54 protein-coding genes (1 of these 54 cut by a window edge) are annotated in these 56,152 nt (G+C 56.2%); 37 read left to right on the top strand and 17 right to left on the bottom strand.

Annotated elements, in window-relative coordinates; all coding sequences use genetic code 11:
* Positions 1-32: the final stretch of a sodium ion-translocating decarboxylase subunit beta gene (locus tag ACIGG6_RS10370; RefSeq protein ID WP_253503644.1), read on the top strand. 1,291 nt of this gene lie to the left of the window's left edge; only the last 32 of its 1,323 coding nucleotides appear in the window; the start codon falls outside the window, past its left edge; it ends in the stop codon at positions 30-32.
* Positions 33-107: 75 nt separating this feature from the next.
* Here the strand turns inward: ACIGG6_RS10370 and ACIGG6_RS10365 are convergent, their stop codons facing one another.
* Entirely contained in the window at positions 108-725 is a 618-nt protein-coding gene (locus tag ACIGG6_RS10365; protein WP_399844348.1) for an IMPACT family protein, read from the bottom strand.
* Positions 726-752: 27 nt separating this feature from the next.
* Positions 753-1,067, bottom strand: coding sequence for a LexA family protein (locus tag ACIGG6_RS10360; RefSeq protein ID WP_253503638.1), 315 nt, complete (start codon positions 1,065-1,067; stop codon positions 753-755).
* 393 nt (positions 1,068-1,460) lie between these two features.
* On the opposite strand from ACIGG6_RS10360, the gene ccmA reads away from it, so the two are divergent.
* The 13 genes from ccmA to ACIGG6_RS10295 all read left to right on the top strand — a co-directional run bounded on the left by ccmA (position 1,461) and on the right by ACIGG6_RS10295 (position 16,945).
* Positions 1,461-2,081, top strand: coding sequence for a cytochrome c biogenesis heme-transporting ATPase CcmA (gene ccmA, locus ACIGG6_RS10355; RefSeq protein ID WP_399844346.1), 621 nt, complete (start codon positions 1,461-1,463; stop codon positions 2,079-2,081).
* A 13-nt stretch (positions 2,082-2,094) separates the two neighbouring features.
* Entirely contained in the window at positions 2,095-2,829 is a 735-nt protein-coding gene (gene ccmB, locus ACIGG6_RS10350) for a heme exporter protein CcmB (RefSeq protein ID WP_399844345.1), read from the top strand.
* Positions 2,830-2,843: 14 nt separating this feature from the next.
* Positions 2,844-3,584 carry a heme ABC transporter permease gene (locus ACIGG6_RS10345; RefSeq protein WP_399844343.1) on the top strand — a complete coding sequence of 247 codons (741 nt, stop codon included), beginning with the start codon at positions 2,844-2,846 and terminating at the stop codon, positions 3,582-3,584.
* On the top strand, positions 3,584-3,838 hold the full coding sequence (gene ccmD / locus ACIGG6_RS10340; RefSeq protein WP_399844341.1) for a heme exporter protein CcmD: 255 nt from the start codon (positions 3,584-3,586) through the stop codon (positions 3,836-3,838). The genes ACIGG6_RS10345 and ccmD overlap by 1 nt, the downstream gene beginning before the upstream one ends.
* A complete protein-coding gene (gene ccmE, locus ACIGG6_RS10335; RefSeq protein ID WP_044629992.1) occupies positions 3,828-4,337 on the top strand; it encodes a cytochrome c maturation protein CcmE in 510 nt (169 codons plus the stop codon). Before ccmD ends, ccmE begins: the two co-directional genes overlap by 11 nt.
* Positions 4,338-4,383: 46 nt before the next feature.
* Positions 4,384-6,390, top strand: a complete 2,007-nt coding sequence (locus ACIGG6_RS10330; RefSeq protein ID WP_399844339.1) for a heme lyase CcmF/NrfE family subunit — start codon at positions 4,384-4,386, stop codon at positions 6,388-6,390.
* Positions 6,387-6,914 carry a DsbE family thiol:disulfide interchange protein gene (locus tag ACIGG6_RS10325; RefSeq protein ID WP_058579615.1) on the top strand — a complete coding sequence of 176 codons (528 nt, stop codon included), beginning with the start codon at positions 6,387-6,389 and terminating at the stop codon, positions 6,912-6,914. Before ACIGG6_RS10330 ends, ACIGG6_RS10325 begins: the two co-directional genes overlap by 4 nt.
* Complete coding sequence (locus ACIGG6_RS10320; protein ID WP_062361584.1) at positions 6,905-7,375, top strand: cytochrome c-type biogenesis protein; 471 nt, start codon at positions 6,905-6,907, stop codon at positions 7,373-7,375. Before ACIGG6_RS10325 ends, ACIGG6_RS10320 begins: the two co-directional genes overlap by 10 nt.
* Positions 7,372-8,613: a c-type cytochrome biogenesis protein CcmI gene (gene ccmI / locus ACIGG6_RS10315; protein ID WP_399844336.1), complete on the top strand. Its 1,242-nt coding sequence runs from the start codon at positions 7,372-7,374 to the stop codon at positions 8,611-8,613. Before ACIGG6_RS10320 ends, ccmI begins: the two co-directional genes overlap by 4 nt.
* Positions 8,614-8,646: 33 nt before the next feature.
* Positions 8,647-12,147 (top strand): chromosome segregation protein SMC, encoded by a 3,501-nt coding sequence (smc, locus tag ACIGG6_RS10310; protein ID WP_399844334.1) that lies wholly within the window; start codon positions 8,647-8,649, stop codon positions 12,145-12,147.
* A 621-nt stretch (positions 12,148-12,768) separates the two neighbouring features.
* The gene (zipA, locus tag ACIGG6_RS10305; RefSeq protein WP_399844331.1) at positions 12,769-14,550 is read left to right on the top strand and encodes a cell division protein ZipA; all 1,782 of its coding nucleotides are present in this window, start codon (positions 12,769-12,771) and stop codon (positions 14,548-14,550) included.
* An 89-nt stretch (positions 14,551-14,639) separates the two neighbouring features.
* Entirely contained in the window at positions 14,640-16,676 is a 2,037-nt protein-coding gene (gene ligA, locus ACIGG6_RS10300) for an NAD-dependent DNA ligase LigA (RefSeq protein WP_399844329.1), read from the top strand.
* Positions 16,673-16,945 carry a YheU family protein gene (locus ACIGG6_RS10295; protein WP_062372376.1) on the top strand — a complete coding sequence of 91 codons (273 nt, stop codon included), beginning with the start codon at positions 16,673-16,675 and terminating at the stop codon, positions 16,943-16,945. Before ligA ends, ACIGG6_RS10295 begins: the two co-directional genes overlap by 4 nt.
* Here ACIGG6_RS10295 and mnmC read toward each other — a convergent pair.
* Together mnmC and ACIGG6_RS10285 are read right to left on the bottom strand one after the other, a co-directional pair.
* Entirely contained in the window at positions 16,939-18,969 is a 2,031-nt protein-coding gene (gene mnmC, locus ACIGG6_RS10290; protein WP_399844327.1) for a bifunctional tRNA (5-methylaminomethyl-2-thiouridine)(34)-methyltransferase MnmD/FAD-dependent 5-carboxymethylaminomethyl-2-thiouridine(34) oxidoreductase MnmC, read from the bottom strand. The two genes, ACIGG6_RS10295 and mnmC, sit on opposite strands and share 7 nt — an antisense overlap.
* Positions 18,970-19,126: 157 nt before the next feature.
* Positions 19,127-19,426, bottom strand: a complete 300-nt coding sequence (locus ACIGG6_RS10285) for a YciI family protein (RefSeq protein ID WP_253505828.1) — start codon at positions 19,424-19,426, stop codon at positions 19,127-19,129.
* 134 nt (positions 19,427-19,560) lie between these two features.
* On the opposite strand from ACIGG6_RS10285, the gene ACIGG6_RS10280 reads away from it, so the two are divergent.
* Both ACIGG6_RS10280 and ACIGG6_RS10275 read left to right on the top strand, forming a co-directional pair.
* Positions 19,561-20,517: a PHP domain-containing protein gene (locus ACIGG6_RS10280; RefSeq protein ID WP_399844326.1), complete on the top strand. Its 957-nt coding sequence runs from the start codon at positions 19,561-19,563 to the stop codon at positions 20,515-20,517.
* 54 nt (positions 20,518-20,571) lie between these two features.
* Positions 20,572-21,195 (top strand): L-threonylcarbamoyladenylate synthase, encoded by a 624-nt coding sequence (locus tag ACIGG6_RS10275; protein WP_399844325.1) that lies wholly within the window; start codon positions 20,572-20,574, stop codon positions 21,193-21,195.
* Between the two features lie 91 nt (positions 21,196-21,286).
* On the opposite strand, the gene ACIGG6_RS10270 is transcribed toward ACIGG6_RS10275, so the two are convergent.
* On the bottom strand, positions 21,287-22,192 hold the full coding sequence (locus ACIGG6_RS10270) for an ion transporter (RefSeq protein ID WP_399844323.1): 906 nt from the start codon (positions 22,190-22,192) through the stop codon (positions 21,287-21,289).
* Between the two features lie 42 nt (positions 22,193-22,234).
* Positions 22,235-23,134 carry a CYTH domain-containing protein gene (locus ACIGG6_RS10265; RefSeq protein ID WP_399844321.1) on the bottom strand — a complete coding sequence of 300 codons (900 nt, stop codon included), beginning with the start codon at positions 23,132-23,134 and terminating at the stop codon, positions 22,235-22,237.
* A gap of 136 nt (positions 23,135-23,270) precedes the next feature.
* Between ACIGG6_RS10265 and ACIGG6_RS10260 the strand changes: the two genes are divergently transcribed.
* The 3 genes from ACIGG6_RS10260 to argA all read left to right on the top strand — a co-directional run bounded on the left by ACIGG6_RS10260 (position 23,271) and on the right by argA (position 26,722).
* A complete protein-coding gene (locus tag ACIGG6_RS10260) occupies positions 23,271-23,951 on the top strand; it encodes a TIGR00153 family protein (RefSeq protein ID WP_044629978.1) in 681 nt (226 codons plus the stop codon).
* A 9-nt stretch (positions 23,952-23,960) separates the two neighbouring features.
* Positions 23,961-25,226 (top strand): inorganic phosphate transporter, encoded by a 1,266-nt coding sequence (locus ACIGG6_RS10255; RefSeq protein ID WP_230834682.1) that lies wholly within the window; start codon positions 23,961-23,963, stop codon positions 25,224-25,226.
* A 179-nt stretch (positions 25,227-25,405) separates the two neighbouring features.
* Complete coding sequence (argA, locus tag ACIGG6_RS10250) at positions 25,406-26,722, top strand: amino-acid N-acetyltransferase (protein WP_399844320.1); 1,317 nt, start codon at positions 25,406-25,408, stop codon at positions 26,720-26,722.
* A 77-nt stretch (positions 26,723-26,799) separates the two neighbouring features.
* Here the strand turns inward: argA and ACIGG6_RS10245 are convergent, their stop codons facing one another.
* Positions 26,800-27,654 (bottom strand): SDR family oxidoreductase, encoded by an 855-nt coding sequence (locus ACIGG6_RS10245; protein ID WP_399844318.1) that lies wholly within the window; start codon positions 27,652-27,654, stop codon positions 26,800-26,802.
* A 372-nt stretch (positions 27,655-28,026) separates the two neighbouring features.
* Between ACIGG6_RS10245 and ACIGG6_RS10240 the strand changes: the two genes are divergently transcribed.
* From ACIGG6_RS10240 to ACIGG6_RS10225, 4 genes are all read left to right on the top strand, one after another.
* The gene (locus tag ACIGG6_RS10240) at positions 28,027-28,161 is read left to right on the top strand and encodes a hypothetical protein (RefSeq protein WP_399844316.1); all 135 of its coding nucleotides are present in this window, start codon (positions 28,027-28,029) and stop codon (positions 28,159-28,161) included.
* Between the two features lie 200 nt (positions 28,162-28,361).
* Complete coding sequence (locus ACIGG6_RS10235; protein ID WP_399844314.1) at positions 28,362-28,844, top strand: hypothetical protein; 483 nt, start codon at positions 28,362-28,364, stop codon at positions 28,842-28,844.
* A 58-nt stretch (positions 28,845-28,902) separates the two neighbouring features.
* Positions 28,903-29,331 carry a phage holin family protein gene (locus tag ACIGG6_RS10230; protein WP_399844313.1) on the top strand — a complete coding sequence of 143 codons (429 nt, stop codon included), beginning with the start codon at positions 28,903-28,905 and terminating at the stop codon, positions 29,329-29,331.
* On the top strand, positions 29,328-30,365 hold the full coding sequence (locus tag ACIGG6_RS10225) for a DUF3618 domain-containing protein (RefSeq protein ID WP_399844312.1): 1,038 nt from the start codon (positions 29,328-29,330) through the stop codon (positions 30,363-30,365). The genes ACIGG6_RS10230 and ACIGG6_RS10225 overlap by 4 nt, the downstream gene beginning before the upstream one ends.
* 66 nt (positions 30,366-30,431) lie before the next feature.
* Here the strand turns inward: ACIGG6_RS10225 and ACIGG6_RS10220 are convergent, their stop codons facing one another.
* From ACIGG6_RS10220 to xseA, 3 genes are all read right to left on the bottom strand, one after another.
* Positions 30,432-31,709 (bottom strand): type II toxin-antitoxin system HipA family toxin, encoded by a 1,278-nt coding sequence (locus ACIGG6_RS10220; RefSeq protein ID WP_399844311.1) that lies wholly within the window; start codon positions 31,707-31,709, stop codon positions 30,432-30,434.
* Positions 31,699-31,950 carry a helix-turn-helix domain-containing protein gene (locus tag ACIGG6_RS10215; protein WP_253506405.1) on the bottom strand — a complete coding sequence of 84 codons (252 nt, stop codon included), beginning with the start codon at positions 31,948-31,950 and terminating at the stop codon, positions 31,699-31,701. The genes ACIGG6_RS10220 and ACIGG6_RS10215 overlap by 11 nt, the downstream gene beginning before the upstream one ends.
* A 133-nt stretch (positions 31,951-32,083) precedes the next feature.
* Positions 32,084-33,442 (bottom strand): exodeoxyribonuclease VII large subunit, encoded by a 1,359-nt coding sequence (xseA, locus tag ACIGG6_RS10210; RefSeq protein WP_399844308.1) that lies wholly within the window; start codon positions 33,440-33,442, stop codon positions 32,084-32,086.
* Between the two features lie 217 nt (positions 33,443-33,659).
* On the opposite strand from xseA, the gene guaB reads away from it, so the two are divergent.
* From guaB to ACIGG6_RS10190, 4 genes are all read left to right on the top strand, one after another.
* Complete coding sequence (guaB, locus tag ACIGG6_RS10205) at positions 33,660-35,129, top strand: IMP dehydrogenase (protein ID WP_399844306.1); 1,470 nt, start codon at positions 33,660-33,662, stop codon at positions 35,127-35,129.
* A gap of 89 nt (positions 35,130-35,218) precedes the next feature.
* Positions 35,219-36,796, top strand: a complete 1,578-nt coding sequence (gene guaA, locus ACIGG6_RS10200) for a glutamine-hydrolyzing GMP synthase (protein ID WP_044630771.1) — start codon at positions 35,219-35,221, stop codon at positions 36,794-36,796.
* Between the two features lie 112 nt (positions 36,797-36,908).
* On the top strand, positions 36,909-37,721 hold the full coding sequence (locus tag ACIGG6_RS10195; RefSeq protein WP_399844304.1) for a hypothetical protein: 813 nt from the start codon (positions 36,909-36,911) through the stop codon (positions 37,719-37,721).
* Complete coding sequence (locus ACIGG6_RS10190) at positions 37,718-38,503, top strand: hypothetical protein (RefSeq protein ID WP_399844302.1); 786 nt, start codon at positions 37,718-37,720, stop codon at positions 38,501-38,503. The genes ACIGG6_RS10195 and ACIGG6_RS10190 overlap by 4 nt, the downstream gene beginning before the upstream one ends.
* A gap of 804 nt (positions 38,504-39,307) precedes the next feature.
* On the opposite strand, the gene ACIGG6_RS10185 is transcribed toward ACIGG6_RS10190, so the two are convergent.
* On the bottom strand, positions 39,308-39,616 hold the full coding sequence (locus tag ACIGG6_RS10185; protein ID WP_399844300.1) for a hypothetical protein: 309 nt from the start codon (positions 39,614-39,616) through the stop codon (positions 39,308-39,310).
* A gap of 243 nt (positions 39,617-39,859) precedes the next feature.
* Between ACIGG6_RS10185 and ACIGG6_RS10180 the strand changes: the two genes are divergently transcribed.
* Positions 39,860-40,441, top strand: a complete 582-nt coding sequence (locus tag ACIGG6_RS10180; RefSeq protein ID WP_399844299.1) for a DedA family protein — start codon at positions 39,860-39,862, stop codon at positions 40,439-40,441.
* 31 nt (positions 40,442-40,472) lie between these two features.
* Here the strand turns inward: ACIGG6_RS10180 and ACIGG6_RS10175 are convergent, their stop codons facing one another.
* On the bottom strand, positions 40,473-40,718 hold the full coding sequence (locus ACIGG6_RS10175; RefSeq protein ID WP_399844297.1) for a hypothetical protein: 246 nt from the start codon (positions 40,716-40,718) through the stop codon (positions 40,473-40,475).
* A gap of 107 nt (positions 40,719-40,825) precedes the next feature.
* Here ACIGG6_RS10175 and ACIGG6_RS10170 point away from each other — a divergent pair, with 107 nt between their 5' ends.
* From ACIGG6_RS10170 to rhuM, 5 genes are all read left to right on the top strand, one after another.
* Positions 40,826-41,617, top strand: a complete 792-nt coding sequence (locus ACIGG6_RS10170) for a PhzF family phenazine biosynthesis protein (RefSeq protein ID WP_399844295.1) — start codon at positions 40,826-40,828, stop codon at positions 41,615-41,617.
* A 179-nt stretch (positions 41,618-41,796) separates the two neighbouring features.
* A complete protein-coding gene (locus ACIGG6_RS10165) occupies positions 41,797-42,606 on the top strand; it encodes a type IV toxin-antitoxin system AbiEi family antitoxin domain-containing protein (RefSeq protein ID WP_399844293.1) in 810 nt (269 codons plus the stop codon).
* Entirely contained in the window at positions 42,596-43,513 is a 918-nt protein-coding gene (locus tag ACIGG6_RS10160; RefSeq protein ID WP_399844292.1) for a nucleotidyl transferase AbiEii/AbiGii toxin family protein, read from the top strand. Before ACIGG6_RS10165 ends, ACIGG6_RS10160 begins: the two co-directional genes overlap by 11 nt.
* A gap of 89 nt (positions 43,514-43,602) precedes the next feature.
* Complete coding sequence (locus ACIGG6_RS10155; RefSeq protein ID WP_399844290.1) at positions 43,603-44,541, top strand: DUF808 domain-containing protein; 939 nt, start codon at positions 43,603-43,605, stop codon at positions 44,539-44,541.
* A 182-nt stretch (positions 44,542-44,723) separates the two neighbouring features.
* A complete protein-coding gene (rhuM, locus tag ACIGG6_RS10150; protein WP_399844289.1) occupies positions 44,724-45,722 on the top strand; it encodes a RhuM family protein in 999 nt (332 codons plus the stop codon).
* A 63-nt stretch (positions 45,723-45,785) separates the two neighbouring features.
* On the opposite strand, the gene ACIGG6_RS10145 is transcribed toward rhuM, so the two are convergent.
* Complete coding sequence (locus ACIGG6_RS10145; protein WP_399844287.1) at positions 45,786-46,865, bottom strand: ATP-binding protein; 1,080 nt, start codon at positions 46,863-46,865, stop codon at positions 45,786-45,788.
* Positions 46,862-47,596, bottom strand: a complete 735-nt coding sequence (locus ACIGG6_RS10140) for a response regulator (RefSeq protein ID WP_399844286.1) — start codon at positions 47,594-47,596, stop codon at positions 46,862-46,864. Before ACIGG6_RS10140 ends, ACIGG6_RS10145 begins: the two co-directional genes overlap by 4 nt.
* Before the next feature lie 139 nt (positions 47,597-47,735).
* On the opposite strand from ACIGG6_RS10140, the gene ACIGG6_RS10135 reads away from it, so the two are divergent.
* The 4 genes from ACIGG6_RS10135 to ACIGG6_RS10120 all read left to right on the top strand — a co-directional run bounded on the left by ACIGG6_RS10135 (position 47,736) and on the right by ACIGG6_RS10120 (position 53,356).
* Positions 47,736-48,899: an efflux RND transporter periplasmic adaptor subunit gene (locus ACIGG6_RS10135; protein WP_399844285.1), complete on the top strand. Its 1,164-nt coding sequence runs from the start codon at positions 47,736-47,738 to the stop codon at positions 48,897-48,899.
* 18 nt (positions 48,900-48,917) lie between these two features.
* Complete coding sequence (locus ACIGG6_RS10130) at positions 48,918-52,028, top strand: multidrug efflux RND transporter permease subunit (RefSeq protein WP_399844283.1); 3,111 nt, start codon at positions 48,918-48,920, stop codon at positions 52,026-52,028.
* A 75-nt stretch (positions 52,029-52,103) separates the two neighbouring features.
* Entirely contained in the window at positions 52,104-52,580 is a 477-nt protein-coding gene (locus ACIGG6_RS10125) for an NYN domain-containing protein (protein ID WP_399844281.1), read from the top strand.
* 164 nt (positions 52,581-52,744) lie between these two features.
* Complete coding sequence (locus ACIGG6_RS10120) at positions 52,745-53,356, top strand: Fic/DOC family protein (protein ID WP_399844280.1); 612 nt, start codon at positions 52,745-52,747, stop codon at positions 53,354-53,356.
* Positions 53,357-53,659: 303 nt separating this feature from the next.
* On the opposite strand, the gene ACIGG6_RS10115 is transcribed toward ACIGG6_RS10120, so the two are convergent.
* From ACIGG6_RS10115 to ACIGG6_RS10105, 3 genes are all read right to left on the bottom strand, one after another.
* Positions 53,660-53,956, bottom strand: coding sequence for a DUF1330 domain-containing protein (locus ACIGG6_RS10115; RefSeq protein WP_159341286.1), 297 nt, complete (start codon positions 53,954-53,956; stop codon positions 53,660-53,662).
* An 82-nt stretch (positions 53,957-54,038) separates the two neighbouring features.
* Positions 54,039-54,566: a hypothetical protein gene (locus tag ACIGG6_RS10110; RefSeq protein WP_399844278.1), complete on the bottom strand. Its 528-nt coding sequence runs from the start codon at positions 54,564-54,566 to the stop codon at positions 54,039-54,041.
* A gap of 148 nt (positions 54,567-54,714) precedes the next feature.
* Positions 54,715-55,905, bottom strand: a complete 1,191-nt coding sequence (locus tag ACIGG6_RS10105; RefSeq protein ID WP_399844277.1) for a methyl-accepting chemotaxis protein — start codon at positions 55,903-55,905, stop codon at positions 54,715-54,717.
* Between the last annotated feature and the right edge of the window lie 247 nt (positions 55,906-56,152).

The raw sequence follows: 56,152 nt of genomic DNA, 5'->3' as shown, positions 1-56,152 counted from the left end.
CTGCCGGGGTAATGATCAAGTACCTGGGCTAAGCGGCTAGTTAGACAGCACGTCTGCCGCTATAGAACGCGGCTTACCGAGCAAGCGCTCGTGTAAGCCGCGTTTTTTTATGTTCGCTGTAGCTCAATGGCTGTTTTAAGGCGGTTTTCCAGACCGCGGATATCCAGCTCGACATCGCGTGGCCAGCCAATGGTTAAGCTCACGCCGTTGCCATCGTACTCCGCCTGTTGCACGGGCAGTGCCTGCTCGTCGCACCAAGCGCGGGCTTGCGCTTCGTGGGCGAAGCTGACCTTTAATAAATAGCTATCCCGCTCGACGACTTCCTGGGTGGGCAGCGTTTCCAGCCCGGCATTGACCGCCTGCGCATAAGCGCGTGCCAAACCTCCGGTACCTAACTTGGTGCCGCCAAAGTAGCGAATCACCACGCAACCAATTTCGCCAATCTGGCTGCCCTGCAACGCCTGGAACATCGGACGGCCTGCGGTTCCGCCGGGCTCGCCGTCGTCGGAAAAGCCAATATGCGTTTGCTCTCCAGGAGGTCCGGCGATAAACGCAGTGCAGTGATGGCTGGCATTCGGGTGAGCAGCTTTGGCCGCTTGAAGCAGCGCGTCGAAGGCGTCGGTGGTAGGAGCGTGGCACATCCAGGCCAAGAACTGACTCTTTTCAACGTCAATCTCGGCGGTGTGCCATGTCTCAGGGGCTAAATCAGGGACTCGATAGCGCAAATAGTACTCCCGGCAGGGTAGATAGCGTTAATGGTGCCGGGTTTCCGTTGCGTGGTGGGCCACACCCATCACCATGCCCAGCACCTGGATATCACAATTATGCAGGAAGACTTCGGGCATCGCTGCATCTTCGGGCCATAAATGAATGCCTAAACGGCTGATAGAGAGCTGCTTCAGCGCCACTTCCCGCTGGTTAATCGTTGCTACGGCGGTTTCTTGATGAGCGTCGTGCTGGTGGCGATGAATGATAATAACGTCACCATCGAAAAGATTGCAGTCACGCATGCGGTCGCCGCGTATGCGCAGTGCATAGGTGTTGCGTCGGGTAATAGTGTGAGACATGCATGCCTGGCGGGTATGCTGGGAAGCTGAGCGTTGCCGTGATGGAGGTTGCGTTATCGGTTGAGACAGCGTCTGAGAGGGTACGTAAGAAGGTACGTGAGACGTTACCTGAGGGGATAGGCAAATCGTCATAGTGTGTTCTCCCATGCAGCGCCCGTTGCCAAGGCGTTTGATTGAGTCGATAGCTGTAGTTTTATTCTATGGTGTCTATTCATACAGTGGTTACAGTATAAGCCTGTTTTTGCATACAGTGCTAGTACTGTCTCACACCTGGGTTTCTTAAGCGGAAATTGAGACAGGTCACGCTGCGACCCAAGACCGCAGAGCGTGACTGGCGAGAAAGGGCCTTTCCGTGTAGAGTTCGACCCAAAATCAACGTGCCTGGAGTGTCTTTTGAGCCTGTGCCTGCAAGCCCGACAATTGGCCTGTGAACGTGACGACCGTTGGCTGTTTGAAGGGCTCGATCTCGATATCCAAAGCGGCGAGATCGTGCGCATTGAAGGCCCCAACGGCAGCGGCAAGACGACCCTGCTGAAAATACTCTCCGGCCAATTAACCGATTACCGTGGCGAGCTTTACTGGAATGGCGAACCAATGCGCCAAGCCCGTGAACATTTTCTCGCAAATTTACTCTATCTAGGGCATGCCCCCGGCGTGAAAGCAGGCCTTTCACCGCTTGAGAACTTAGCTTGGTATCAAGCGCTTAGCGGTGAAGAAGGCAGTGAGTCCGCACGCGAGGCAGCGCTTGCTGGTGTTGGGCTGGCTGGCTTTGAGGATATTCCCGCCGGGCAGCTTTCAGCCGGCCAGCAGCGGCGTGTGGCGTTGGCGCGATTAACGCTCACCCAGCGCGCGCTCTGGGTACTGGATGAACCCTTCACGGCGATTGACCGCCAAGGTGTCGCGGCACTAGAGACGCAGCTGGTAGCGCATGCGCAGTCTGGCGGCTGCGTTCTGGTCACTACTCACCACGCGTTGACCGAGTCACCTGTGCTTAGGCGCATTCAGCTGGGGTAAGAAGGAGACAGCGTTGCAACGTTCACACGCTCAACTGAGCACCCCAGAGGTGGCTATCCATGCTCCCCAGGGCGGTCTGCTGGTGGCCATAAAGGCAACCCTCAAACGCGACCTCACCCTGATGCTGCGCCGTCGTGGCGAAGTGCTCAATCCGCTGGTGTTCTTTGCGCTGGTGATTACCCTGTTTCCCATCGGGATTTCACCGGATCCAGAGCTGTTGGCAAGCATTGCGCCAGGGCTTTTATGGGTGGCCGCACTGCTCGCGGCACTGCTTTCGTTGGATAGCCTGTTTCGCAGCGACTACGACGATGGCAGCCTGGAACAACTATTACTGGCGCCCCAGCCGCTGGCGGCGCTGGGGTTGGCAAAAGTGGCGGCGCATTGGCTGCTGACGGGGCTACCGCTGGCACTGATGGCACCGCTGCTGGGCATCATGCTGTCGCTTCCAGCGGGAAGCTACGCCGTGCTAGCGCTGTCGTTGGCACTCGGTACGGCCAGCTTGAGCTTAATTGGGGCGATCGGAGCGGCGCTAACAGTAGGGCTGGCCCGTGGCGGTGTGCTGCTCTCACTGCTGGTGCTGCCGCTCTATATTCCAGTACTAATTTTCGGCGCAGGTGCCGTACAAGCCGCTATTTTCGGCGAGGGCATTGCCGCGCATCTGGCGATTTTAGGCGCACTGTTAGCGCTGGCGCTGATGCTGGCTCCCTGGGCCATTGCGGCATCGCTGCGCATCAGCATTAACGGTTAGAGGACGGGAACACCATGTGGGCCTTTATCAACAAACTAAGATCACCCAAATGGTTCTATGCCATTAGCGCCAAGCTGCAGCCGTTTTTTTGGGTGGCAGCGATGCTGCTGCTGCTGGTAGGCACCGTCTGGGGGTTGGCTTTTGCGCCTGCGGACTATCAGCAGGGCAATAGCTTTCGAATTATCTATGTCCACGTTCCTGCGGCGTTTTTAGCTCAGTCTATTTTTGTCTCCATGGCGGTCTCCGGGCTGGTGTTTATGGTGTGGAAAATCAAGGTAGCGGATATGGCCGCCACCGTGATGGCCCCGCTGGGTGCCGCGATGACCTTTGTGGCGCTTTTTTCGGGCGCAGTATGGGGCGTGCCCACCTGGGGAACCTGGTGGATGTGGGACGCACGGCTCACGTCTATGCTGATTTTGCTGTTTCTCTATCTGGGCGTGATTGCTCTGCGTGGCGCCTTTAGCAGCCGCGATAGCGGCTCTCGGGCAGCCTCGGTGCTGGCTATGGTGGGCGTGATCAATATTCCGATTATTAAGTACTCCGTCGATTGGTGGTACACCCTTCATCAGCCCGCCACTTTCACGATTACAGGGCGCTCTGCCATGACCATGGACATGTGGGCACCGCTGCTCATCATGGTATTGGGCTTTTACAGTTTTTTTATTGCCCTCACGCTGATGCGCACGCGCAGCGAAATTCTGCGTCGTGAATCCAACAAGCGCTGGGTGCGTGAGCTTGCCGAGGAGACGAACTAATGGCCTTTTCCTCGCTAAACGAATTTTTTGCCATGGGCGGTCACGCGGTTTACGTGTGGGCTGCCTGGGGAGTCACTGCGCTGTTGATGCTAGTGATCGTGTGGCACGCACGTCAGGAACGCCGCCAGCTACTCAACGTGGTAAAGCGCCGGGCGCGTCGTGAAAATGCCCAGCGCAACGCTCAGCCATCGCACGCGCAGCCCCTGCAAGAGCCAGTTAACTCTGCTCAGAAGGACGTTCGCCATGACGCCTAAACGTAAACAGAAGCTGTTTGTCATCTTGGGGTTACTGTCGCTCACCGCCATTGCGGTGGGCCTTACCCTGTATGCGCTGCGCGCCAATATCAATCTGTTTTTCAGCCCGGTACAAATTGCCCAAGGTGATGCCCCCATGGAGCGCCAAATTCGCGCCGGTGGCATGGTCAAAGAGGGCTCTGTGTCCCGCGACCCGGAAAGCCTCGATGTTGAGTTCGTGGTGACTGACTACGTGGATGATCTAGAGGTCTACTACAGCGGTATTCTGCCGGACCTGTTCCGTGAAGGGCAGGGCGTGGTGGTGGTTGGCGAACTTCAGGCCGATGGCCGTCTTTACGCCGATAAAGTACTGGCGCGCCACGATGAAAACTACATGCCGCCTGAAGTGGCCCAGGCACTGGAAGAAGCAGGCTACTCCCCGGCCGACTTTCAAGCGAAAGCCGCCGAAGTGGGCAAGCGCCTAGAGCAGGAAGGCTCCCCAGAAGGAAGCGACTATTAATGGCTGAACGCAACGCGATAAAGCCTGATGCTAATTCGGAGCGCCCATGTTAATTAAGATCATTCCTGAAATTGGCCACTTTGCCCTGGTCATCGCGCTACTCATGGCGGTGGTGCAGGCAGTGATGCCGCTTGCCGGGGCTGCCACGCGTCGCCCGCTATGGATGGCCTATGGTCGGCCCATGGCTACCGGCCAGTTTTTATTTATCGCCATCGCCTATCTCTGTTTAACCGCTAGCTACATGCTGGATGACTTTAGCGTGGCCAACGTCGCCAACAACTCCAACTCGTTGCTGCCCTGGTACTACAAGTTCAGCGCGGTGTGGGGTAACCATGAAGGCTCGGTGCTGCTGTGGAGCCTGATGCTAGCGGGCTGGGGTTATGCGGCTTCGGTGTTCTCGGGGGACTTACCCCGGGATATGGTGGCCAGGGTGCAGGGCGTGATGGGCATGGTGTGCGTAGGCTTCCTGTTATTCATCCTAGTAACTTCCAACCCGTTCGAGCGCCTGCTGCCCAACATGCCGCAGGATGGTGCGGACCTGAACCCGCTGCTGCAGGATTTTGGTTTGGTGGTTCACCCGCCGATGCTCTACATGGGCTACGTGGGCTTTTCGGTGGTGTTTGCGTTTGCCATCGCCGCCCTGCTGGGCGGGCGCTTGGACGCTGCCTGGACCCGCTGGGCGCGCCCCTGGACCAACGTGGCCTGGGCGTTTCTCACCGTCGGGATCGCACTCGGCAGCTGGTGGGCCTACTACGAGCTTGGCTGGGGCGGCTGGTGGTTCTGGGATCCGGTAGAGAACGCCTCGCTGCTGCCCTGGCTAACGGGCACGGCACTGGTTCACTCGCTGGCGGTGACCGAAAAACGTGGCTCGTTCAAGAGCTGGACGGTGCTGCTGGCGATCTCGACGTTCTCGCTGTCGCTGATGGGCACCTTCCTGGTGCGCTCGGGCGTACTGACCTCGGTGCACGCCTTTGCCAACGACCCATCGCGCGGCTTCTTCATTTTGATGCTGCTGGCGATTACCGTCACGCTATCACTGCTGGTGTTTGCCCTGCGCGCGCCGCGGGTGAGCCATAAGGTCGGTTTTAACTGGCTCTCGCGGGATTCGCTGCTGCTGATCAACAACATCATTTTGGTCATCATGACCGTCACGGTGCTCTTGGGCACAGTTTACCCGCTGATTCTGGACTCTTTGGGGCTGGGTAAAATCAGCGTAGGCCCGCCTTACTTCAATGCGCTCTTTGTGCCGCTCACCGTGGTGATGTGTGTCTTCATGGGCTTGGGGCCGGTGGCGCGCTGGAAAAGCATGAGTGGCCGTGAGCTGTGGCGTAAGCTAGGTCTCGCGGCGGCAGCTGCCATCGTGCTGGGTGTGGCCATGCCGTTGGTCTACGGCGGCGAATGGAACCTGTGGGTGTCGCTGGGCATTATTTCTGCGCTGTGGATCGTCTTGCCGATGGTGCGCGACCTGTTCGACAAGACCCGCCACGCCAGCTCGTTTGTCGCCGGGCTGCGCAAGCTCTCGCTCTCTTACTGGGGAATGGTGCTGGGCCACGTGGGCATTGCGGTGACCATCGTGGGCGTTGCCGTGGTCTCTAACTACAACATCGAACGTAACGTACGCATGTCGCCTGGCTCCACCGTGGAAGTGGCGGGCTACCAGTTCACTATGACAGAACTCACCAACCGACGCGGCCCGAACTTCCTTGCTGATACCTCGATTATTCAGGTACAGCGCGGGGAAGAAGGGCGCAGCTTTGTGATGCGCCCTGAGAAGCGCCTCTATCTCGCCACCGGCATGCCCATGACCCAGGTGGCGCTGCGCCCCGGCCTGTTCCGCGACCTCTATGTGGCCATGGGTGAAGACCTGGGCGACGGCAGCTATGCCATGCGCGTCCAGTACAAGCCGTTTGTGCGCTGGCTGTGGTTAGGCGGCCTGCTCATGGCCTTCGGCGGCATCTTGGCCGTAGCGGATAAGCGCTACCGCCGCGCAGCTGCGCGCCAACCGGCATCCTCACGTATTGATCAATCTCCGTCACAGGAGGCCACGGTATGACACGCCGCCTGCTGCTGCTTCTTTTACCCATCGGTTTTGTGGGCATCGCGCTGTTTCTTTATCAGGGGTTGGGTCGCGACCCTTCTCAACGGGATTCGGCGCTGATGGCGCGGGATTTTCCTGCGTTCGAAGCCTCCACGTTGCGGGATGCCAACCGTCAGGTGGACCAATCGCTGCTGACGGGTGAGGTCACGCTCGTCAACGTATGGGGCGAATGGTGCCCCGCCTGTAAGCAGGAAATGCCGCAGCTGTTAGAACTCGCTGATAACGGCATCCGTATGGTGGGTATCAACTACCGAGATACCCGCGAGAAAGGCTTGGAGTTTTTAAGCGAGTTTGGCGACCCCTTTGAAGTGAACGTCTTCGACCCTGAAGGTAGCCTGGGCTTTGATCTCGGCGTTTACGGCGCACCGGAAACGTTTTTGGTAGATGCCGACGGTGTCATTCGTTACCACCATAAAGGCTACGTATCGCCTGAAGACGTTCGCGAGCGCATCCTGCCGGAGGTGGAAAAATGGCGTTAATGCGTTGGGTGTTCGCTGCTGTCCTGCTAACGCTGGCGGGCAGCGTTGTCGCGGCAGGCATTGAACTCCGCGAGTTTGACGACCCGGTGATGGAGCAGCGCTACCGTGATCTGACCTCCTCCATGCGCTGCCCGCTATGCGAAAACCAGGCGATCGATGACTCAGACGCGCCGATCTCTGGTGATATGCGCGAGCGGGTCTATCAGCTGCTTCAAGACGGTCAGTCGGATATCGAAATCATCAACCACATGGTGCAGCGCTTTGGGGAGTACATCCTCTACAACCCGCGTTTGGAAAACCGCACCTACCTATTGTGGGGGCTGCCGATTGGGCTAGTGGTGCTAGGCATGCTGGTCGTCGTGCTGATGGTACGCGCCCGCCGCAATGCATCTGCGAAAGCGTTGAGCGCAGAAGAACGCGCCCGCTTGGATGCCCTGATTAACCGCGAGAGGTCTTCATGACACCGCTCTGGATAGCGATTGCCTTACTGTTACTGCCCGCGCTGTGGCTATTAATTGCCCCCATGCGCGGTGCTCGTACCCTGCGTGATCACCTGCAGCAGTTTGAAGCCAACGATACGTCTGCCGAGCAGAACGTCGCGATCTTCCAACGCCGCTTGGCTTCGTTGGAGGCTGCCCGCGAGCGGGGCGATATTGACGACGCTCGCTTTAACGAAGACCGTTTAGAGCTAGAACGCAGCCTGCTGGAAGACACGGCCACCCAAACTAAGCGTCCGCTGAAAACCGTGACCGCTGGACGACTGGTGGTGCCGCTGGTCATGGTTGCCGTGGTGGGGGCCAGCACCTTCTGGTACCAGCAGAATGGGGCAGAAGGCGACCTGACGCTCTACGCCATCCAAGAGGAGGTTCGCAACGACCCAGAAGGCTCGATGGCGATGTTCCTAGAGCGCATGGAGGCCGAGGCCGAGCGTCAGCCCAACAACCCCAACGTGTGGAGTTCACTGTTTCCGCTCTACCGCGATACAGGCCAGCCCGAAAAAGCTGCCGATGCGCTGGAGCGCTTGATTGCCATTGAAGGGCGCATTCCACCGCTGCTCGCCCAGCTGGCGCAGCTCCGCTTCTTCATGGCGGAGCGTGAACTAACTCCTGATGTTCAAGCGTTAGTGGATGAAACGTTAGAGTTAGACCCCCGTCAGCCCACCGTGCTGGGGCTGTTGGGCATCTACGCCTTCGATAACGGGGACTATGACACGGCCATTGACCGCTGGCGTCGGGCTGTAGCTAACATCGAAGATCCGGAAACGGCTGAGTCGCTGCGTGATGGCATTCGCGTTGCCCAAGAGCGCATGGGCGTAACGCCGGAGGCCCCCGCAGCGGCGCAGGGCCAAGGGGTGCGGGTGAACGTCTCCTTGGATGAGGCGCTGGTAGACAACGTCAGCGACGATGCCACGGTATTCATCACCGCGCGGGATATCGACGGCGAGCTGCCGCCGCTGGCGGTGATCCGCGCGCAGGTTTCTGAGCTGCCGATGACCGTGGTGCTGGATGATACCGCTGCTATGTCGCCCCAGGCGCAAATCTCCCAGGTGCGTGAAGCGCGTTTAGTCGTGCGCGTGTCTAAAACTGGGCAGGCCACGCCCCAACCGGGCGATCTGTTTGGTGATTTAGAGAGCGTCAGCGTTGGCCCCATCAGCGAAGACGATGCTGCCAATGTCGTTATCAACCGTGTTTTTGAATAAACCCCACGAAAGCAACTTCTGCCAAGGGTCGCAATGCGCTTAACCTCTATTCGTCTTGTTGGGTTCAAGTCCTTTGTTGATCCGGTCACTGTGCCCTTCGATGGCAATATGACGGCCATCGTCGGGCCGAACGGCTGCGGTAAGTCCAATATTATCGACGCCGTGCGCTGGGTGATGGGGGAGTCCTCCGCCAAGACCCTGCGCGGCGAATCCATGGCCGACGTTATCTTCAACGGCTCTACCGGGCGTAAGCCGGTAGGGCAGGCATCTATCGAGCTGAAGTTCGATAACCGCGATGGCGGTATGGGCGGTTTATACGCCCAGTACTCAGAAATTGCCGTCAAACGCCTGGTGACTCGGGATGGCCAGTCCAACTACTTCTTCAACGGCCAGAAGTGCCGCCGCCGGGATATCGCCGACCTGTTCATGGGGACCGGCCTAGGCCCGCGCTCCTACGCCATTATCGGCCAGGGAATGATCTCGCGGCTGATCGAAGCGCGCCCGGATGACCTTCGCGCCACCCTCGAAGAAGCCGCGGGGATCTCCAAGTACAAAGAGCGCCGTCGGGAAACCGAAAACCGCATGCGCCGTACCCAGGAGAACCTGGAGCGTCTGGACGACATTCGCGAAGAGCTGGATAAACAGCTCGAACGCCTCAAGCGCCAAGCGGAAGCCGCCAAGCGCTACCAAGAGCTCAAGCAGCAGGAGTACCGCTTAAAAGGCGAGCTGGCGCTGCTGCGCGGCCGCACCCTGCGGGCCGAACAGTCTCACCAAGAGAGCCGTGTTCGCGAGCTGGAAATTGCCGTCGAGAAAGACGTGTTTGGCGTGCGCCAGTGTGAAACCCGCCTGGAGCAGGCCCGCGAACAGCACGACGAGCTGGCCGAAGTGTTGGACCGCCACCAACAGCAGTTTTATGAAACCACCACGCGCATTGCCCGCTTAGAGCAGGACCAGGCCCACCGCCGCAGCCGCGAAGCGCAGTTGGCCAATGACATTGCAACCGCCCGCCGTGATCTCGACGAGCAGCGCCAAGTCAGCGAGGGCGACCAGGAGCGACTCGCGGTGATCGACGAGCGCTTTGAGGAGCTGCTGCCCGAGCATGAAGCGCTGGAAGAGCAGCTCGAGATGCTCGAACAAACCCTGGCCGACGCAACGCCAGCGCTGGAAGCCGCCGAACAGCAGTGGGCCGACGCCGAAAACCGCTGGCGCGAGGCCAGCCGCGATGCCGACCGTAGCCAAGACCAGTTGCGCGACTTAGAGCAACGTATTGCCCGCCTGCAGGCAGAAGGGCAGCGCCGCCGCCAGCAGCGCGGCGAGCTGGCCGACATGACCGCGCTACAAAACGAGCACGCGGAATACCAAGCCCGCCTGGAAGAAGCCGACCAACGTGCCGACGCCTTCCAAGTGGAGCGTGAGCAGTGGCAGCAGCGCTACAGCGATGCCAAAAGCGCCTACCAGCAAGCGGTAACCTCCCGCGACGAGCAGCGCGCCGCGCTGAGCCAACAACAGGGTGAACTTGCCTCGCTGCAAGCACTCATCGATGCCGCTCTGGCCGACCACGACCCTCAGCTAAGCGAAACGCTGGCCGCTCATGGCCTCGCCGATGCACCCCGCTTGGGTGAAGCCATTTCGGTCAGCCAAGGCTGGGAGCGGGTTATTTCCTGGCTACTCGCCCCTTGGTTAAACGCCCGACTGGTAGCCGCCCATCAGCTAAACGCGCTGCCCGAAGCGCTAGCGACGGAGTGGTGCTTGATTGATCAAGCGCCGCCTTCCACAGCCACAGCGGGCGCAGGCAATCGCCTCAGCGATTTGGTGAAAGGCGCAGGCGCGCTAACTGAGTGGTTAGCAAGTATTCACTATGTGGATACCGCCGAGGCGGCCGAAGCGCTGCTGACTACGCTTGCCCCTGGTGAGAGTGTGGTTAGCCAAGACGGCGTATGGCGCGGTCGCGGTTGGCTGCACCAGCAGTCGAACGGCGAGGGTGTCGATGCGCTATTGGTGACGCGTCGCCGCTTTGAGGAGCTGGCCGCAGAGCGTGAGCGGGCGGAAGAGGCGCTGGCGCTCTTGGATGAACAGTGCGAAGCCGCCAACGAGACGATTGAAACGTTAGAACTGACCCGTGAGCAGCAGGCAGAGCAGGAGCGCGACCACGCGGCCACCCGCCAACAGCTAGCAGTGCAAGAGCAGCGGCTTGCCCAACGCCTTGAGCATCTCTCCAGTCGCGCCACAGAATTAGACGACGAACTGGCGCAACTGCAAGAAGATGAGGCGGAGTTAACGCTTACTTTAGAAGAGCAGCGCGCTCGTTGGCACACGGCCATGGAGCAACTGGAAACCGCCGCAGAAGCCCGCGAAACCAGCGCCGAACAGCGCCAACGTCAGCGCGAGCAGCGCGAGCAGCTCAACCAACAGCATGCCCCGCTCAAAGCGCGGCAGCAGGCGCTGGCCTTGGAACGTGAGCGCTTAAAAGCCGAGCGCGACAGCCTGCGTGCGCAGCAGTCCCGCTCAAGCGATACCGAAGAGCGCCTCTCTCTGCGTATTGCCGAGCTGGAAGAGTCCCGTGAAATGCTGGTCGAGCCTGACGAGCTGGCCGCTGAGGAGCTCGAAGAGCTGCTTCACCAGCGCGAACAGCAGGAGCGTCGGCTCAACGAAACGCGCCAGCAGGCCCAAGCGCTGGCCGAGCAGCTGCGCAACGATGAGTTAGCCCGCCAGCAGCACGAGCGCAATCTTGAACAGAGTCGCGAACAGCTCCAGCAGCGCCGCATGGACGTGCAGGCGCTGGCGCTCAAAGCGGCGACCCAGGATGAGCAGTTAGCAGAACTAGGCCACGATGCCGATGCGCTCGCCAGCACGCTGCCCAGCGATGCCAGCGAACCTGCGTGGCAAGAGCGTTTGGAAAGTACCTCGGAAAAAATCCGCCGCCTGGGTGCGATCAACCTTGCGGCAATAGAAGAGTATGACCAACAGGCCGAGCGGCGTAACTACCTCGAAGCCCAGCATGCCGAGCTTACCGAAGCACTGGAAACGCTGGAGCGGGCGATCAAGCGGATCGATCAAGAAACCCGCGTCCGTTTCCGGGAGACGTTCGATCAGGTCAATAACGGCCTGCAAACGCTCTTTCCCCGAGTGTTTGGCGGTGGGGCGGCGTGGCTGACGCTGACCGGTGATGACCTGTTGGAAACCGGCGTGGCCATCATGGCCCGACCGCCGGGTAAGAAGAACAGCACGATTCACCTGCTGTCCGGTGGGGAAAAAGCGCTGACTGCGCTGTCGCTGGTCTTTGCCATCTTCCAGCTCAACCCGGCCCCGTTCTGTATGCTGGATGAGGTCGACGCTCCGCTGGATGACGCCAACGTTGGCCGCTACGCCAAGCTGGTGAAAGAGATGTCCGAAAGCGTGCAGTTCATCTATATCACCCACAACAAGATTGCCATGGAAGCCGCCGAGCGCCTGATGGGGGTCACCATGCAAGAGCCCGGCGTTTCGCGTTTGGTTTCCGTGGGTATTGATGAGGCCGCTGAACTGGTGGACTAACCGTCTCATCGTCGTGCGATGCGCTCGGCTTATGGATAACAAAAGGCAAAGCGAAACGGCTTTCAAGGTATTTCCTTATTTGGCGGACAAGCGGTATATCCAGCTTGCCCCCTTGGTACTACCATGATGCATAGCCATGACAGTGGGTAGCCGCAATAGCTTGTATAACAGCGGGTTGAAAGGTCGGGCTGGTTGTGTAGGAGATTGTTCGAACAGAGTCTCGTGACACAGCTAGTGCAGGTACATCTGCCACGGATGAGTAGCCCTCATGCCAACAAGCGGTAGAAGAAACTAGCGGGAGTGTAAAACTTTCACTAGCATAACGTTTAAATAGAGTGATTTAAGCAGGTAGCTGTGTGGTGGTGCGGTCACGAGAGTACGCACGCATGAGATAATGCAAAACAGAAATAGCACTTTTGTTGGATGTTAAGGTCGGAAAAACTGCCTAAAAATCGCATATAGCAGTTGAAACGTGTGAAAATTAGTAGAAAGTGGTCCCATTCGTATCAACCGCGCTATGCTTAGTGGTAAATACCGATTTATCAGAAGGTTCCCATATTGGGGTGTAGCCATTAGTACTGCGCCTAAGTAACCGGTTAGATGACCCATGGAATGCTCGACATGGAATTAAGAGAGTGGTTAATCATTCTAGGATTGGCGTTGGTGTCGCTTATCGTTGTTGACGGTGTGCGAAGGCTCCAGCGTCAGCGTCGTGTACCCCGGCTAGATCAAGCGGTAAAGGATTTACCCACCGCCAAGCTAGAAGAGTTCGACGACGAGGCGAAAGAGGCCGAGATCAATTGGGAACTGCCTAACGGCGGTGCCCGGGTCGTTAAGGCTGCTGACTACAGCGGGCTGGGTCAAAAACCCAAGCTAGAGCGCCAAGAGCATCCAGGGCCTTCTAGGGTGCTGTCTGATTTCCGTCGCTCGTTTACCAAATCCTCAGGAAAGCCAAAACCTGCAGCAGCGAAACCTAACAAGGCGGAGCCAGCTGTCCAGGCAGCTACTGTTAATGTGTCAGCAACAGCTGATGCGTCTGCTGAAACCAGAAACGAAATGCGCGAACCGCCACGTCGTGAGCCAAGTGTCTTTACAGCTCGTGAAGAGGCCCCGAAAGCAGAGGCCCCCCAGCCAGCGACCCCGGAGCCGTCCATGAGTGCCATGGAAGACGAAGCACCCCAGTCTCAGCAAACAGGTACAGCACCTGCGTCGTTCTCCGCCACTGATGAAGCACCTAGCGAACAGCCGAACACCGCTGAGCTAAACGCCTCTCATACACCAGAGCCCCATGCTGAGCTGGAAAGCAACCGAGCTCCTGAAGAGCCAGCGGCCGCTGAGCCAGATATTACTCCTGAGCCCGAGCCGGTGCTTCGCGCCGAGCCTGAAGATGCGGTATTTGCCAAGCACGCTTCCGACGCACCCAAGCGCCGCCAGTTGCGCGCCGACACGGCGGGCGATCACGAATTAGATGACGACGAAATTGACGAGTACCGACTGGTCGACTTTGAAGGCATTGGCCGTTCCTTCAAGCGGCGTATTATTGAGCGCCGTAAAGAGAAGGCCATTAAAAAAGCTGAAAAAGCCAAGCGTGCTGAAGCTTTAGCCAAACAGAAAGCCGAACGCAAAGCGCTGGAAGCCGAGCAGCGCCGTGAAGCGAAGCAGGCCGCTGAAGCGGAAAAAGCGCGTATCGCTCAAGAAAAAGCTCAAGCTCGCGAAGCCGCTGCTGCTAATGAAGCTGCCGCCCAACGCGACGCCGTGCAGCAGACGCATGCCGAGCCTGAATTAGAGCGCTACTCAAACAGCGCTAGCCGCTATGAAGATCACTACCAGAGCGTTGATGACGAGTACGATGACGCTTATGCAGCCCAAGATAATGTTGTGCGCGCGCACCCTACGTTGGAAAAAGCTCTGCGTCATGACGTGAACGGCGAGCACGCTAAAGAGACGCTTGCCAATGCTGACGAGTTGGTAGTCATTAGCGTGCTGTCGCGTGATCCCGAAGGTTTTGATGGCGACAAGTTGCTTGAATTAATGATGGCCTGTGGGTTGCGCTATTGCCGCACGATGGGCGTCTTCAATCGCTTTGAAACGGAAAGCCCCAATAGCGAGCTGCAGTTCTCGATGGTGAACGTGCTCAAACCCGGCACTTTCCCCATCGAAGAGATGGATGAGTTTGTAACACCTGGGATCACTTTCTTAATGCCGCTGCCCGGTGCGGTGGATAGCTCGGCTGCTTTTGAAGCAATGGTCGAAACGGCCATGGTGGTGGTACGCCACATGGGCGGCGAGCTGAAAGATGAAAACCGCAGCGTGATGACGGCGCAAACCATCGAGTTTGCGCGGCAGCGTGTTCATGAGTTTGAGCGTCGCCACCGCCTGCACCGCCATATGCAGGCTCGCTAAACGCCGCGTTGCGCGAACACCCGCCTTCCTCAAGAAGGCGGGTGTTTTTGTTACTAAATGCCTGTTTTATTTATTTTCGGAACCTCTGAATGAGTCAGCCTGCCCCCACCCTGCTGGAAGAGATTAGCCAACTGCGTGCTGATCTGGATGACGCCAACTACCGCTACTACGTGTTAGACGAGCCAACGTTAACCGACGCTGACTACGACCGTAAGTTGCAGCGCTTAAAGCAGTTAGAGGGCGAGCACCCCGAGTTGATTTCCCCCGACTCGCCCACTCAGCGAGTCGGCGCCGCTCCGGCAGAGGGCTTTCCCGAGGTTGCCCATGCCATTCCGATGCTCTCGCTGGATAATGCCTTTAGTCGTGACGATATTGTGGCCTTTGCCGAACGTGTGGCGGAACGCTTGGAGTGTCAGGCAGAAGAGATTGAGTTTAGCTGCGAGCCGAAGCTGGATGGCGCGGCGGTATCGCTGGTGTATGAGCAGGGCGTGTTGGTCAGCGGTGCGACCCGTGGGGATGGCCGCACGGGGGAAGGCATTACCTCTAACCTGCGTACCCTGCGCTCGGTGCCGCTTAAGCTCATGGGTAAAAGCGTGCCTGAGCTGGTCGAAGTGCGCGGCGAAGTGATTATGCGCCACTCCGGCTTTGAAGCGCTCAACGAGCGCGCCAGAGAAGAGGGCAGCAAAGTATTTGCCAACCCGCGCAACGCCGCTGCCGGTAGTCTGCGTCAGCTTGACCCGCGCATTACGGCGACCCGCCCGCTGGAGTTCCACGCCTACCAAGCAGCACGCTTGGAGCCAGACTTGGGCGATGCCACCCACAGTGCGCTGATGGCACGGCTATCCACCCTGGGCTTTCGCACTAGTGCAGAGTTAACCACGATGTACGGCCCCGACGCGGTAGCCGACTACTGCGAGCAGCTAGGCGCTAAACGCGACCAGCTTGGCTATGACATTGATGGCGTGGTGATTAAGGTCAACGACCTGCGCCACCAGCGAGAGCTGGGTTTTGTTGCCCGTGCCCCGCGTTGGGCGGTGGCGTTTAAATTCCCTGCCCAAGAAGAAGTCACGACCCTCAACGATGTGGAGTTTCAGGTAGGTCGCACCGGGGCGATTACGCCGGTGGCGCGCCTTGCGCCGGTCACCGTTGCGGGAGTGACGGTCTCTAACGCCACGCTGCATAACGCTGATGAAATTACTCGCTTGGGCGTGATGATTGGCGATACGGTAGCCATTCGCCGCGCAGGGGATGTGATTCCACAAGTGGTGCGAGTGGATGAAGAGAAGCGCCCGGCGGATGCCCGTGTGATTACCTTCCCCGACCACTGCCCCGTGTGCGGCTCGGATATCGAACGCCTGGAAGGCGAGGCGGTGGCACGCTGCTCTGGTGGGCTTTACTGCGCTGCCCAGCGTAAAGAGGCGCTGAAACACTTTGCCAGCCGTAAAGCGCTGGATATTGACGGCCTGGGCGAGAAGCTGATTGAACAGCTGGTGGATCAGGAGTGGGTGAAAACGCCTGCCGATCTCTTCCATCTCAGCGTAGAGCAGCTAAAGAGCCTGCCGCGTATGGGCGAAAAGTCGGCGACTAATTTGGTTAACGCCCTGGAAAAAGCCAAACAGACCACGCTGGCGCGGTTTATCTACGCGCTGGGCATTCGTGAAGTGGGCGAAGCCACAGCCGCTAACGTCGCCAACCATTTCGGCACGCTGCAAGCGCTGCAAGACGCCGACCAAGCGGCGCTGGAAGCGGTGAATGACGTAGGCCCCATTGTCGCCAAGCATATCCACACGTTTTTTCGCCAGCCCCATAACCTGGAAACACTCCAAGCGCTGATTGAGGCGGGCATTACTTGGCAAGAGTCAGAAGTCACCCAAGGCCCCACGCCGCTAGAGGGCCAAACCTGGGTGCTGACCGGTGCCATGGAGAGCATGACCCGTGACGAAGGCAAGGCGCGGCTTCAGGCGCTGGGGGCCAAGGTAGCGGGCAGCGTCTCTAAAAAAACGACTTGCCTAGTGGCGGGCGAAGCTGCAGGCAGTAAGCTCACCAAAGCCGAGCAGTTGGGGGTTGAGGTGATCGACGAAGCCACCTTTATTGAGCGTTTAGCCGCTTGGGAGCAAAGTGAATGAGCCGATTTATCGAAGTGCCCGCGCGGATGCTGCCGCCAGAAACATTAACCGCGCTGCTGGAAGCGTTTGTTACCCGGCAAGGCTACGACACCACCGACACCGGCGAAGGCATGAGCGGCTGGGTGGCCGAGCTCAGACAGCAGTTGGATCGTCACGAGCTGATCATTGCTCATGATCTAGAGCTTGAAATGACCGAAGTGATGACCCTCGCCCAGTGGCGCTCCTTTGGGCGAGAGTTAGCAGATGATGAAGAAGAGGGCGATTACTGAGCCCGTACCAGCGCGCTAATCACCCGCCGCCCTGGGTGCAGATGATCAATAAGCGGCTGCTCAAGCGGTAGCGGCTCATCACAGATGCGCGATGCGATAACCTCCGCACACAGCGGCGCGCTGGCAAGCCCCCGTGAGCCATGGGCGGTGGATATCCACAGCCCTGGATGGTGCTCGCCATTAACAGGCGGCACTTTCGAGGCATCTTTACGCAGCACTGCGTAATCCCGCTGCCACGCGGCTGTGTGGGGCACCGGCCCGGCGTAAGGGGTTTTATCGGGGCTGGCGGCTCGCACTGCAGCCCGGCCTTCCAGCTCTTCTGGCTTTAACGAAACGCCGGATGCTTCAAACGCAGCCACCCACTCTGGCAGCGCTTGGCGTAGCTCATCAATATTGCGCTGGTGCTCTTCCTCGACTACTTGCGTTGTGGCGTTATTGGGCACAAAGCTGGCGCCAAAGGTCAGCACGTTATCCATTGGCGGCGATACATAGCCACCAGCACATATCACTTTCTTAGGCACTTCAGTGCCTTTGGGAAGCGTTAATTCGCTCACTTGGCCGCGCACCTGCTGCAACGGCAGTTCGGCGGTTTGCGCAAACTGGTTAGCTAGGGATGCCGTCGCCACGACCACATGATCAGCCTGCAGCGTTTCGCCGCTGGTCAGCGTGACCTGCCACTGCGCCGTTTGGAAGGCTTGCTGTAGCTCGGTGACGTCGCCTTGCCGCAGGGTAATATTGGCGTGCTGTAGTAGCTGTTCGCAGAGCTTTTTGGGCTGAACCCAACCCGCTTGGGGATAAAATAGCCCGTGGGCTGCAGAGACCGGTACTTCCGCCAGCTCGCTTAGCGCATTGGTCTGTGCAGACACGACCGGCTCCGGCAGCGGATGATTGGCTATAAAACGCTGCTGGCGGGTCGCCTCTTTATCGCTTAACGCGAGCTGTAACACGCCACAAGGCTGCCAGAGCGGAGGCTCTTGGGGGTGAGCCGTTGCCAGTTGGCCAAACCAGCGCTGGCTATACAGCAGCCCCGCTAAATAGAAGCGGCTTTGATGATTGGTTTCCACCGCCAGCTTCACATAGAGCGCCCCTTGACGATTGCCGGAGCCGCCCGCGCCAGGAGTGTCACGCTCAACCACCGTCACTTGCTTGCCGCGCTTAGCCAGCGCTGCCGCCACGCTGCTACCTGCCATGCCTGCGCCGATCACTACCACGTGCTTGGCTTCATAGTGAGAAGGCGGCGTGAACCAGGGCGTTGTGCTGCGCCGTAAATCCTCAGCGGGAGATTCAATTCCCCCTGCTAGCATCTCCCGCTTACGGCCAAACCCCGGCACTTTTTTCCAGTGAAACCCCGCCGCTTTCAGCCCGCGCTTGACGATGCCCGCACAGGTAAAGGTGGCAAAGGTGGCGCCAGGGCGGGAACGGGCCGCCATGGCTTCAAACAGTTCCGGCTGCCACATATCCGGGTTTTTAGAGGGGGCAAAGCCATCTAAAAACCAGGCATCCACTTGACCATCCAGCAGGGTGAGTCGCTCGGTGGTGTCGCCAAAGTGCAGGTCGAGGGTGACGCGCTCGCTTAGGTGCAAACGGTGGATGCCGCTTACCGCCTCTGGCCATAGCGCGCACAGCACTTGTGAATAACTGGCCAGCGACGGCCAGGCGCTAAGGGCGCGCGTCAGCGCTTCACGGCCCAGGGGAAATTTTTCTGTGGATAACAGATACAGCCGTGCGCCTTCAGGGGCATGCTGCTCAAAGCAGGCCCAAGCGCACAGCATATTCAGCCCGGTACCAAAGCCTGTTTCGCCAATCACAAAGGCCCGCGCTTCCTGCCACGCTGCAAAGCGCTCGGGAAGCTGGTTGGCCCCTAAAAAAACGTGCTCGGTTTCTGCACGCCCATCCTCACGGGAAAAATAGACGTCGTCGAAGGCGTCTGAATGGGGAGAAGTGTCGTTCCACGTCAGCTGTGGGGCGGTTAACGCCTCAAGTGGGGGTAGAGCACTAGGGGATTGAGCAGGGCGTTGAGTCACGCGGGCATCCGTGGTGGCGATAATTGGTTAAAAAATGATCAATTTGTTAATCGGGGCGCTATCTCTGGCTTATAGAAAAGCGTCCGCCGAGTTTTCACAGAGTTTTCCACAGGCTCTGTGAAAAAGCGGGCGGACCCTCCACACTCGCCCCTATTGGTCAAGGCAAAACTTTTTTGAACGGCTTAACAATTACCTTGGCATAGACCCCAGCGATGATGTATGGATCGGCATCTGCCCAGGCTTGCGCGTCCTCTAAACTATCGAATTCCGCCACGACCAAGCTGCCACTGAAGCCCGCTTCGCCGGGGTCATTAGAATCAATCGCCGGGTGTGGGCCAGCCAGTACAAGGCGACCGTCATCGCGCAGTGCTTCAAGCCGCGCTAAGTGGTCGGGGCGAGCTGCTAAGCGGCGCTCTAAGCTGTTGGCAACATCTTCACTGATAATGGCGTAAAGCATGGGGATAACTCCTTGAAGGCAGGGGTAACGTATCGGCCATAACATTGACCGCACCCCGGTTAGCGCGCACCATGGCGAGCCTATTCGTGTTCTACACGCCTATTCTGACAAACTCGCCACACGGCGTCATGCTAATGCCACTACTTCCTAATGCGCTTGCCTCAAAACTTCCCGCCGTGTTCGATGCCGACCAGCGTTATTCGGTTGACCTTCACATGCACTCAACCGCTTCTGATGGGGCGCTTTCCCCGACGGATCTGGTAACCCTATGCGCTGAGCGTGGGCTTACTCACATGGCGCTCACCGACCATGACACGATGGAAGGGGTGGAAGAAGCGAGCCGCGCCGCCCAGCAGGCAGGGCTTTGCCTGGTGCCGGGGTGTGAGTTATCCACTCGCTGGCAGGGGATTAATATTCACGTGGTAGCGCTAATGCCCGGCGGGCTGCAGGGGCCGATGATAGAGGGGCTTGAGCAGCAGCGGGAAGCGCGTATCAAGCGCGCTGAAGTGATCGCCGAGCGTTTAGAAAAAATGGGCTTACCCAACGCGCTGGAAAAAGCCCGCGCCCAGGCAGGCAGCGACCGCCCCCTAGGGCGGCCTGATTTTGCCCGGGCGCTGGTGGCGGAAGGTGTGGTAGCCGATTGGGCCGGAGCCTTCAAGCGCTACCTGGGCAGTGGTAAAAAGGGCGATGTAAAAGCCCACTGGCCGGAGATTAGCGAGGCGGTGGGCTGGGTCGTGGACTCTGGCGGAGTGGCCGTGCTGGCCCATCCGCTGCGCTACGGGCTTACCCGGCGCAAGCGGGGCCTGTTGATGGATACCTTTATGGAAGCCGGTGGCCAAGGCGTAGAGCTGGTCAGCGGCCAGCAAAACCCAGACGCCACCCGCGATTTAGCGCGCCAGTTGGTAGAGCGGGAACTATACGCTTCGCTGGGCAGTGATTTCCACTTTCCCGGCAGCCATGCAGCGCCTGGCAGCATGAGCCCGGTGCCCCGTACCGCCGCGCCGCCTATTTGGCAGCATCCCCGTTTAGCGCACCTGCGCGATGCCCCGAGCGGTATGCTGGGTGCTAAACCGCTGAATCAGCTAAGCTAAAAGTGATATCGCTAAAAACCTTAGCTAATAGATGCCTACAGGCAGGAGTAAGCGATGAGCCAATATTTTCAGATTCATCCGGAAAACCCGCAAAAGCGGCTAATTGATCAAGCCACCGAGATTATTCGTAAGGGTGGAGTAGTCGCTTACCCAACGGATTCAGGCTACGCGCTGGGCTGCCATTTGGGCGAAAAAAAAGCCATTGAGAAGATCAAATGGCTGCGCTCGCTGGATGACAAGCATAACTTTACCCTGGTGTGCTCGGACCTTTCCGAAATTGGCACTTACGCTAAAGTGGATAACGCCGTGTTCAGGCTGCTGAAGGCTCACACGCCCGGCCCCTACACCTACATTCTGGATGCCACTACCGAAGTGCCGCGCTTGCTGCTGCACCCTAAGCGCCGTTCTATCGGTGTGCGGGTGCCCGACCATCGCATTACCCATGCGCTGCTAGAAGCGCTGGGTGAGCCGCTGATGAGCGTGACGCTGATTCCGGTTGGCGAGGCGCTGCCGATGAGCGACCCCGAGGAGATTCGCGAGCGCTTTGGTGCCCATCTGGATTTGATTATTGATGGCGGTGCCTGCCACCTTGACCCAACCAGCGTGATTGACCTGCGTGAGCTGCCGCCGAAAATTGTGCGGGAAGGGCGCGGGGACATCACGCCATTTCAAGACTGATGCCGGAAAGGCTAGAAACGACGGGGGTGCCTAGCACCCCCGTGTTTTGAGTGCCTGTTTGAGCACTGGTAGATAGTGGCGGTGACAACCGCTACGACTCGCTAGGAGCCTCATCGCCATTGTCTCCCTCTTTCTTCTGCGCTTTCTTGCGTGGGTCTTCGCTATTTTCATCCAGCCAAGTGCCGCAGCGCAGGCAGTAGCGGGCACGCTTTTCGTGGCGGTCGTGGCCGCAGCCAGGGCAGGCTTCTTCTGAGTAGCGGTCTTCACGAATTGAGCGGATCACTTGGGCAGAAAACACCCCGGTGGGCACGGCAATAATCGAGTAGCCAATCAGCATCAGAATCACTGTGATGGCTTTGCCCAGCGAAGTGGCGGGCACAATATCCCCATACCCGACGGTGGTAATGCTCACGATGGCCCAATATATCGACATGGGGATGCTGGTAAAGCCCGACTCAGGGGACTCAATGGTGTACATCAGCGCGGCAAACAGCGTGACTACCATGAGAATGCTACTGAAAAATAGCAAAATCTGGCGCAGGCTACGTTTAAGCGCATCCAGCAGCAGCCTGCCTTCCCCCACAAACTCCATCAGTCGCAAAATGCGGAAGATGCGTAACACCCGCAAAATCCGCACCATCACCAGCGCATGCGCGCCAGGCACCAGCAGCACTAGCCAAGTGGGGATAATTGCAATCACATCCACTATGCCGTAAAAACTCTTTAAATAGACCCTTGGGCGTTCAAGGCAGTAGAGCCGTACCAGCAGTTCCAGGCTAAACAGCAGTGTAAAGGCCCATTCGATGTAGAAGAAAATATGCCCATAACGCTCGGCATAGATCTCAACGCTACCGAGCAAAATCACCGCAACGCTGAGCAGAATGGCGACGATTAGCGCAATATCAAACGCCTTCGCCCCCGGCGTATCGGATTCAAAAATAATATGGAACAGCCGGGCGCGGAATCCTTCGGCGCCGGGAGTAAGGGGAAAGCTCATCGCGTCATCCTGAGGTGGGCTTAATGAGTGGTTGAAACGTGTTTAGCGTAGCGCGGTTTCATAAGCGAAGCGACGAGCCAAATTTAACGCAGCCGCGCCGTAGGCGGTGGTGGGCATGCCTGCGCTATCTAATGCCTTAGGCAGCATCTCAGCATCTGCCCGTGCGGCGCTATCCAGCTGCGGGTGCTGGGCAAGCGTTGCCAATGCCTGCTGCGCGGCGATTAAGTGCGTCACGTCACCGCTATCGTGATAGGCGTCGAGTGCGACTGTCGCGCGGTGTAGCCACTCGGCCGGGTGCTGGGCATCAGGCAGCGGCCACTGCTGGCGGCCCAGCGCATTGCCCCGCGATGCCTTACTGCTGTCGGAGGGACGCAGTGGTACTTGGCTGGCCAGCTCGGCCGCCAGCGACCATAGCGCCTCAGGGTCGCCTGCTTTTAACTCTAGCTCCACTTCGCAAATCGGCGCGCGAGCCTTGCCACAAACGATCTCGCCCTCATCCAGCACCAGCTCAATCTTGCTGCCTTGCCAGGCAAGCTGCCAACTGCGGCGGGTGAAGTCTGTGCTTAGCGTCGGGCGCAGTGCCGCAATTTTGTCTGCTAACGCGTTTTGAAAGGGCGGCAGGGCGGCCAGGGCGGATTGATCTAAGCTGGGGTCAGGAACTTGCCACTCCCACTCCTGTCGGCTGGAGAGCCCGCCACCCCCTTGGCCGGCGGTTTTTACCGTCTGCAATACTTGGCTATCCAGCTGGCGCAGGCGCACCGCTATTCGTGCGGCGGCTAAATCTCCCGCCGGGGTATCGAAGTAGGTGTTGGCCAGCTGCTGCTGAACGGGGGGAGTGCTGGCGAGCACCGGATGGTGTAACAGCGCGTCGATCTGGGTGGGCGGCAGTGCCAGTTTTAGCTCTACCTCGGTCGGTGCTGGCATACTGGTTGAGTTTTTCATGACAATCGCCACCTCACTATTGTGACATTTTGGTTAATTTTTGATGACATTATGAACTTTTCATGACGGCGGCGGACGCACTCTTTATACTGGCGCCCGCCATTTCCAGGCTCCCCGAAAACAGGCTAAAGGCTATATGGTAACCTCCAACCCTTTTTCCGCGATGTTTGGCCGCTCGCCATTCCAGCCGCTGCTGGCCCACATCGTCAAGGCCAATGAATGTGCCGACCAACTGCTGCCGTTCTTCGAGGCAACACTTGTCGGTGATTGGGACACGGCGGCTGAGCTGCGCGAGAACGTCACGCGCTTAGAGCACGACGCCGACACCCTGAAAACAGAACTGCGGCTGAACCTGCCTAACACCATGTTCCTGCCGGTATCGCGTTCTGACCTGCTCGATTTGATCAGTGTTCAGGACAAGATTGCCAACAAAGTGCGCGACATTACCGGCATTATGCTGGGCCGTAAAATGCGCGTACCCAATGAGCTGGCCGAACCGATGCGCGACTACATGCGCACCAGTGTGGCCTGTGTGGCCCAAGCTCGCCAAGCGCTTGAAGAATTGAAAGACCTGCTGGAATCCGGTTTTGGTCGCAACGTTTCCGATGTCATGCAAAACATGATCCGCGAACTGCACACCCTTGAGCACCAGGCCGATAGCCAGCAGGTGGCGATTCGTCGTCAGCTGTTTGAGCTTGAGAGCCAGCTGCCGCCGGTGGATGTGATCTTCCTCTACAAGATCATCGAGTGGGTTGGCGAAGTCTCTGATCGCGCTGAACGCGTGGGCAGTCGCCTGCAGATTTTGACCGCACGCTAAGGGATACTCATGCAGATTATTGCCCAGCACGGTGACATTTTTATCATTCTGGCCTGTTTATTTGGTTTCTTTATGGCATGGGGCGTTGGCGCAAACGATGTCGCTAACGCCATGGGAACCTCGGTGGGGTCGAAAGCGATTACCATCAAGCAGGCGATCCTTATTGCCGTTGTCTTTGAGTTTTTAGGCGCATGGCTGGCCGGTGGCGAAGTTACCAACACCATTCGTAAAGGCATCATCGACCCGGAGTTGCTGCAGGAAGACCCGCAACTGCTGGTGTACGGCATGTTAGCGGCGCTGCTGGCAGCGGGAACCTGGCTGCTAGTGGCCTCCATGAAAGGCTGGCCCGTTTCCACCACGCACTCCATTGTGGGCGCGATTGTGGGCTTCGCGGTGGCAGGCCTGGGGGCTTCTACCGTGGATTGGGGAGCGGTTACCAAGATTGCGGCAAGCTGGGTCGTTTCACCACTGCTGGCCGGTACCATCGGCTTTGTGCTGTTCAAATCGGTCCACCACCTGATTTTTGAAAACGATAACCCGTTTACTGCCGCCAAGCGCTACGTGCCGGGCTATGTATTTTTGGTGGGCTTTATTGTTGCCATGGTCACGCTGACCAAAGGGCTCTCCCACGTGGGGCTCGACCTGACCTTTAACCAAAGCCTGCTGCTCTCCATCCTGCTCGGCTTGGTCATTATGGGCATTGGCATGCTGATGCAGCGCCGCATCAAATTTGAAAAGACCGCCAACGACCATTTTGGTTACGCCAACGTGGAGCGAGTGTTCGGCGTACTAATGATCTTCACCGCCTGTGCCATGGCCTTTGCCCACGGCTCTAATGATGTTGCCAATGCGGTTGGCCCGCTGGCAGCGGTGATCAGCGTGGTGCAAACTGGTGGCGAAATTGAGGGCTCGGCCCTTGTGCCCTGGTGGGTATTGGTACTAGGTGGCGGCGGTATCGTCGTTGGCTTGGTTACCTATGGCCATAAAGTCATCGCGACGGTCGGTACCGGCATTACTGAGCTGACGCCAAGCCGTGGTTTTGCGGCCACCCTGGCGGCGGCTACCACTGTAGTGCTGGCATCGGGTACTGGTCTGCCCATCTCGACCACTCACACCCTAGTGGGCGCGGTGCTGGGCGTCGGCTTGGCCCGTGGTATGGCGGCGCTTAACCTGCGTGTGATTGGCACCATTGCCATGTCGTGGCTGATTACGCTGCCTGCTGGTGCTGGTTTGGCGATTCTGTTCTTCTTTATGTTTAAAGGCATGTTTGGTTAACAGACGGAGCTAACTCCGCACCGCACGCCACAGCTCGGCTGAACCGCCAAGCCTACAGCGGCACCTTCTTAGCACACGATCTTTGAATAAGATCTTTGCAATAGAAGGTGCCGCTGTTTTTTGTGCTCTGTTAAAGTAAACAGCGTTACCTTCATTCACCTGCTGCCGGAGAGCGGCCCTTGGACACTCGTTTCCCCTTTGTAGATTGGTTTCGTAACGCCTCCCCATACATTAATGCGCACCGGGGGCGAACCTTTGTCATCTTGATTGAGGGCGAAGCCATGGCGTCTGGCCGAGGGGAGCAGCTCATCCAGGATTTAGCGCTGCTGCACACCTTAGGTGTGCGCTTGGTAGTGGTGTTCGGCATTCGCCCTCAGGTACATAAGGCACTGACTGCCGCTGGCGTAGAACCCACCCGGGTGGATGGCCGCTGGGTGGCCGATCGCGCGGTGATGGCCCACGTTGAGCAGGTAGCGGCGCACCAGCGGCTATGGCTGGAAGCCCGGCTTTCCCTTGGCCTGCCCAGCACGCCGCTGCACGGCGTAGAACTCAGCGTGATTTCCGGCAACTTGGTCACCGCCAAGCCGCTTGGCGTGCGCGAAGGAGTGGATTTTGACCACAGCGGCGAAGTGCGCCGGGTGCGGGCCAGCGCCATTGAAGGTCTGCTGGAAAAAGGCTCGCTAGTGCTGCTGCCGCCGCTGGGATTCTCCAGCACGGGTGAAGTGTTCGATTTAGACGCCTCGGAAGTGGCCCAGCACGCCGCCGTGGCCCTAAAGGCCGATAAACTGATTCTACTGGGCGAGTCGGAAGGGTTGGAGGACGAGCAGGGCGCGCTCTTGCGCCAGCTTTCCCCTTTTGAGGCAGAGCCGCGCCTGCAGCAAGCCGCGCCGGGTAGCGAATTGGCGCGACACTTGAGTGCTGCCTGCACCGCCGCCCGTGAGGGTGTAGCACGCACTCACTTGCTCTCGTGGCGCAATCACGACGCGCTGCTGGGCGAGCTATTCACCCGTGACGGCGTGGGCACCATGATTACCCAGCACCGCTACGAACAGCTGCGCCCCGCCACGCTGAACGATGTGGCAGGCCTGCTAGAGCTGCTAGAGCCGCTAGAGCGGCGCGGTATGCTGGTAGCACGCTCCCGCGAGCGGTTAGAGCACGAAATTGATGATTACATGGTGATTGAGCGGGACGGCATGGTAATTGGCTGCGCGGCGCTACACGTCTTCCCTGAGACCACCGTAGGTGAGCTAGCCTGCGTCGCCGTTCACGGTAACTACCGGGGTGGCGAACGCGGCGAGCGGCTAGTGGAAGCCCAAGAGCGCCGAGCGCGCCAGCGAGGGCTTTCCGAAATGTTTGTACTCACCACCCACACCGCCCACTGGTTTGTAGAGCGCGGCTTCCGCGCCGCAAGCCTTGAAGACCTGCCGCCTTTAAAACGCGAAGCCTATAACCACGCCCGTAAATCTAAGGTGTTGGTGAAAAATTTGGCGGGGTAAACGTTAGTGAGCGGAAAAAGGTGAATGGTAAATGGTGAGCGGTAGGTTGGGGCGGCTACGCCGCCCCGGAAGGTTGCTCAGGTATTGAGAATCACGCCGCCATTTAAGTGCAGTGTTTGGCCGCTCATGTAAGACGACTCTTCGCAGGCCAAGTAGACATACGCCGGGCCGATTTCGCTAGGCTGGCCAGGGCGTTTCATCGGCACTTGATTGCCGAACTCCGCGACTTTATCTTCCTCGAAGCTTGCCGGAATCAGCGGCGTCCAAATAGGCCCTGGGGCCACGGCGTTGACGCGAATCCCACGATCCATCAGCGACATCGCCAACGAACGTACCAAGCCCTGAATAGCACCTTTGGTGGCGGTGTAATCAATCAGTGTGTCGTTGCCCTTGAACGCGTTGATGGAGGAGGTGGCAATAATCGTATCACCCTCGCTCAAGTGGGGCAGCGCCGCTTTGGTTAAGTAGAAGTGGCTGAAGATATTGGTCTGGAACGTGCGCTGCAGCTGCTCGTCGGGGATCTCGGTAATATCGTCCCAGTCGTACTGCTCAGCGGCGTTATTGATCACGATGTTGATCTTGCCGAAGTGATCCAGGGTGCGCTTAACAATCTCGCGGCAAAATGCCGGGGCGGCCACATCGCCTTTCAACACCAGGCAGCGTCGGCCTTCTGCTTCCACTAACCGCTTAGTTTCCTCGGCATCTTTGGTCTCTTTGAGATGCACAATCACACTGTCTGCCCCTTCACGGGCGTAGTGCACGGCAACGGCGCGGCCAATACCGCTATCGCCGCCGGTAATAATCGCCACTTTATCGAGCAGTTTGTCGGTGCCGCGATAGCTCTGGCGAATGTACTCCGGCTCCGGGCGCATGGCGTACTCATCGCCGGGCTGCTTGTTCTGGTGCTGCGGAGGCTGCTGTTGGTCGCTCATGTGCGGTCACTCCTTTGTGTGCACGAATCGCTTCGATTAACTGGCAGGGCTGCCCGTCTCCTCAGGCGGCTAGCTGCCGAATGTCGAGCTTTCAACGTAGACCAAAGGCGAAGGATAGAGCAAATAGTGCGGGCGCATCAGTAACCTGGAATAGCGAGAATTAATAAAGGCTATTTAAACAGACGATCAATAGGAGATTGCTCCTGCTTATTTTTTTAAGTGACTGTTATAAATGGTTTTTGATTAAGCGTAAGTAAGTAATGATGGTATTAGGCGGATAGCGCACCATGGCAAGAACCCCTGCAGCAGCTATAGTGAGTGAGGCCTTATTCCAGCCACTATCTCGACAACCACCAAGGAGTAGGAGGTACTATGTCCCCTGATAAAGACGACCAGAAGAAAGATCAGCGCGACGACCATCATGATGATGCAAACCCGATGCCTGACACGCACCACGTCAATCCTGATGCCGAGAAAAAGTCAGAGAAAAAGTCAGAGAAAAAGTAAGTAAGAGAGAGATTAAAAAGGCGCTGTTGTTAGCGCCTTTTTTAGTTTATCGATAGAAGATTTTTTACGTATTCGTGAGTCTATTCTTAATGTTTATTGAAACAACTAAGGCTATTCGTTAATTCGGCGTTTTTAAATTGAAAGGGGCCGGATGCTCGCTATAGTTCTGGTGAGGTTTCACTGACACGGAGAACGTCACCATGAATGATCAAGGACCGCATCACGATACCACTGACCATCACACCGACCATCACCACACTGACCACGAAACCCTGAAGCAAAAAGGTCAGCAAAGTGCTGATGAGCTGAAAGGTGCCGCCCGCGAACAGGCCGAAAGCGTATTTGAACGCCAACGTGAAAACGCCGCCAACCACACCCATACCCTAGGCACGGTGCTAAAGAACGCTGCCGATGAGTTTGACCGCCAGCAGCAACCTTTCTGTTCGGAACAGGCTAGAAAGCTAGCTGACCAAACCGAGCGCTTTTCTCAACGCATGCGGGATAAAGACCTGCACAGCCTCTGCCGTGCTGCTGAAGATTATGGCCGCCGCGAGCCTGCCATGTTTATTGGTGGTGCCATTGCCGCTGGTTTTTTAGTCACGCGCTTTTTGCGCAGTTCCCCCGATAAAGCACCTGTGCCTGCCGCGTCTTCTGAATCCAGTGTTCCCGACCAAACGCTTTAATCAATCTCTTTAAACAAGCGCTTACATCACTCTTCATGCAGGAAGCGGGAGATTAAGAATGGAATCAGATAGCCAAAAAAGCAGCTCAGTGGGCACGCTGCTATCCACGTTACTTAACGAAGTGACCGCCCTGGTGCGCGACGAGGCGGCGCTCGCTAAAGCCGAAATGTCGGAAAAAACCCACCAAGCGATGGCGGGCGTAGGGGCCGTTGCCACTGCGGGTGCCGTGCTGTTTGGCGGGTTTTTAACCCTGCTGGCAGCGCTGGTGATGCTGTTAAACGAGGTACTGCCACCTGAAACGCGGCCCTGGTTATCTGCCGTGGTAGTGGGTGCCGTGGTCACGCTGATTGGCGTGGTGATGCTCAAGGCTGGGCTGAAAAAAGTACGCGCCCAGGGGCTAATGCCTAATCGCACTATGAACAGCCTGCGCGATGATCAAACGCTGGCGAAGCAGCATAAGCAGCACGTCAAGGAGGAGGTGAAATGAGCGAGCACGATCATTCACACAGCCAGGCACAGCGTGACCCGGACGAGATCGAAAAAGAGATTCATCAATCTCGTGAGCGGCTAGACGCCACGCTGCATCAAATCGAAGAGCGCTTTTCGCCAGAGCAGTGGCTGCACAGCACTTACGACTATCTGCGCCACGGCGGGGCCAATGAGTTTTTTGCCAATTTGGGCACTACGGTAAAGCAAAACCCGGTGCCGACGCTGCTCACCGGCGCAGGGCTTGGCTGGTTAATGCTCAGCCAGCGTCAACCGCAAAGCGGCCATGCCCATGGCAATACCCACGGCTATGCCACCGATGCACACGCCACGCCACCGCCTCCCGATGAAGTGATGTATCCATCTCGTTTCAGTGCTGGGCAACACGACCCGCGCAGCGATTCAAACGGCCATGGCCACGGCATCAAAGAGCGCGCCCGCCATATTGGTCATAGCACCAGAGGGGCCGCGCAGCAGTTCGGCGAAAAAGCTCATCAAATGGGAGATCGTATGCAAGATTCCATGTCCCACGCCCAGCAAGGTACTCACCACCGTATCGATCACATGAAAGAGCGCGCCCACCACGCCAGCGACCGCTCCTCCGACTTTATTCAAGACCACCCGTTGGTGGTTGGCGCACTAGGGTTTGCACTGGGGGCGGCGCTTGCCAGCATGAGCGCTATGACGCGCAAAGAGAATGAAACTCTGGGCGAGTACCGCAACCAAGCCATGGATCAAGCGACCAAAATGGGCGAGGCGGAAGTGGATAAAGCGCAGCACGCGATTCACGACAAAGCGGAGTCGGTCAAACAGCACGCCCATGCGCAGCGCGAACAGGGGCATAAAGAGGATGATAACCCCACCCAGCATAACGAGCCGGGGTTAGCGGGCTCTAGCACGCCATCAGGCAACACCCAGGGCGCAGGTACTAACACCGCCACCAGCGCTAATAACCCCAGCAGCGCCAATCCCACGACCCATGGGGTGAATACCACCACGCCAACCTCGGAAACGCGCAAACCACCGCTGCCATAACTTTGACGCCTGCTCGTTCGGTTCTCTCATCACCCATGCCACGGCGCTACTTCTTGTAGCGCCGTTTTACTTCGACGTTGAGTCGGCTTTCCAACGACGAGCCATTTTTTGGCAATTAGAGGTAATACGCTGTGACAAGCGTTCAAGCATTACCTGCTCATTGCCAGGCTGTGCAACGTGTGAAAGGCACTGTACCGCGTTCGGTAAGTGAGCGAGGGTTTCGTCTGCAAGCTGCAGTCCCAGGCGAAGGAAATAAGCAGGCTTGAAGCCGAGTGTTTTGGCGAGAGATTCCAACTGCTGGCGCTTAATGCTGCCGGGATGATCGACACCATCAACCTGAAAGGCAAAGCGCTTGGATAAACCGCTGTAAATCGTGGTACACATTAAATCGTAAAACGGGGCCAGTCTGACCCCGCCTGGGGTATACAGGATAGATAGGTTTTTCGCGTGGCTGTCGTTATTACCAATCAACAAGTTGTAAAAAAACCATCGAATAAAGCGTTGCAGATCACTGGCAGGCACGCCGACCTGCTGAAGGAGCTGGCGGCAAGTGAGTAAATTTGGCCCTCCGTCACTTTCATATTTGAGCGTTGAAGGGGTACCTGCTAATTGGCAAAAATCTAGCTGATGGATGCGCTCTAATTGACCGCTTTTATGGTTCATTACGCGATCGTATCGCTTAATCAGGCAAGCGCGTGTATCTGGCTGGAAGGTAGTCTCGGCCACTTCTAACGAAAGTGCCGCCCCAAGCTGCATGCACAGCGTTTCATTCAGGGCAGAGCACCAAACACCGTTCAAACCTCTAATATCGGGTTTTAATAGATGGCTAGAAGGAGCGGCGCCCTTTGGGATAGCTGGGTTGCCATGTTCATCGACCATTAGCAGCAGCTTATTCTGGGCGCCAGCTAACGAGATACGGGCATGGTGAACAAGCTGCTCGGAAAGCTCATTCTGCGCTCCGCTATATAAAAGTGTGTTGATGTTTTCCCAGCTGGTCGGGCGATAGCTAGCAGGTTGGGGCGTTTCCCCTTCCGAGAGCAATAGATAGCCGCTAGCGGTGTCGCCACCTACCGATTTTAATAGGCCAAATACCGTTGTCGTATGATGACTAAGCTCGATGTGGCGACGCAGCTCTCCTTCGGGCAGTAAGTTCTCAAAGTACGCCAGTACATCATCGCCACTATGCACAGGTTTTGTTATTGGAAGGCGTGGTGAAAGCTGGCGCGCCTCAGGCGACGTTAGCCAGTTGTCGTCATACTGAAAGCGCAGGGGCTGCTCATTAAATAACCGTCCAACCCGTTGGTTTTTCCAGTAAAGATCCAGAGCCTCTTTATCAGCGCTCATGCAGCTGCCCCTTACGCTGAACCACGACCTCTAAGCCCATCAAGTCGAGTGTATCGAGTACCTTCTGCAGTTGAAGCGTAGGCTTGCCGCGCTCTAGGTCGACAATAAAACGGTTACCGGTACCGGCAAGTCCTGCCACGTCGCTTTGCAGTAGCGCTTGGGATTGGCGCACCTGTTTTATCAGCGCGCCTAGTTCTTGTGAGGTGCGTACTAGGGTCGCAGGAGGAGTTGAAGTCGCCATTGCATTGCCTCTCGTAAATTACCGTTCGGTAAGAATAGCCGAAAGGCAATGACCTTGCTGGCAAAATATTCCCGAACGGTAATTTTTTGCTATCGCTGTATCTAAAGGCGTCTAATGATTACCGAGCGGTAATTCAGTGCTTCTTATAGCGCCGTTTTACTTCGACGTTGAGGCGGCCTTCGCCTAGGCGCAGTTTGAGCAGTTGGCCGGGCTGGGTGTCTTCGGCGCGGCGGATGACTTGGCCTTGGGCATCTTGGGCGATGGCGTAGCCGCGGCCGAGTACGGCCAGCGGGCTGACGGCGTTTAGCTCGCGGGCGGCGCTGTGCAGGCGTGCTTGCCGCACTTCTAACATGCGCTGCATGGCGCTGGCTAAACGGCGCTGCAGGCTGCTGATACGCTCGCTTTCGGAACGGTGTAGCCGTGCCATATCTTGGCTGGCGAGGCGTCGGGTGAGCTGGGCCGCTTGGGCTTTTTGCTGGGCGAGCGTTTGCTGCATGGCGCGGGTAAGGCGCTGCTGCAGCGTAGTGAGGTGCTGGCGCTGGCGGGCGAGCTGTTCGCCGGGATGGCGAAGGCGGGCACGCAGGGTATCTAGCCGCTGGCTATCGCGTTCTAACCGCGCCTGCATGCTTCGGTGCAAACGCTGCTCCGCTTGAGCGAGCTGGCGCTTTAGAGCGTGTTGATCGGGCACTAGCCGTTCAGCGGCGGCAGATGGAGTAGGGGCGCGCATATCGGCGGCAAAATCCGCTAGGGTGACATCCACCTCGTGGCCCACCGCTGACATCACCGGCAGCCGGGAGTGAAAAATCGCCCGTGCCAGATGCTCGTTATTAAACGCCCAGAGATCTTCCAGGCTACCGCCGCCACGGGTGATCAGCACCACATCTTGCTCGGGGTCTAGCCGCGCCTGCCGGTTGAGCAGGCCCAGCGCCGAGATCATCGCCGGGGCGGCTTCCGCCCCCTGAACCGGTACGGGAATCAGCGTCACGTCCGCCAGCGGCCAGCGGGCGGCCAATACGGCCAGCACATCGCGAATGGCCGCCCCGGTGGCGGAACTTAAAATCAAAATCTTGCGCGGGGGAAAGGGCAGGGGGCGCGTATTGGCGAACACGCCTTCGCCTTCCAGCTGTGCTTTCAAACGCTCAAAAGCTGCCAGCAGCTCGCCAAGGCCAGCGGCCTGCACCGCTTCGGCAATGAGCTGATAATCGCCCCGTGGCTCGAACAGCGAGACCCGCCCGCGTAGCTTCACTTGGTCGCCATCGCGCATGGGGGCGGCGACAAAGCGCGCCCGCTGACGGAACAGCGCACAGCGGATCTGCGCCCGGTCGTCTTTTAAAGTGAAATAGATATGCCCCGAGGCCGGGCGAGACACATTAGAAAGCTCGCCCTCTACCCACACTTCCCCCACATCGCGCTCCAGGGTTTGCTTGGCGCGCTGGTTCAGTTGGCTCACGGAGAGCGCTTTAGGAGTGGGTGATGTGCTTGTCGGTTCCATCGTTGGCCTTGGTGATCATTTCGTGGATGACACGATACCTCAAACGAGGTGCGTGAGCCTTGCCAGCGGCGCTTATTCCCGCAGGGCCTTGAGCGTCATTAGCAATTGGTATAAGTCTAGCCGCGACTCTGCATTGCTGGGGCGGCCCTCAAAACGTTATAATAGGCGATTAACTTTTCACGCCCCATCTTCCCACTTCTCAATGGGTGTTGCCGCTATGCTACGTATGGCCCAAGAAGCGCTTACGTTCGATGACGTACTCCTCGTTCCCGGCTTCTCCGACGTTCTGCCAAAGGATGTCAGCCTCAAAACCCGCCTGACCCGCAATCTCTTCCTGAATATTCCCCTGCTTTCCGCTGCAATGGACACTGTAACTGAAGCGCGTCTAGCCATTGCGATGGCTCAGGAAGGCGGCATCGGCATCATCCACAAGAACATGACCATGGCGCAACAGGCCGCTGAAGTGCGCAAGGTGAAGAAGCACGAAAGCGTCATTGTAAAAGACCCGGTCACCGTTAGCCCCAAAGCCAAGCTGGAAGACCTACTGGCCATGGCCCGCGAAAACGGCTTCTCCGGCTTCCCAGTGGTAGAAGGCGAAACCCTGGTAGGCATCGTGACCGAGCGTGACATGCGTTTCCAGCCCAACGTGGGCGACAGCGTTGCCGACATTATGACTCCCCGCGAGCGGCTGGTAACAGTGAAAGAAGGCACCGACCTTGAAACCAGCAAAGCCAAGATGCGCGAACACCGCATCGAGAAAATGCTGATTGTCGATGACGCCTTCCACCTGCGTGGCCTGGTGACTTTCCAAGACATCGAAAAAGCCCGCACCTACCCGATGGCCGCTAAAGACAGCGACGGCCGCCTGCTAGTAGGCGCAGCGGTAGGCACCGGCCCTGAAACCCCGGACCGCGTAGCCGCACTGGCCGAAGCAGGCGTTGACGTGATCATCGTCGATACCGCCCACGGCCACTCCCAGGGCGTGCTTGACCGCGTTCGCTGGATCAAAGAGAACTTCCCCGAGATTCAAGTGATTGGCGGCAACATCGCCACCGCCGCCGCTGCCAAAGCGCTGGCCGAAGCAGGCGCAGATGCCGTGAAAGTGGGCATCGGCCCCGGCTCCATCTGCACCACGCGTATTGTGGCTGGCGTTGGCGTACCGCAAATCACCGCCGTTTCCAACGTGGCCGAAGCGCTGAAAGAGTTCGATATTCCGCTGATTGCCGATGGCGGCGTACGCTTCTCTGGCGATTTGGCGAAAGCCATTGCCGCTGGCGCAAGCGCCGTAATGGTAGGTGGCCTGCTGGCCGGTACTGAAGAAGCGCCGGGTGAAGTCGAGCTTTACCAAGGCCGTACTTACAAAGCCTACCGCGGCATGGGTTCCATGGGCGCGATGTCCCAGAACCAAGGCAGCGCCGACCGCTACTTCCAAGACAAAGATGCCGGTGCCGAAAAACTGGTACCGGAAGGCATCGAAGGTCGCGTGCCTTATAAAGGCATGATGGGCGCCATCGTCCACCAGCTGATGGGCGGCCTACGTGCCTCCATGGGTTACACCGGCTGCCGCGATATTCAAGAAATGCGCACCAAGCCGGAATTCGTACAAATCACCGGCGCTGGCTTTAACGAGTCCCACGTTCACGACGTGCAGATCACCAAAGAAGCCCCCAACTACCGGGTGAGCTAACCAGCGCATTAAGTTACACGGCGGCGGGCATTGCCCCGCCGCTTGCTTTTTAGCCAATGCGGCCCGTTCCGCGTTATAGAGGCTCCGCCATGAGTGACATTCACGCCCATAAGATCCTGATTCTCGACTTCGGCTCCCAGTACACCCAACTGATCGCCCGCCGGGTTCGCGAAATCGGCGTATTCTCTGAAATCCGCGCCTTCGATATCACCGAAGAAGAGATTCGCGAATACAACCCCAACGGCATCATCCTGGCCGGTGGCCCGGAATCCGTCACCGAGCTGGATTCCCCCCGCGCCCCGCAGTGCGTGTTTGAAATGGGCCTGCCGGTATTTGGTATCTGCTACGGCATGCAAACCATGGCCGAGCAGCTAGGCGGCAAGGTAGAAGGCTCTAACCAGCGTGAGTTTGGCTACGCCCAGATTCAAATCGACGCCGAGACCGCGCTGTTCAAAGACATCAAAGACCACGTAGACGCCGCTACCGGCAACGCGCTTCTGGATGTATGGATGAGCCACGGCGATAAAGTCGCCAAAGCCCCCGACACCTTCACCGTGACCGCCTCAACCCCGAGCTGCCCGATTGCGGCCATGGCCTGGGAAGAGAAGCAGTTCTACGGCGTACAGTTCCACCCCGAAGTGACACACACCCTACAAGGCCAGCGGATTCTTGAGCACTTCGTGCTGGATATCTGTAAAGCCGAAAAGCTGTGGACGCCCGCGCAAATCATCGAAGACCAAGTACAGCGTGTACGCGAGCAAGTAGGCGACCGCCACGTACTGCTGGGCCTTTCCGGCGGTGTCGACTCTTCTGTTGTGGCCGCGCTGCTTCACAAAGCGATTGGCGACCAGCTCACCTGCGTGTTCGTGGATAACGGCCTGCTGCGTAAGAACGAAGGCGACCAAGTGATGGAAACCTTCGCTAAGCACATGGGCGTGAAGGTGATTCGTGTAGACGCCGAAGAGCTGTTCCTCAGCAAGCTGGAAGGCGAGAAAGACCCGGAAGCCAAGCGCAAAATCATCGGCAACACCTTTATCGACGTGTTCGATGAAGAAGCCAGCAAAATTGAAGGCGTGGAGTTCCTGGCCCAGGGCACCATCTACCCGGACGTGATCGAATCCGCCGCCTCGAAAACCGGCAAAGCGCACGTGATCAAATCCCACCACAACGTGGGTGGCCTGCCGGAAACCATGAAGCTCAAACTGGTCGAGCCGCTGCGCGAACTGTTCAAAGATGAAGTGCGCAAACTCGGCCTAGAACTTGGCCTGCCCTACGATATGGTCTACCGCCACCCGTTCCCTGGCCCCGGCCTGGGCGTGCGGATTCTCGGCGAAGTGAAGAAAGAGTACGCCGACATTCTGCGCGACGCGGATGCCATCTACATCGAAGAACTGCGCGCCGCCGGTTGGTACGAAAAAACCAGCCAAGCCTTTGCCGTATTCCTGCCGGTGAAATCGGTAGGTGTAGTAGGCGACGGCCGCCGCTACGAATGGGTCATCGCGCTACGCGCCGTCGAAACCATCGACTTCATGACCGCCCGCTGGGCGCACCTGCCCTACGAGCTGCTGGAGAAGGTTTCTAACCGGATTATCAACGAGTTGGAAGGGGTTTCGCGGGTGACCTATGATGTGAGTAGTAAGCCGCCTGCTACTATTGAGTGGGAATAAATTTCTAGAGTGAGTTGAGTAATTAGAGCCTGCGAATAAGCAGGCTTTTTTGTTCTTATTTTTTGGGCTATTGTTTGGGTCGAGAAAATTATAACTGTTAAGAGATCTAGTGATGAGCTTGAATGAAGGTGTTCTCCTGGCAGGTATGGAGTTGTCGAAACTGACTTCTAGTTGGGGAATCTATAAGGGTGATGTGGAAAAAAGTGATGGAGAGATAGTAAGCGTTTATCTCAAGCCTAAGCTGCCTCCTAGATTCGCTTTTCGAGAATTCTTTGTGGTATTTTTATCGGAGTTTTTCAATGTTTCAACTCCTGATCCTTATTTGGTTTATATCCCTAAAGACTATGTTTCTGGTGGTAGGGGTGAACAGTTTTCTGAACGCTACTGCTTTGCTATGGAAATAAAACAGTATCCTGATATGAGTCGCAACTTTTCGGGAGAATTTTTTAAAAGTGAAAGAATTGCTGAGGAGTTTTTGAGAAAAAATGATGTTGCGCTGATGGGTATTTTTGATGAGGTTTTGTTTAATCAAGACAGACATCATGAAAATATTTTGTACGATGGTGAAAATATATGTTTGATTGATCATGAAAATATTTTGAGTAATAAGCATGTAGATAAAGAACTAGGCGACAATAATTGGATGTGGTCGATTGCAAGAAATGCAAGTGAGCTTAGTTTTAAGCGTATAGAGAGAAAAGTGTTTGAGCTTCTAAAGTCACAAGGTTATGAAACCTTTCCTAGCTTGGCATATGGTTTGCTCTGGAGTGATTTGGTGACGATTTATGAAAAGCTAGAAGTAGGTAGTAAACGGGGTCTTAAAATAGATGCGCTAACTTATTGCTATCGATCTAGAGATATACTTAGCTTGGCAAGTAGGACATGTGATAGTCAAAAATTTAATCAAATAGGATTTCCTTTATGAATAATAAATTTGTTTTAAATTGGTGGCCAGTTTACTTGGAGCCTATTTTAGATTCTGATGAAAAAATTTGTGTGGGCATTTGTTATCAAAACCATGAAAATGAATTTTTTTATAAAAACTCGCTCAGAAAAGATTTGGCTGAATTGATTTTTGATGATCGAAAAGTAGCAGTTGGAAATTTATCTAGGCACGCATGTGAATATGCTGTTCGTCTTTTAAAGGGAGGTGGTGAAGTTGGTGGTCTAGAGATTGCTTCTGGGGTGTATTTAGGTAATAGGCGCTTGATAGAAGGCTATGATCTAGGGGAAATGCATTCTAGGGCTTTGAAAAAAGTTTCATTTTTTAGTTATATTGAATTTTATAGCAAAGAGTCAACGCCTTCTGAACCTAGAAAAGAGTTCGCAAACTTCGTGCAGGATCAGTTGATCAAAAGGCAATCTAGATTGGCTGGCTTTTTTAATCGGCAACTTCGAGTTTCTGGAGCGGTCAAAAATTTTGATTTTGCAGATGATTCAGGTGGGCTAGCAGTTAATTTTTTTGTTTTTCAAAAAAATAGTAGAATATACAAGGCTGAGGTTTCTTGTCTTGATCTTAGTATGGTCAAATCTCAATTCGAGCAGGTTTCTTTAGTGGTGATGATTGATAAAGGTTATAGATCTAAGTCAAAAAGGCTAAGGAGCTATAAAGAAGTAGAAGGTGTTGCAAATCATTTAGATATCTCTTTTAAAATTGTTGATAGTTCTAAAGATGCTGCTGACTATCTTCAAGAGCGTGTTGCGTAATTTGCATACATGATTTTAATATTTTTTTGAGTATTTTTGTGTGGTCTGGTTCAGGATAAGCTACTGCACTTTCTAGCTAGTGCGATTTGTAAAAGTGCCGAATTTGGTTAAAATTTGATAGTCTAGTAGGCTTTTTTCTAATTGGCTTTTAATCTGATGAGTAGCAACCGTTTATTTGTGATGGTTGTAGCATGCACTTTATAATGCAGCACACTGTAGTGTGCGAAGTTTCGCTTTCTGGTTTTTTCAATTTTTTATTTGTTTCACGCCTCCCTGCGTGGCCAATGTCATGAGAATTGACTTATACTAAGTAGATGCTTTTGCCTCGAAACAATTGGAAGGCAACCCCGCGGCTGTGTGCTAGCTAAATAACTAGTTAAAAGATGCGCTGATGCAAGTTATTGCAGTGAATAATAATTTTTCCGAAACCAGTTTTTTGTCTCTAATTAGGAGTTATATCATCTGCGCTGGTTTACACCTTTGGTGGAGGCGAATCTGTACTGCTGCGATTTCTTAGCTGCGATTCCTTAGCTGCGATTCCTTAGCTGCGGTAACGCTGTACGATGTAAGCGCTGCTGCAGGGCGTGCGACGGAAAAACGCGGCAAGTATGGTAATGAATGGTGGTGCACCTGAGATATTTGCACAGAATAACGGTAGAGCGTTAGCGAGCGATTGTTAAGTGGACGACATCTCAACACTCCCTAACTAGCCCATGAGATGAATACCCACAATGATCGGCTCACATACCTCTGGGAGCAGCAACATAAGGCCGCAGTTTGAGCGTAATGGGCCTGTGCTGGGAGTTAGTCAGAAATCCTATCGCAGTTGTCTTGGTACAGCGGCGCATCGGTGCCTAGCGCTAGTCGCTCGGTGGCGCTGTTGTAGTAAAAGTGGCCATGCTCAACGTTGGCAAGGTGATAATCCCCGCAAACCCCATAGCCCTTATTGACGCGCTTTAAATGCGTGATGTCGGCCTGTGTCTGGCTGCCGAGGCGTTCCGATATGCTAGTGGCGATGTGCGCATCACGCTGGGCCTCGGAGTAGGCTTGGCCACCGAATATCAGGCCCGCAACGATGAAAATGGCGACAACGGGAATCCATAGGTTATGCATAGCGTGCCCAGTGAGTAGGTGTGGTGTGCATGATGCCAATAGGCAAAGTAGTTAGCAGGATAATAACGGGTTGCTGGTTTCGCTGCACTGGTGGCTGCGTTGCTGTTGAATGCCTCTCGCAGATTGAATAAGCTGCCTGCCGCTAAAAAGCCCTATTCAACTCTCCGCATCATCCCGAATCGCGATAGAGATGGTGATTACGTGCCGCCCACGGCTCCGGGATTACTTTATGGATGAACGCAAATGACGCTTGAGCATTTGGTGGCGAATTATGGCAGCTTCGGCTTGTTCGTGGGGGCGAGCTTGGAGGGCGAGGGCATCGCGATGCTGGGCGGCATCATGTCTCATCAGCACCTAATCGGTGTTTGGCCCGCTATCATCGCCCTGGCATTGGGTTCTTTCGTGGCGGATCAAGTGTTCTTCCTGCTTGGGCATGGCGGGCGCAATAGCGCTATCGTTCGCTCGGTGCAGGGGAGCGCAGCGGGTGGGCGTGTAGTGACCACGTTCAACGCCCACCCGGACGTTTTCGCCTTCTCCTTGCGCTTCCTTTATGGGCTGCGCATGGCCGGTGCGGTGACGATTGGCACGACCGATTATCCTTGGCCACGATTTATGCTGCTCAATGCTATTTCGGCGTTGCTCTGGTCGGCCGCTTGGGTCACGCTCGGTTATATGTTTGGTCAGGCCCTTGCGCCCCTTTTTGAGCGATTAAGCGGCCTTTCCCATTTTGTGTGGGCGGGTGTTGCCGCTGCCCTTTGCATCGCGGTAGTGGCCGTGATGGCTTCCAGGCGGAGACGAACTCAGCGCTTAACGATGCGCGATTGAGCTTATGCCTCCGCCAGAAGCGGCATTCCCCTTACGTTTGTGATTCAGCACGCGCTAGGCAGGTGAGCAACACTAGAGTCAGCGCTGCCATTCCACCGGTATAGGCGATCAGCGGCCAAGCCGTGCCAGCCATGTCGCTGAAGTTTTGCAGCGCGCCACGCAGGGCGCAGCCTGGAATGCCCCAGCGCGTTACGAAACGTTCGGCAAAGCGCGCCGTGACGATCATAAACAGGACCACCGTCGCAAAGGCAACGCTTAGAAGGCTACTCGCGCTCATAGGGAGGCTCAGCGTGCTTGCCTTCTTCTGGACTTTGCTAACCCTCACTTGCATGCACGTTTCTACGATATCTTGATGAGATTCTTTTATTTGCGTTGGGATAACCCATGAAAATAGACCTCTACCAAGTAGATGCTTTCGCCTCAAACCCCTTTGAAGGTAACCCAGCAGCCGTGTGCCCGCTGGATGCGTGGTTGGATGATGCGCTGCTGCAGGCCATTGCAGCGGAGAATAACCTGTCCGAAACCGCGTTTTTCGTACCCACGGAAGCGGGCTATCACCTGCGCTGGTTTACGCCTTCGGTGGAGGTGGACCTTTGTGGCCATGCCACGTTAGCGGCGGCGTGGGTGGTGTTTCATGCCTTGGGCGTGGTGGCCGAGGCGGTGGCCTTTGAAACCAGAAGCGGTGTACTGACCGTTCGCCGTGAAGGCGATGTGCTGGCGATGGACTTCCCCGCGAAAATGCTCGCACCGCTAGACATGCACGCAGAAGTCGCCGCTGCCCTGGGCGGTATCGAAATCGAAGAGCTGCTGATCTCGGATGACATTGTGGTGGTAGTCGAGGAGGCGAGTGTGATTGATCGCCTTGCACCGGATATGCAGCGGCTTAAACAGTTACCAGGGCGAGGTGTGGCCGTTGCCGCGAAAGGCGATGATGTGGATGTTGTCTCTCGCTGGTTTGGCCCCAAGGTCGGCGTGGAAGAAGACCCGGTAACCGGCTCGGCGCATACGTCGCTCGCACCTTACTGGGCAGCGCGTTTAGGTAAGCAAGCACTGACTGCCCGCCAGGGTGGCGCACGTCAAGGTACGCTGATCTGCGTGGTAGAAGGCGAGCGCGTGATGATTAAAGGCCGCGTTGCGCCTTATCTAATGGGGCAAATTATGTTGTCTGATAGCTAAAGCATAGGCTATGGCGATGAGGCTCAGCGGGAGTATCAGGATTGAAAGCAAGCAAGTAAATGAGCATACCGTTCTTTTTCTTTATGGATCTGGTAGTTTGTGGTCTATAGGTACACCAAATTTATATTTTTCAAAGTCGCGCATGGTAACTTCTTTAGTTAAATGCTACTTTGTGTCCTATGAGTGCACAAAAAAAATCAATATTAAAGAATTTATTAGAAGCCATACCACCTGGGTTTATGGTGGATACCGCTTGGCTTGAACGACATGGTGTTAGCCGCTTTCTGGCACGTAAATACGTCGAAAATGGCTGGCTAGAGAGGGTTAACCGAGGCGTATTCCGGCGTCCTGCGCCCAGCACAGCCATCGATTGGAAAACCTGCCTGCTCTCCATGCAGCACATCATGCGTTATGACATTCATATCGGTGGCACCACGGCACTCTCCTTGCAGGGGTATGATCATTATTTACGTTTGGGCAGCAATGCGCCTGTTTGGGTATACGGTGATACGATCCCTAGCTGGCTCAGCAAGCTACCACTTACCGCCCCCATCAAAATCCGCAACACGTCACTGTTTTCTGATTCATCGCTAGGGCTAGCTAATCAGAGAAACAATGATGAAGACGCACTGCCATGGGAGTGGGTGCTTAATATGTCGATGCCCGAAAGGGCGGTGATGGAAGCTATGGATGAGCTGCCCGACCACGAGAGCTTTCATCACCTCGATATGCTCTTTGAGAGCTTGACGACGTTACGACCAAAAGTGCTGTCCGTACTACTGCACAGTTGTAAGAAGATTAAGGTAAAGCGGCTATTCTTTGTCTTTGCGGATCGCCATGACCACCCTTGGCGCAAGCGTCTTGATGTCACCGCGTTCAACCTTGGCAGTGGCGATAGGGCACTCGTCAAAGGCGGTAAGATTCATCCTCGCTATCGTATTATGGTGCCTGCAGAATTTACGGGGGAGGGTGCTAGCGATGGCACGTGAGATTTATGAGGCGCAGGTTGCGCTACTTGTACGTATCCTTCCGTATGTTGCTAAGGAAGAGGTCTTCGCGCTCAAGGGCGGCACAGCGATAAACTTGTTTTATCGTGATTTTCCCCGGTTATCGGTGGATATCGATCTGACCTATCTACCGATGAAAGATAGAAGTGACAGCCTTACCGATATCAACGAAGCAATGGATCGCATTGCGGTGTCTATTGAAGGCGGCATCGTTGGTGCCAAAACGCAACGTATAAAAGGCGGCGGTGGTGGAGCCACGCGTTTGCTGGCGCGTCTTGGTGGTGCGGAGATTAAAATTGAAACGTCACCCGTTGCACGTGGTGTTGTTCATGAGCCTCAAATGCGCTCAGTGTCCGATACTGTTGAGGATGATTTCGGCTACGCAGAAATGAGGATCGTTTCATTCGAGGACTTGTTTGGCGGAAAACTGCATGCCGCCTTAGATCGTCAACATCCGCGTGATCTTTATGATGTGAAGCTACTTTACGATAACGAGGGCCTAACGGATGCTTTGTTTCGCACCTTGTTGGTTTATATAGCGAGCTCTTCGCGCCCTTCACATGAGCTATTGAATCCAAACCTCATCGATCTTGATCAGCCTTATACACAAGAATTTGAGGGTATGACCAGAACTCCTGTTAGCCTCGAAGAACTGTTGAGCATACGTAAGCGATTGATTGCGGATATTCAGTCACGCTTTGATGAAAATACCAAACGCTTCTTACTGAGCCTGCATGACGGTCTACCGGATTTTGATGCCATCGGCCGCCCAGAAGCAGCCAATCTGCCTGCTGTACGCTGGAAACTCATCAACCTGAAAAAACTGAAAAGCGATAACGCCTCGAAACATGCTGAGCAACGCCATGAGCTGGAGCACTTGCTGCGATAAGAGGTGCAAATCGGGATGCGAAAGAGTCCGTTCGCCCCAGCTATCGTGTGCTTTACTGTCTGCAATGCTTATTCACGGAGGAAGCACCCATGGCCATTGGCGGCTTGATAGGATTACTGGACGACGTTGCCGCATTGGCGAAGTTGACCGCAGCATCACTGGACGATGTGAGCGCCGCCGCTGGGCGTGCGACGGCGAAGGCGGCTGGGGTGGTGGTGGATGATGCGGCGGTGACGCCGCAATATTTGCACGGGGTAGTGGCAGAGCGTGAGCTGGCCATTGTGAAGCAGATCGCGCTGGGTTCTATCCGCAACAAGCTGATGTTTATCCTACCGGCGGCGCTGCTGCTGAATCATTTTCTGCCCGGGCTACTGCCGATCATCCTGATGATAGGCGGCACCTACTTGGCTTTTGAGGGCGCGGAGAAGGTGTGGCATAAGCTCTCTGGCCAACATGACGATGACAAACCAGCGGTCGAAAAAGGGCCGGAAGCCGAGAAGAAAATCGTGAGTGGTGCCATCCGCACCGACCTGATTCTCTCTGCTGAAATTATGGTGATTGCGCTGGCGACGGTGTCTCATCAGGGGTTCTGGTCACAGCTAGCCAGCTTAGTGGTGGTCGCGTTTGTGATCACTGTTTTGGTGTATGGCGTGGTGGCGCTGTTGGTCAGGATGGACGATGTGGGTCTGAAACTCGCCCAGCGGGATCATTCGGGCATACAGGCGCTGGGCCGGAGCTTGGTCACGGCCATGCCCAAGGTGCTGGCGACCATCTCGATAGTGGGCACCATCGCCATGCTGTGGGTGGGTGGGCATATCCTGATGGTGAATTTAGGAGCCGAGGGAACGGGTTGGTTCAGCGCGCCCTATGAGTGGGTGCATCATATTGAGCTAGGCATTCGCGACGCCACCGGCGCCTTGGGCGGTACGCTGGGCTGGAGCTTCAATACGCTATGTTCAGCGGTGATTGGCTTTTTGGTGGGCTCGGTGGTGGTGGGTGTGTTGCACCTTATTCCTGCCAAGCGCTAGCAACATTTGCTGTATAAATAGACAGTTTTTATGCTAAGGTTTACTTAACCTCGAATGGCGGGCGCGCTTGAGTCTCTCTTTTAGTATGCAAAGATGAGTACTGCTGGATTGAGTGCTGCTTGCTTGGGAGGTGCTTGTTTTGGAGTGCAAGGCGCTTTATGTAAACCTGGGAGGCAACACTCATGAATGATCAGCAAATACAGATATTCACCAGCGAAGATGGCCAAGCCCACCTTGAGGTGACGCTGGAGCAAGAGACCGTTTGGTTAAGCCAAGCACAGATGGCAGAACTGTTCGGCAAAGATGTTAGAACCGTGAATGAACATATTGGTAATGTGTATTCAGAAGCTGAACTGGAGAAAGAGGGAACTATCCGGAAATTCCGGATAGTTCGCCAAGAGGGGAAGCGTCAAGTTCAGCGGGAAATAGACCACTATAACTTAGATGCCATTATTTCAGTTGGCTACCGCGTGAAATCTCAGCGTGGTGTGCAATTTCGTAAGTGGGCCACACAAGTATTAAAAGACCATTTGGTGCAAGGCTATACTCTCAACCAGCGCCGTCTAACCGAGCGTGGCATAGAGTTTGAGCAGGCGGTGAATCTGCTCAGCCGAACCCTGACCAATCAAGGCTTGGTTTCAACAGAAGGCGAAGCGGTTGCTCGTGTGATTAGCGATTACGCTCGTTCTTGGAGCCTGCTGCAAGGCTACGACGAGCAACAATTGACCGAGCTAAACATCAAACAGCCCGATATGCACTCACTTGAGTTGGAAGAAGCCTTGAAAGCCATTGGCGAGTTAAAACAGACCTTAATCGCTAAAGGCGAAGCAACCGAACTGTTTGGGCAGGTGCGGGGCGACGGTTTGACCTCAGCCTTGGCCACCATCGAACAAGGGTTTGGCGACGAACTGTTTTACCCCAATGTGGCCACCCGAGCGGCGCACCTGCTTTATTTTGTGATCAAGAATCACCCTCTGGCCGATGGAAATAAGCGCTGTGGGTCGTTTCTGTTTCTATGGTACTTGCGTCGCAACGCAGCTTTGCTAGCCCGGCCCGTTGAGCAACTGATCAACGACAATACGCTTGTCGCATTAGCGCTGTTAGTGGCTGAAAGTCTACCCGATCAGAAAACGTTGATGATTCGGCTAATCGAGCATTTCATACTGCTGAAAGACGAATGAAGCTATCAATAAGGCAGTGCTGAGATCTAATGCCATGGCAGCGACCGCCGATTATTCAAGTAATCACGCCCTATGTGATTGAGTAGGCCAGCTCAACTCAAAACAAGAGCCACCCTCATCAGAGGGGGTGCATCTGGCCTCGCCATGGTGGGCTTTTGCAATCGCTGCCACTACCGCCAACCCTAGCCCGCTGCCTCGCTTGTCTCCCGGCGTACCATTTTCGGTGTCCCGCGCATGTCGGAACGCCGTGAAAATATGAGAAGCATCTTCCTGTGGTATGCCTGGGCCAGTGTCGATAACACGCAGCACATACCCAGCGTTGTCTTGGCGCGTTTGGATGGTGATGGGGCCTGGCGATGCATGCTGACGAACGTTTTCCAGCAGCGCCAGCAACGCCTGACGAATACGGAAGGGGTCGCAGTACGCAGTGCCAGATTGCAAATCGAGCGTTGGGTAATGCTGTGATGCATTCAGGGCATGTCGACAAAACTCAACGACGGATTCAATGTCAGCAGAAAGGTCACATGGCTGGATCTCAAGATTCAGGTGCCCGTTTTCGACCAAACTGACAGCGCGAAGGTCTTCAATGAGCTTTGCCATGCCGTCGATTTGGGTAAGCAGGCTTTGGAACTGTGCCGTTTCGGGTGGAAAGACACCTTCTGCCAAGCCTTGTAAGCGGCCGCGCAAAATAGTCACTGGCGTACGTAGCTCATGGGCGATGGCCGCATTCCAAAACGCCATGTCTTTGGACATTCGCTGCAATTGGTCGGCTAGCGCATTGAAGTCGTTGGCTAACACGGCGGCCTCGCCTAACGAGCGGTCACCGGTGGTGGCGCGTGCGTCCAGGTCGCCTTGTGCGACGCGACGAATGCTTTCTGTGACGGAGTTGAGTGGCACCAGAATGCGACGTGCCAAGTGAATGCCCACTATCACGGCGAACGCCAGCCCAACTAACGTCGTGCCAGCGAGCCAAGCCCATTCGGGGCCTGTCGGGAGCATATTGGGCTCGCTCACCGACCCTTCCCAAAAGTGGAAGGCAATGAAATAGAACACATAAGAGGCTGCCACGACGAACAGCGTAATCCCAAACGCCATCGCGGCCATGGTTAACGCGATGGTGCGGCTTAGCCCAATGAGTTTCATTCTGCCCCCCATAGGCGATACCCAACGCCGCGTATGCCCACGGGCATGCCTTTCACATCGACATCTTCCAGTTTTTTACGCAGCTTGCTGATATGGCTGTCGACGGTGCGCTCAAGCGCCTCGCCTTCGGGTAGGCAAGCGGCCAATAGCTCAGCGCGGGTGAACACCTTTTTGGGCGCGCGGGCAAGGTGCGCTAACAACCTGAACTCAGTGAGCGTTAAAGCAAGGCTGCGGGAGTCTCCTCCCACCTCCACAAAAGCTTCGTGTTGTTCCAGGTCGATCTCGAAGGGCGGAACCCGAAGGACAGGTTGTTGATGGCCAGCATGCGCCATGGTGCGCCTTAACACGGCCTGCGCGCGCGCGACGACCTCGGCGGGGTTAAACGGTTTGACGACGTAGTCGTCGGCACCAAAACGCAGGCCCATCAGCTTATCAATGTCCTGATCCATCGCGGTCAACATGATGACGGGCGTCTCGCCACGGTGGCGAACCTCAGACAGCACCTGCCAACCGTCCAGCTTAGGCATTTTTACATCGAGTAAGACGAGGTCAGGCTTCATCGATAAATGCATGTCTAACGCTTTGCGTCCATCCTCTGCGTGGATGGTTCGCAGGCCCGCGCGTTTCAGATAAGCCTGCAGAATCTCAGCGATCTCAGGCTCGTCTTCGGCGATGAGAACCAGTGCGTGTAGGCCAGAAGAAACGCTTGGCAACGGGGGATGCGTGGACATGAGAGCGCCTAATGAAACATTCATTGTGTTCTCCATCATATCTACACATACCGTCGACAGGAATACCACGCACCAGCGATATAGTCCCCTTCAATTCTATAAGTAGGCAAATGTTTGCCAATGCCTGAAGGGACGATGCATGACGATCCGACATAGTTACCGCTATGGTGGCCTCTGTGCCTTACTGCTAAGCGTGTTAACCGCTTGCGGGCCTGTTGAGCAAGAAGCAGCGGCCCCGCCTGCTGCCCGAGTGTCTGTGGTGACCTTAGCGCCCATTACGTTGGAGCTGACCGAAGATTTGCCGGCCCGGGTGTTGCCTTTTCAAGTGGCAGAAATTCGCCCGCAGGTGAGCGGGATTGTGCAACGTCGCCTGTTCGAGCAGGGAACCGACGTAAGTGCAGGGCAGCCATTATTCGACATCAACCCAGCGCCGTTTCGGGCGGAAGTGGAAACGGCAGAAGCCGCTTTGCAGAAGGCTGAAGCCGAGCTTGCGCATGCACGTGCGCAGTCGGCTCGGTTGGAGTCGCTGGTCAGGGGGCAGTCGGTGAGCCGCCAGGCGTATGACGACGCCGTGTCCAAAAGTCAGCAGGCCGCTGCTGAGGTGGCCCAAGCGCGTGCCACGCTGTCGCGCCGCCGCCTTGACTTGGAGTTCTCCACGGTGGCGTCTCCCATTGCTGGCCGAATTGATCAAGAGTTAGTCACGGTGGGAGCGCTGGTGACCAGCAGCGATAGCACGCCCATGGCCCGTGTTCAGCAGATTGATCAGGTTTATGTTGATGTTCGACGCTCGGCTTCCGCGCTGGCATCGCTGCAAGATGCGCTGGCGTCGCATTCCTCCCTAGATAGTGGCTTGCCGGTCACCATTCTCGGCAGCAACGGCACGCCCTACGAGGTCACTGGGCGCCTTCTGTTCTCGGGTATCAATGTGGAGGCCAGCACGGGCGACGTGTTGCTGCGAGTACTGGTAGACAACCCCAACCGGCGCCTGCTGCCCGGTATGTTTGTGCGTTCTCGCGTGCCCTATGCACGCTACGACCATGCGCTGACGGTGCCGCAACAGTCTGTCGTGCGCATCGGCGGTAAGCCTTATGTTTGGGTGGTGGGTGCTGCGGAACAAGTAGAAATGGTCGCTGTGCAGCTTGGCGAATTGGTGGAGGGGAGCTATCGCGTTCAGGACGGTTTAACTGAGGGGCAGCGGGTGGTCGTCGAGGGTATCGAGCGCCTGACGGAGGGTGCCGACGTCAGCGCAGTGGCTTGGCAAATGTCATCGCCTCTTGAGGCTTCAGTGGCATCTTCTCACTAAGTGTCAGGAGTATCGGCAATGCCCCAGTTTTTTATCCATCGCCCCGTCTTCGCCTGGGTGGTTGCGCTGTTTATCATCCTCGCGGGTGTGATCGCTATCCCTAAGCTGCCGGTCGCTCACTACCCTTCGGTAGCGCCGCCTTCGGTGACCATCACCGCGACGTATCCCGGTGCCACGCCGCAGACCATGAACGACGCTGTGCTCAGCCTCATTGAACGAGAGCTCTCTAGCGTCAAGAACCTGCTGTACTTCGAATCGACCGCCGATGCGTCGGGGTCGGCCTCTGTCACCGCCACCTTCAAGCCCGGGACAAACCCGGAACTGGCCCAGGTGGATGTGCAAAATCGGCTCAAGGCCGTCGAACCCCGGTTACCCCAGGCGGTTCGTCAGGATGGGCTGAGCGTAGAATCCGCGTCCTCCAGTTTTCTGATGATCGTGGGGCTGAGTTCTGAAGATGGGCGCTTTGATGAGATCGCCCTAAACGACTATATGGCGCGCAATATCGTCGAGGAGCTGCGCCGCATTGACGGCGTTGGGCGTGTGCAGCTGTTCGGTGCTGAGCAGGCAATGCGCATCTGGATAGATCCTGAAAAGCTGATTTCTTTCGGCTTGTCGGTGAATGATCTCTCGACCGCGATCACGGAGCAGAACGCACCGATTGTGCCGGGCAGCATCGGAGCGTCTCCCTCCGTGCCAGGCCAAAAAGTCACCTCGCTATTGACCGCGCAGGGGCAATTGAGCACGCCGGAAGAGTTCGCCGCTATCATCCTGCGCTCGAATGTCGACGGCTCCAACGTGGTGTTGGGCGATGTGGCGCGTGTTGAGCTGGGCGCCCAATCCTACGGTTTCTCCAATCGTGAGAATGGCCAGCCAGCGACGGCGGCAGCCATTCAGTTGGCACCCGGTGCCAATGCGGTACGCACGGCGGAGGGCGTGCAGGCGCGTTTGGCTGAGCTAAACCAGGCGCTGCCTGCGGGCATGAGCTCATCGGTTCCCTTTAATACGGCCCCGTTCGTTAAGGTGTCTATCGAGAAGGTTATCCATACTCTCATCGAGGCGATGGCGCTGGTCTTCCTGGTGATGCTGCTGTTTCTACAGAACATCCGCTACACGCTGATTCCTGCCCTGGTCGCGCCGATTGCGTTGTTGGGCACCTTCACAGTGATGCTGTTGGCAGGTTTCTCCATCAACGTGCTGACGATGTTTGGCATGGTGTTAGCGATTGGCATCATCGTCGATGACGCTATCGTGGTGGTCGAGAACGTTGAACGCATCATGGCCAAGGAAGGGTTGTCGCCAAAGGATGCCACCATCAAAGCAATGAAGGAAATCACGGGCGCGGTGGTGGGCATCACTCTGGTATTGACGGTGGTGTTTATCCCGATGGCCTTCTCGAGTGGCTCCGTAGGCGTGATCTACCAGCAATTCGCGCTGGCGATGGTGGTTTCGATTCTGTTCTCGGCGTTTCTGGCGCTGTCGCTGACGCCAGCGCTATGCGCCACCCTTCTCAAGCCTATTAAGCCGGGGCACCACGATAAAGGCGGCTTCTTCGGCTGGTTCAACCGGGCGCTTACCCGTATGACCACCCGTTACGAATCCCGTGTTGGAAAGCTAGTCGCCCGCAGCGGGCGGGTCATGGTGGTGTTTGTGGTCATCGCAGGCGTGCTGGTGTTCGCATTCCGCCAGTTGCCTTCGGCCTTTCTGCCCGAAGAGGATCAAGGCTATTTCATGACCAGTATCCAGTTACCCGCCAATGCGACCACCGAGCGCACCTTGGATGTGGTCAAGGCGTATGAAGAGTACGTGATGGCGCGCCCTGCCGTAGACGGCAATATGTCGATTCTGGGCTTCGGGTTCTCAGGCTCCGGCGCGAATACAGCGCTGGCGTTCACCACGTTAAAGGAGTGGGGGCAGCGCGACGGCGCCACGGCGGCAAGCGAAGCGGAAGGCGCTCAGGAAGCCATGAGCCAACTAAACGAAGGGATGGTGATGAGCATGCTGCCGCCGGCCATTGATGAGTTGGGTACTAAGTCTGGCTTTACGATGTTCTTGCAGGATCGCCGCAACCAGGGGCCGGAGGCCCTTAAGGCGGCCGAGACAACGCTGCTGGAATTGGCGGCGCAGAGCAATGTCGTCAGCGATGTCTATTCCGACGGCCTGCCGGAAGGGGCGAGCATTCGTCTTGATATTGATCGTCAAAAGGCCGAAGCCCTTGGGGTGTCGTTCGCCAATATTAGCGACATCCTGTCTACCGCGATGGGGTCGTCCTACATCAACGATTTCCCGAATGAGGGCCGGATGCAGCAGGTGATTATGCAGGCGGATGCGTCGGCACGCATGCAGGTGGACGACGTGCTCAAGCTGCATGTGCTGAATAGCCAGGGAGGCATGGTGTCTTTGTCAGAGGTGGTGACGCCAGTGTGGGACGAAACACCGCTACAAATGGTGCGCTACCTGGGCTATCCCGCCGCCAGTATTTCCGGCAGCGCGGCGGCGGGGGCTTCCACCGGTGAAGCGATGGCGGAGATGGAGCGTCTAGCGCAGCAGCTTCCGCCCGGTTTCGCCGTGGCCTGGACCGGGCAGTCCTTGCAGGAGCAACAGTCTGCTGCCCAGGCGCCCATGCTGGTGGCGCTATCCATCCTGGCGGTGTTTCTGGTGTTAGCCGCGCTCTATGAGAGCTGGACCATTCCGCTGTCGGTCATCCTGGTGGGGCTGCTGGGGGCGGTGGCCGCTATGCTGCTGCGCGACCTGCCGAACGATGTGTTCTTTAAAGTGGGGATGGTCACCGTGATCGGGCTGTCGGCGAAAAACGCGATTCTGATTGTAGAGTTTGCAAAACAGTTGCGTGAGCAAGGGAAGGGGCTGATAGAAGCCGCCGTGGAAGCCGCCCGCCTGCGCCTGCGCCCGATTCTGATGACCTCACTCGCTTTCGGCTTGGGGGTGGTGCCGTTGATGGTGGCGTTTGGCGCCAGTGCCAACACCCAGCATGCGATAGGTACAGGCGTGTTCGGCGGTATGGTCAGCGGAACGCTGCTGGTGATTCTCTTTGTTCCGGTGTTCTTCGTGTTCGTGATGGGGCTTCAGGAGCGTGTTAAGGGCTGGCGAGCCAAAAAGGAAGAAGTGCTTTGATGAGCCAAACGCTGGGGTCGCACGCAACGGTTATCGCGTACCATGGTGGCACACTCACTGCCGAGGCCCCTTGCCATGACACGCGTCGCTATCTTCGTGGATACCCAGAACGTCTATTACACCGTGCGCGAGGCCTACGGCAAACACTTCGATTACCGCCGTTTCTGGGCCAAGGCGACGGCCAACCGGGAGGTGGTGGCCGCCCGCTGCTATGCCATCGATAAAGGCGACGCCAAGCAGCGTGAGTTCCAGAATATCCTTCGCGCGATTGGTTTCGATGTTCGGCTCAAGCCCTTCATCCAGCGCGCGGATGGCTCCGCCAAGGGCGACTGGGACGTGGGCATCACCCTTGATGCCATCGAATACGCCGAGAAAGCGGATGTGGTAGTGCTGGTCTCCGGCGATGGCGACTTCGATCTGTTAGCCCAGAAAATTCGCGAGGTGCACGGCAAACGCGTCGAGGTGTACGGCGTACCTCAGCTCACCGCTGCCTCGCTCATCAACGCCGCGAGCGAGTTCATCCCCATCGAACGTGATCTGCTGCTGGGGTGAATGAGCAGCGAAAGAGGTTTGAGCCGAATATAGAGGCCATTCGGCTCAGAATGTGAGCCGAATAGATCCTCTCCATCACTGATTTTGAAAGCGTACCGTTTGGTATGGGATGTCCGCTACAGTATGCTCATACGGAGCCGTATGTCAGCGAAAAGGTCAGTCGTATGAGTCGTTATGATGTTTCTGGTAGCGAAAGCGAGTACCAGCCGGGTTCAGAAAATAAGGTGTTGGAGAATCTCGCTCGCATTACTGACCCAGCAGATATGAACGTTGCAGAAACGGAACTGCTAGAGGCTCTTTATATTCAGGTTTTTGACTCTTTTCCTGACATGATGGATTTCCAGAAGATTTGCCAATGGCACAGAGCTTGGCTAGGCAATGTGTACCGTTGGGCGGGTCAATATCGAACCGTAGATATGTCCAAACCAAACATGAGATTTGCATCACCGATGCAGATCCACCGGTTGATAACAGCGTTCGATTCTCAGTACCTCACACGTTTTTGTGATCTACCGAAGATGAGTGACGAGCAACTGATCAGGTTTCTTGCCGAAATGCATGTCGAATTCATACTGATTCACCCGTTTCGGGAGGGTAATGGGCGAATCTCACGCTTGCTGCTAGATGTGATGGCCGCCAAGGCGGGGGCTCAGCCACTGGATTACAGCTTGTGGAATGAGCATAAAGAGTACTATTTCAAGGCGATTCAGGCTGGGCGAGACGGTGACTATCAGTTTGTTGAACGTTTGATTCGAGATGTATTGGATATGCAGTAAGAACGCGTGAATTAACTCATGGAGCCAAGGTTAATTTAGTGAAAAGACGTGGACGTGACTTTAGGCGGTTCTCAATAACTTCCGCACGTTCGCCTGTCTCAATAGCACTTGAGCTAGCCACTGCACGTAAAATACGCTCGCGAGAAACGATGACCTTACCTGTGGGGGTCTTACGAACCATTACCACGCTCCTAGCGTTGATCGATATGCTTTATTGTAGCAGCTAGTTAGCACCACATCATGCTGACCAGTCACTATAAGCAGTCCGTTAACCCCCGCTTAGAGCAGCGGGGGCTTTGCCTATCACGCCTCTTCGATGCCATCCACCAAGAAGACGCGGTAATCAGCACCCTGGAAGCGGTGCTTGCGGGCTTCTTGGTAGGCGGGGCTTTGGTACCAGGCGCGGGCGGCGGCCATGTCGGGGAAGCGCAGAATCACAGCGCCTTCCATTGCGCTGCCTTCCAGCACTTCAAAATCGCCGTAAAACGCCAGCGGTTGCGGGTCGTGGCCTTCGCGGGCGGCTTTGGCTTTTTCGCTGTAGCGCTGCATTTCTTCGCTGTCGTGGGTGTGTTCACGGGTCAGAACAATATAAGCGGGCATTCCTTTCTCCTAGCGCAATATGAAAAGTCGCTAAAGCATACCACCGTCAAGAAGCGCTGCCATATGAAGCGTAACTATGAGGTTAATTGGCTTTGGTAGGGTCGTCCGCTTCTATAACGATCTCTGCTTCTGCCATGTTTTCAAGCTGTCGGTTCTCTAGCGCGGCGAGGGCGATGTTGTAGCAGTCGTCGATATGGCTGTTGCCCATGTACTTCATGGCGGTGAAGCTGATACCGCCTGCCACGGCGCTACCGATGAGCGGCACGAATTTGGAGGCGCCTTTCGCCGCCACCCGCACGCCCATTTTACTCAGTAGCGAGATGATCAGGTTCTGGGTGATGTATTTACCTGCCATTTTACTGCCGGTGTTGGAGATGGCGGTCATCACGAACAGCTTGCTGTCGGTATCCAGGCCGTCGATTTGCTCCGGCGTTAGCCCAAACTTGCTGTTAATTTTGGGGATGATGCGCATCAAAATCGCGACGTCTGAGCCGATATCCAGTCCCGGTACGGGAATAATCGCGGTGCCCGCGGAAAGGCTGGCGCTTTTGGTGACCATCGTTTGGCACGACTTTTTAATGGCGTCGAGTTCTTCCCTTGTCTCAATCATGTGCTGCTCCTTTTCACGATGGAATCTCATCACCCTAGCCGAGGGCTGCCTGGAAGGCGAGTGTATCGCTCTGACCCTAAAGAAAATATGGCTCAAAAGGAAAGGGCGACCTTAGTGGGCCGCCCTGTATTCCAACGTTATTGTGTATCTAGAAGGTTTGCCAGTCTGCCTCTAACTCAGCGCGGTCACGCTTTGCTATCTGCTTAAGATACGTTGGGTTGGCAGGTGTGTATTGGTTCGCCATTGTGGTCGTCAACACTGTAAATTTGGCGGTAATATCTGCCAGCTGCCGTGCCTGATCCTCTAGTGAAGCAGCCGCGCTGCTAGATTCTTCTACAAGCGCCGCATTTTGCTGTGTGACTGAATCGATTTGTGAAACCGCAATGTTCACCTGATCAATACCGCGGCTTTGCTCTTCAGACGCTTGGGTGATTTCTGCCATCAGGGCAGAGACTTTGCTAACGCTCTCGGCTAGATCGCGAATGGTTACACCACTTTTCTGCGCTTGGCCCGAGCATTCAATGGTTTTAGCGCGGCTGACTTCCAGCATAGAGCGGATCTGACTGGCAGACTGCGAACTGCGGCTGGCCAACTGGCGCACCTCATTGGCTACCACGGCGAAGCCACGGCCTTGCTCGCCCGCACGTGCCGCTTCTACCGAGGCGTTCAGTGCCAGCAGGTTGGTTTGGAAGGCGATGCCATCAATAATACCCACGATCTCACCCATTTTGGTGGCGTTATCTTCCAGTTCGCGCATCATCGCCAGCATCTGCTCACCCTCTTCAGCAGAAGTGTGGGCGGTTTTCGCTGCGCCAGAGGTGATTTTATTGGCCTCTGCGGCGTTATCAGCGTTCATTTTGACGGTAGCGGTTAGCTCATCCAAACTAGCTGCGGTTTCTTGCAACGCGGATGCTTGCTCTTCGGTACGAGAAGAGAGGTCTTGGGTGCCTATAGAGATTTCATTTGTGCCCGTGAATAAATTGTCGCTGTTGATTTTCAGCATTTGGACAATATCTGTCAGCTGAGATTGCATCTCTTTTAAGCCGTTTAGCAACACCCCTATCTCATTGCGCCCAAGCTGGTGGATGGTCTGTGTTAAGTCACCTTTTGCAATGGCGGTAAGATAGTCAACGGTTGCGTTGATGGGGTTGATAATCGCTCTCACAATTACCATACGAGCAGCGACGACCATGGCTAAGGCAAGTGCAACAATAAGAATGGTGGCTATGAGAGAGATACGGCTATTTCTTTCATCGTTTGTTAATATTTCTGTGGTTCTTGTCTCAGTCAGCAGTACAAAATCCCGCACAACTGTTTGAAACTCTCTTCTGGCATTCATTACTTGAAGCCATTCCGAATTTGCGGCATTCAAGGTAGTCGCTTGTAGAACGTTGTTCAGCTGTAGGGTGTAAGTTTGGTAAATCCGATTAGCTTCTGAGGCAAGCGTTTCCCGTTCGCTTCCTGGAGGTGGTGCAATGGAATTAAACTCTTTGAATCGCCCCGGGTATTCTAGACACCCGTTAGGCTCTTAAAGTAACGCCTTTCATACTCAACCGGTGACAAGTTATCACTTGTGCCGTGTCGGC

It is taken from the genome of Vreelandella lionensis (assembly GCF_044543515.1).
GTDB lineage: Bacteria > Pseudomonadota > Gammaproteobacteria > Pseudomonadales > Halomonadaceae > Vreelandella > Vreelandella lionensis.
Note: the sequence above shows the minus strand (reverse complement) of the source record. Positions and strands in the feature narration are given on the sequence as shown.

Excerpts from the sequence above, each read along its gene's own strand:
- zipA (WP_399844331.1), top strand. The coding sequence starts at position 12,769 with ATGGAATTAAGAGAGTGGTTAATCATTCTAGGATTGGCGTTGGTGTCG.
- ACIGG6_RS10185 (WP_399844300.1), bottom strand. The coding sequence starts at position 39,616 with ATGCATAACCTATGGATTCCCGTTGTCGCCATTTTCATCGTTGCGGGC.
- ACIGG6_RS10175 (WP_399844297.1), bottom strand. The coding sequence starts at position 40,718 with ATGAGCGCGAGTAGCCTTCTAAGCGTTGCCTTTGCGACGGTGGTCCTG.
- ACIGG6_RS10145 (WP_399844287.1), bottom strand. The coding sequence starts at position 46,865 with ATGAAACTCATTGGGCTAAGCCGCACCATCGCGTTAACCATGGCCGCG.
- ACIGG6_RS10275 (WP_399844325.1), top strand. The coding sequence starts at position 20,572 with ATGAGCCAATATTTTCAGATTCATCCGGAAAACCCGCAAAAGCGGCTA.
- ACIGG6_RS10130 (WP_399844283.1), top strand. The coding sequence starts at position 48,918 with ATGCCCCAGTTTTTTATCCATCGCCCCGTCTTCGCCTGGGTGGTTGCG.
- ACIGG6_RS10235 (WP_399844314.1), top strand. The coding sequence starts at position 28,362 with ATGAATGATCAAGGACCGCATCACGATACCACTGACCATCACACCGAC.
- ACIGG6_RS10360 (WP_253503638.1), bottom strand. The coding sequence starts at position 1,067 with ATGTCTCACACTATTACCCGACGCAACACCTATGCACTGCGCATACGC.
- ACIGG6_RS10105 (WP_399844277.1), bottom strand. The coding sequence starts at position 55,905 with ATGAATGCCAGAAGAGAGTTTCAAACAGTTGTGCGGGATTTTGTACTG.
- ccmD (WP_399844341.1), top strand. The coding sequence starts at position 3,584 with ATGGCCTTTTCCTCGCTAAACGAATTTTTTGCCATGGGCGGTCACGCG.
- ACIGG6_RS10320 (WP_062361584.1), top strand. The coding sequence starts at position 6,905 with ATGGCGTTAATGCGTTGGGTGTTCGCTGCTGTCCTGCTAACGCTGGCG.
- ACIGG6_RS10265 (WP_399844321.1), bottom strand. The coding sequence starts at position 23,134 with ATGAAAAACTCAACCAGTATGCCAGCACCGACCGAGGTAGAGCTAAAA.
- ACIGG6_RS10325 (WP_058579615.1), top strand. The coding sequence starts at position 6,387 with ATGACACGCCGCCTGCTGCTGCTTCTTTTACCCATCGGTTTTGTGGGC.
- rhuM (WP_399844289.1), top strand. The coding sequence starts at position 44,724 with ATGAATGATCAGCAAATACAGATATTCACCAGCGAAGATGGCCAAGCC.
- ACIGG6_RS10170 (WP_399844295.1), top strand. The coding sequence starts at position 40,826 with ATGAAAATAGACCTCTACCAAGTAGATGCTTTCGCCTCAAACCCCTTT.
- ACIGG6_RS10180 (WP_399844299.1), top strand. The coding sequence starts at position 39,860 with ATGACGCTTGAGCATTTGGTGGCGAATTATGGCAGCTTCGGCTTGTTC.
- ACIGG6_RS10190 (WP_399844302.1), top strand. The coding sequence starts at position 37,718 with ATGAATAATAAATTTGTTTTAAATTGGTGGCCAGTTTACTTGGAGCCT.
- ACIGG6_RS10255 (WP_230834682.1), top strand. The coding sequence starts at position 23,961 with ATGCAGATTATTGCCCAGCACGGTGACATTTTTATCATTCTGGCCTGT.
- ACIGG6_RS10110 (WP_399844278.1), bottom strand. The coding sequence starts at position 54,566 with ATGATTGAGACAAGGGAAGAACTCGACGCCATTAAAAAGTCGTGCCAA.
- guaB (WP_399844306.1), top strand. The coding sequence starts at position 33,660 with ATGCTACGTATGGCCCAAGAAGCGCTTACGTTCGATGACGTACTCCTC.
- ACIGG6_RS10220 (WP_399844311.1), bottom strand. The coding sequence starts at position 31,709 with ATGAGCGCTGATAAAGAGGCTCTGGATCTTTACTGGAAAAACCAACGG.
- ACIGG6_RS10140 (WP_399844286.1), bottom strand. The coding sequence starts at position 47,596 with ATGTCCACGCATCCCCCGTTGCCAAGCGTTTCTTCTGGCCTACACGCA.
- ACIGG6_RS10245 (WP_399844318.1), bottom strand. The coding sequence starts at position 27,654 with ATGAGCGACCAACAGCAGCCTCCGCAGCACCAGAACAAGCAGCCCGGC.
- ACIGG6_RS10240 (WP_399844316.1), top strand. The coding sequence starts at position 28,027 with ATGTCCCCTGATAAAGACGACCAGAAGAAAGATCAGCGCGACGACCAT.
- ACIGG6_RS10270 (WP_399844323.1), bottom strand. The coding sequence starts at position 22,192 with ATGAGCTTTCCCCTTACTCCCGGCGCCGAAGGATTCCGCGCCCGGCTG.
- ACIGG6_RS10165 (WP_399844293.1), top strand. The coding sequence starts at position 41,797 with ATGAGTGCACAAAAAAAATCAATATTAAAGAATTTATTAGAAGCCATA.
- ACIGG6_RS10155 (WP_399844290.1), top strand. The coding sequence starts at position 43,603 with ATGGCCATTGGCGGCTTGATAGGATTACTGGACGACGTTGCCGCATTG.
- ACIGG6_RS10225 (WP_399844312.1), top strand. The coding sequence starts at position 29,328 with ATGAGCGAGCACGATCATTCACACAGCCAGGCACAGCGTGACCCGGAC.
- ACIGG6_RS10260 (WP_044629978.1), top strand. The coding sequence starts at position 23,271 with ATGGTAACCTCCAACCCTTTTTCCGCGATGTTTGGCCGCTCGCCATTC.
- ccmE (WP_044629992.1), top strand. The coding sequence starts at position 3,828 with ATGACGCCTAAACGTAAACAGAAGCTGTTTGTCATCTTGGGGTTACTG.
- ACIGG6_RS10345 (WP_399844343.1), top strand. The coding sequence starts at position 2,844 with ATGTGGGCCTTTATCAACAAACTAAGATCACCCAAATGGTTCTATGCC.
- ACIGG6_RS10330 (WP_399844339.1), top strand. The coding sequence starts at position 4,384 with ATGTTAATTAAGATCATTCCTGAAATTGGCCACTTTGCCCTGGTCATC.
- ACIGG6_RS10230 (WP_399844313.1), top strand. The coding sequence starts at position 28,903 with ATGGAATCAGATAGCCAAAAAAGCAGCTCAGTGGGCACGCTGCTATCC.
- ACIGG6_RS10215 (WP_253506405.1), bottom strand. The coding sequence starts at position 31,950 with ATGGCGACTTCAACTCCTCCTGCGACCCTAGTACGCACCTCACAAGAA.
- ACIGG6_RS10135 (WP_399844285.1), top strand. The coding sequence starts at position 47,736 with ATGACGATCCGACATAGTTACCGCTATGGTGGCCTCTGTGCCTTACTG.
- ccmI (WP_399844336.1), top strand. The coding sequence starts at position 7,372 with ATGACACCGCTCTGGATAGCGATTGCCTTACTGTTACTGCCCGCGCTG.
- smc (WP_399844334.1), top strand. The coding sequence starts at position 8,647 with ATGCGCTTAACCTCTATTCGTCTTGTTGGGTTCAAGTCCTTTGTTGAT.
- ACIGG6_RS10120 (WP_399844280.1), top strand. The coding sequence starts at position 52,745 with ATGAGTCGTTATGATGTTTCTGGTAGCGAAAGCGAGTACCAGCCGGGT.
- ACIGG6_RS10125 (WP_399844281.1), top strand. The coding sequence starts at position 52,104 with ATGACACGCGTCGCTATCTTCGTGGATACCCAGAACGTCTATTACACC.
- ACIGG6_RS10115 (WP_159341286.1), bottom strand. The coding sequence starts at position 53,956 with ATGCCCGCTTATATTGTTCTGACCCGTGAACACACCCACGACAGCGAA.
- ligA (WP_399844329.1), top strand. The coding sequence starts at position 14,640 with ATGAGTCAGCCTGCCCCCACCCTGCTGGAAGAGATTAGCCAACTGCGT.
- ACIGG6_RS10160 (WP_399844292.1), top strand. The coding sequence starts at position 42,596 with ATGGCACGTGAGATTTATGAGGCGCAGGTTGCGCTACTTGTACGTATC.
- guaA (WP_044630771.1), top strand. The coding sequence starts at position 35,219 with ATGAGTGACATTCACGCCCATAAGATCCTGATTCTCGACTTCGGCTCC.
- xseA (WP_399844308.1), bottom strand. The coding sequence starts at position 33,442 with ATGGAACCGACAAGCACATCACCCACTCCTAAAGCGCTCTCCGTGAGC.
- ACIGG6_RS10280 (WP_399844326.1), top strand. The coding sequence starts at position 19,561 with ATGCCACTACTTCCTAATGCGCTTGCCTCAAAACTTCCCGCCGTGTTC.
- ACIGG6_RS10295 (WP_062372376.1), top strand. The coding sequence starts at position 16,673 with ATGAGCCGATTTATCGAAGTGCCCGCGCGGATGCTGCCGCCAGAAACA.
- ACIGG6_RS10195 (WP_399844304.1), top strand. The coding sequence starts at position 36,909 with ATGAGCTTGAATGAAGGTGTTCTCCTGGCAGGTATGGAGTTGTCGAAA.
- ACIGG6_RS10285 (WP_253505828.1), bottom strand. The coding sequence starts at position 19,426 with ATGCTTTACGCCATTATCAGTGAAGATGTTGCCAACAGCTTAGAGCGC.